Annotated in this window: 52 protein-coding genes, 1 tRNA gene and 1 pseudogene (1 of these 54 running past the window's edge); 10 read left to right on the top strand and 44 right to left on the bottom strand. The window is 71.4% G+C overall.

Annotated features, from left to right (window positions below; genetic code table 11):
- From ACFRCG_RS11860 to ACFRCG_RS11850, 3 genes are all read right to left on the bottom strand, one after another.
- Nucleotides 1–37 carry the start of a branched-chain amino acid ABC transporter permease gene (locus ACFRCG_RS11860; protein ID WP_170222317.1) on the bottom strand. 887 nt of this gene lie to the left of the window's left edge, so 37 of the gene's 924 nt are visible here — the first part of the coding sequence; the start codon lies at nt 35–37; its stop codon lies off the left edge, out of view.
- 101 nt (nt 38–138) lie between these two features.
- Nucleotides 139–1,428 carry a branched-chain amino acid ABC transporter substrate-binding protein gene (locus ACFRCG_RS11855; RefSeq protein WP_380030680.1) on the bottom strand — a complete coding sequence of 430 codons (1,290 nt, stop codon included), beginning with the start codon at nt 1,426–1,428 and terminating at the stop codon, nt 139–141.
- Nucleotides 1,429–1,641: 213 nt separating this feature from the next.
- Nucleotides 1,642–2,262 carry an ANTAR domain-containing response regulator gene (locus ACFRCG_RS11850; protein ID WP_126641271.1) on the bottom strand — a complete coding sequence of 207 codons (621 nt, stop codon included), beginning with the start codon at nt 2,260–2,262 and terminating at the stop codon, nt 1,642–1,644.
- A 112-nt stretch (nt 2,263–2,374) separates the two neighbouring features.
- On the opposite strand from ACFRCG_RS11850, the gene ACFRCG_RS11845 reads away from it, so the two are divergent.
- From ACFRCG_RS11845 to ACFRCG_RS11835, 3 genes are all read left to right on the top strand, one after another.
- Nucleotides 2,375–2,452, top strand: a tRNA-Leu gene (locus ACFRCG_RS11845).
- Nucleotides 2,453–2,521: 69 nt separating this feature from the next.
- Nucleotides 2,522–3,292 carry a helix-turn-helix domain-containing protein gene (locus ACFRCG_RS11840; RefSeq protein WP_380030679.1) on the top strand — a complete coding sequence of 257 codons (771 nt, stop codon included), beginning with the start codon at nt 2,522–2,524 and terminating at the stop codon, nt 3,290–3,292.
- 12 nt (nt 3,293–3,304) lie between these two features.
- Nucleotides 3,305–4,060 (top strand): transcriptional regulator, encoded by a 756-nt coding sequence (locus tag ACFRCG_RS11835; protein ID WP_380030678.1) that lies wholly within the window; start codon nt 3,305–3,307, stop codon nt 4,058–4,060.
- 56 nt (nt 4,061–4,116) lie between these two features.
- Here the strand turns inward: ACFRCG_RS11835 and pyk are convergent, their stop codons facing one another.
- The 20 genes from pyk to ACFRCG_RS11735 form a co-directional block, all read right to left on the bottom strand.
- A complete protein-coding gene (pyk, locus tag ACFRCG_RS11830; RefSeq protein ID WP_380030677.1) occupies nt 4,117–5,541 on the bottom strand; it encodes a pyruvate kinase in 1,425 nt (474 codons plus the stop codon).
- 158 nt (nt 5,542–5,699) lie between these two features.
- Complete coding sequence (locus ACFRCG_RS11825; protein WP_380030676.1) at nt 5,700–7,160, bottom strand: glutamate synthase subunit beta; 1,461 nt, start codon at nt 7,158–7,160, stop codon at nt 5,700–5,702.
- The gene (gene gltB / locus ACFRCG_RS11820) at nt 7,153–11,703 is read right to left on the bottom strand and encodes a glutamate synthase large subunit (RefSeq protein WP_380030675.1); all 4,551 of its coding nucleotides are present in this window, start codon (nt 11,701–11,703) and stop codon (nt 7,153–7,155) included. Before gltB ends, ACFRCG_RS11825 begins: the two co-directional genes overlap by 8 nt.
- A gap of 337 nt (nt 11,704–12,040) precedes the next feature.
- Nucleotides 12,041–12,790, bottom strand: coding sequence for a VIT1/CCC1 transporter family protein (locus tag ACFRCG_RS11815; protein WP_380030674.1), 750 nt, complete (start codon nt 12,788–12,790; stop codon nt 12,041–12,043).
- A 130-nt stretch (nt 12,791–12,920) separates the two neighbouring features.
- Nucleotides 12,921–13,997: a prolipoprotein diacylglyceryl transferase gene (lgt, locus tag ACFRCG_RS11810; protein ID WP_380030673.1), complete on the bottom strand. Its 1,077-nt coding sequence runs from the start codon at nt 13,995–13,997 to the stop codon at nt 12,921–12,923.
- 114 nt (nt 13,998–14,111) lie between these two features.
- On the bottom strand, nt 14,112–14,924 hold the full coding sequence (locus ACFRCG_RS11805) for a DsbA family protein (protein WP_380030672.1): 813 nt from the start codon (nt 14,922–14,924) through the stop codon (nt 14,112–14,114).
- 6 nt (nt 14,925–14,930) lie between these two features.
- Nucleotides 14,931–15,608: a MauE/DoxX family redox-associated membrane protein gene (locus tag ACFRCG_RS11800; RefSeq protein ID WP_380030671.1), complete on the bottom strand. Its 678-nt coding sequence runs from the start codon at nt 15,606–15,608 to the stop codon at nt 14,931–14,933.
- Between the two features lie 117 nt (nt 15,609–15,725).
- Complete coding sequence (locus ACFRCG_RS11795; RefSeq protein ID WP_380030669.1) at nt 15,726–16,538, bottom strand: DsbA family protein; 813 nt, start codon at nt 16,536–16,538, stop codon at nt 15,726–15,728.
- Nucleotides 16,539–16,675: 137 nt separating this feature from the next.
- Nucleotides 16,676–17,491, bottom strand: coding sequence for a tryptophan synthase subunit alpha (gene trpA / locus ACFRCG_RS11790; protein ID WP_380030668.1), 816 nt, complete (start codon nt 17,489–17,491; stop codon nt 16,676–16,678).
- On the bottom strand, nt 17,488–18,708 hold the full coding sequence (gene trpB / locus ACFRCG_RS11785) for a tryptophan synthase subunit beta (RefSeq protein WP_380030667.1): 1,221 nt from the start codon (nt 18,706–18,708) through the stop codon (nt 17,488–17,490). The genes trpA and trpB overlap by 4 nt, the downstream gene beginning before the upstream one ends.
- A gap of 55 nt (nt 18,709–18,763) precedes the next feature.
- Nucleotides 18,764–18,913, bottom strand: a complete 150-nt coding sequence (trpM, locus tag ACFRCG_RS11780) for a tryptophan biosynthesis modulator TrpM (protein WP_380030666.1) — start codon at nt 18,911–18,913, stop codon at nt 18,764–18,766.
- Between the two features lie 13 nt (nt 18,914–18,926).
- Nucleotides 18,927–19,736: an indole-3-glycerol phosphate synthase TrpC gene (trpC, locus tag ACFRCG_RS11775; RefSeq protein ID WP_380030665.1), complete on the bottom strand. Its 810-nt coding sequence runs from the start codon at nt 19,734–19,736 to the stop codon at nt 18,927–18,929.
- A gap of 176 nt (nt 19,737–19,912) precedes the next feature.
- Nucleotides 19,913–20,338 carry a DUF2752 domain-containing protein gene (locus ACFRCG_RS11770; protein ID WP_380030778.1) on the bottom strand — a complete coding sequence of 142 codons (426 nt, stop codon included), beginning with the start codon at nt 20,336–20,338 and terminating at the stop codon, nt 19,913–19,915.
- A gap of 34 nt (nt 20,339–20,372) precedes the next feature.
- A complete protein-coding gene (locus ACFRCG_RS11765; protein ID WP_380030664.1) occupies nt 20,373–20,666 on the bottom strand; it encodes a CD225/dispanin family protein in 294 nt (97 codons plus the stop codon).
- 570 nt (nt 20,667–21,236) lie between these two features.
- A complete protein-coding gene (locus tag ACFRCG_RS11760; protein WP_078977628.1) occupies nt 21,237–21,446 on the bottom strand; it encodes an HGxxPAAW family protein in 210 nt (69 codons plus the stop codon).
- Between the two features lie 94 nt (nt 21,447–21,540).
- Nucleotides 21,541–22,272 carry a TIGR02234 family membrane protein gene (locus tag ACFRCG_RS11755; RefSeq protein WP_380030662.1) on the bottom strand — a complete coding sequence of 244 codons (732 nt, stop codon included), beginning with the start codon at nt 22,270–22,272 and terminating at the stop codon, nt 21,541–21,543.
- 103 nt (nt 22,273–22,375) lie between these two features.
- Nucleotides 22,376–23,929, bottom strand: coding sequence for an anthranilate synthase component I (locus ACFRCG_RS11750; RefSeq protein ID WP_380030661.1), 1,554 nt, complete (start codon nt 23,927–23,929; stop codon nt 22,376–22,378).
- Nucleotides 23,930–24,032: 103 nt separating this feature from the next.
- Nucleotides 24,033–24,410, bottom strand: a complete 378-nt coding sequence (hisI, locus tag ACFRCG_RS11745; RefSeq protein ID WP_380011436.1) for a phosphoribosyl-AMP cyclohydrolase — start codon at nt 24,408–24,410, stop codon at nt 24,033–24,035.
- 43 nt (nt 24,411–24,453) lie between these two features.
- Complete coding sequence (locus ACFRCG_RS11740) at nt 24,454–25,104, bottom strand: TIGR03085 family metal-binding protein (RefSeq protein ID WP_380030660.1); 651 nt, start codon at nt 25,102–25,104, stop codon at nt 24,454–24,456.
- A 60-nt stretch (nt 25,105–25,164) separates the two neighbouring features.
- Complete coding sequence (locus ACFRCG_RS11735) at nt 25,165–26,322, bottom strand: alpha/beta hydrolase (RefSeq protein ID WP_380030659.1); 1,158 nt, start codon at nt 26,320–26,322, stop codon at nt 25,165–25,167.
- 321 nt (nt 26,323–26,643) lie between these two features.
- Here ACFRCG_RS11735 and ACFRCG_RS11730 point away from each other — a divergent pair, with 321 nt between their 5' ends.
- Both ACFRCG_RS11730 and ACFRCG_RS11725 read left to right on the top strand, forming a co-directional pair.
- Nucleotides 26,644–28,467: an ABC transporter ATP-binding protein gene (locus tag ACFRCG_RS11730; RefSeq protein WP_380030658.1), complete on the top strand. Its 1,824-nt coding sequence runs from the start codon at nt 26,644–26,646 to the stop codon at nt 28,465–28,467.
- Nucleotides 28,464–30,329 (top strand): ABC transporter ATP-binding protein, encoded by a 1,866-nt coding sequence (locus ACFRCG_RS11725; protein ID WP_380030657.1) that lies wholly within the window; start codon nt 28,464–28,466, stop codon nt 30,327–30,329. Before ACFRCG_RS11730 ends, ACFRCG_RS11725 begins: the two co-directional genes overlap by 4 nt.
- Before the next feature lie 355 nt (nt 30,330–30,684).
- Here ACFRCG_RS11725 and ACFRCG_RS11720 read toward each other — a convergent pair whose 3' ends face one another.
- The 12 genes from ACFRCG_RS11720 to hisD all read right to left on the bottom strand — a co-directional run bounded on the left by ACFRCG_RS11720 (nt 30,685) and on the right by hisD (nt 40,468).
- Nucleotides 30,685–31,593: a septum formation family protein gene (locus ACFRCG_RS11720; protein ID WP_380030656.1), complete on the bottom strand. Its 909-nt coding sequence runs from the start codon at nt 31,591–31,593 to the stop codon at nt 30,685–30,687.
- A 35-nt stretch (nt 31,594–31,628) separates the two neighbouring features.
- Nucleotides 31,629–32,456, bottom strand: a complete 828-nt coding sequence (locus tag ACFRCG_RS11715; RefSeq protein ID WP_380030655.1) for a septum formation family protein — start codon at nt 32,454–32,456, stop codon at nt 31,629–31,631.
- Nucleotides 32,457–32,562: 106 nt separating this feature from the next.
- Entirely contained in the window at nt 32,563–33,801 is a 1,239-nt protein-coding gene (locus ACFRCG_RS11710) for an MFS transporter (RefSeq protein ID WP_380030653.1), read from the bottom strand.
- Between the two features lie 73 nt (nt 33,802–33,874).
- Nucleotides 33,875–34,441 (bottom strand): helix-turn-helix domain-containing protein, encoded by a 567-nt coding sequence (locus ACFRCG_RS11705; RefSeq protein WP_380030652.1) that lies wholly within the window; start codon nt 34,439–34,441, stop codon nt 33,875–33,877.
- Between the two features lie 119 nt (nt 34,442–34,560).
- Entirely contained in the window at nt 34,561–35,322 is a 762-nt protein-coding gene (hisF, locus tag ACFRCG_RS11700) for an imidazole glycerol phosphate synthase subunit HisF (RefSeq protein ID WP_380030650.1), read from the bottom strand.
- The gene (locus ACFRCG_RS11695) at nt 35,319–35,750 is read right to left on the bottom strand and encodes a RidA family protein (RefSeq protein WP_380030649.1); all 432 of its coding nucleotides are present in this window, start codon (nt 35,748–35,750) and stop codon (nt 35,319–35,321) included. The genes hisF and ACFRCG_RS11695 overlap by 4 nt, the downstream gene beginning before the upstream one ends.
- The gene (gene priA / locus ACFRCG_RS11690; protein ID WP_380030647.1) at nt 35,747–36,481 is read right to left on the bottom strand and encodes a bifunctional 1-(5-phosphoribosyl)-5-((5-phosphoribosylamino)methylideneamino)imidazole-4-carboxamide isomerase/phosphoribosylanthranilate isomerase PriA; all 735 of its coding nucleotides are present in this window, start codon (nt 36,479–36,481) and stop codon (nt 35,747–35,749) included. Before priA ends, ACFRCG_RS11695 begins: the two co-directional genes overlap by 4 nt.
- Nucleotides 36,482–36,590: 109 nt before the next feature.
- On the bottom strand, nt 36,591–37,229 hold the full coding sequence (gene hisH, locus ACFRCG_RS11685) for an imidazole glycerol phosphate synthase subunit HisH (RefSeq protein ID WP_380030646.1): 639 nt from the start codon (nt 37,227–37,229) through the stop codon (nt 36,591–36,593).
- A gap of 4 nt (nt 37,230–37,233) precedes the next feature.
- Nucleotides 37,234–37,389, bottom strand: coding sequence for a hypothetical protein (locus ACFRCG_RS11680; protein WP_170222315.1), 156 nt, complete (start codon nt 37,387–37,389; stop codon nt 37,234–37,236).
- Entirely contained in the window at nt 37,386–37,982 is a 597-nt protein-coding gene (gene hisB / locus ACFRCG_RS11675) for an imidazoleglycerol-phosphate dehydratase HisB (RefSeq protein ID WP_380012794.1), read from the bottom strand. The genes ACFRCG_RS11680 and hisB overlap by 4 nt, the downstream gene beginning before the upstream one ends.
- A gap of 21 nt (nt 37,983–38,003) precedes the next feature.
- A complete protein-coding gene (locus tag ACFRCG_RS11670; RefSeq protein WP_380030645.1) occupies nt 38,004–39,116 on the bottom strand; it encodes a histidinol-phosphate transaminase in 1,113 nt (370 codons plus the stop codon).
- The gene (gene hisD, locus ACFRCG_RS11665; RefSeq protein WP_380030644.1) at nt 39,113–40,468 is read right to left on the bottom strand and encodes a histidinol dehydrogenase; all 1,356 of its coding nucleotides are present in this window, start codon (nt 40,466–40,468) and stop codon (nt 39,113–39,115) included. Before hisD ends, ACFRCG_RS11670 begins: the two co-directional genes overlap by 4 nt.
- A gap of 108 nt (nt 40,469–40,576) precedes the next feature.
- Between hisD and ACFRCG_RS11660 the strand changes: the two genes are divergently transcribed.
- From ACFRCG_RS11660 to ybaK, 3 genes are all read left to right on the top strand, one after another.
- Nucleotides 40,577–42,067, top strand: coding sequence for an oxidoreductase (locus ACFRCG_RS11660; RefSeq protein WP_380030643.1), 1,491 nt, complete (start codon nt 40,577–40,579; stop codon nt 42,065–42,067).
- Nucleotides 42,068–42,106: 39 nt separating this feature from the next.
- Entirely contained in the window at nt 42,107–42,793 is a 687-nt protein-coding gene (locus tag ACFRCG_RS11655; protein WP_380030642.1) for an LON peptidase substrate-binding domain-containing protein, read from the top strand.
- 66 nt (nt 42,794–42,859) lie between these two features.
- The gene (gene ybaK, locus ACFRCG_RS11650; RefSeq protein WP_380030641.1) at nt 42,860–43,357 is read left to right on the top strand and encodes a Cys-tRNA(Pro) deacylase; all 498 of its coding nucleotides are present in this window, start codon (nt 42,860–42,862) and stop codon (nt 43,355–43,357) included.
- 72 nt (nt 43,358–43,429) lie between these two features.
- Here the strand turns inward: ybaK and ACFRCG_RS11645 are convergent, their stop codons facing one another.
- The 4 genes from ACFRCG_RS11645 to ACFRCG_RS11630 form a co-directional block, all read right to left on the bottom strand.
- Complete coding sequence (locus tag ACFRCG_RS11645; RefSeq protein WP_380030640.1) at nt 43,430–44,140, bottom strand: ABC transporter permease; 711 nt, start codon at nt 44,138–44,140, stop codon at nt 43,430–43,432.
- Nucleotides 44,141–44,220: 80 nt separating this feature from the next.
- Nucleotides 44,221–45,042: an ABC transporter permease gene (locus ACFRCG_RS11640; protein ID WP_380030639.1), complete on the bottom strand. Its 822-nt coding sequence runs from the start codon at nt 45,040–45,042 to the stop codon at nt 44,221–44,223.
- Entirely contained in the window at nt 45,039–45,989 is a 951-nt protein-coding gene (locus ACFRCG_RS11635; RefSeq protein WP_380030777.1) for an ABC transporter ATP-binding protein, read from the bottom strand. The genes ACFRCG_RS11640 and ACFRCG_RS11635 overlap by 4 nt, the downstream gene beginning before the upstream one ends.
- 174 nt (nt 45,990–46,163) lie before the next feature.
- Nucleotides 46,164–46,802 (bottom strand): hypothetical protein, encoded by a 639-nt coding sequence (locus tag ACFRCG_RS11630; protein WP_380030638.1) that lies wholly within the window; start codon nt 46,800–46,802, stop codon nt 46,164–46,166.
- Between the two features lie 125 nt (nt 46,803–46,927).
- On the opposite strand from ACFRCG_RS11630, the gene ACFRCG_RS11625 reads away from it, so the two are divergent.
- A complete protein-coding gene (locus ACFRCG_RS11625) occupies nt 46,928–48,208 on the top strand; it encodes a mechanosensitive ion channel family protein (protein ID WP_380030637.1) in 1,281 nt (426 codons plus the stop codon).
- Here the strand turns inward: ACFRCG_RS11625 and ACFRCG_RS11620 are convergent.
- The 5 genes and pseudogenes from ACFRCG_RS11620 to ACFRCG_RS11600 all read right to left on the bottom strand — a co-directional run bounded on the left by ACFRCG_RS11620 (nt 48,112) and on the right by ACFRCG_RS11600 (nt 53,271).
- Nucleotides 48,112–48,711 carry a dienelactone hydrolase family protein gene (locus ACFRCG_RS11620; RefSeq protein WP_380030636.1) on the bottom strand — a complete coding sequence of 200 codons (600 nt, stop codon included), beginning with the start codon at nt 48,709–48,711 and terminating at the stop codon, nt 48,112–48,114. The two genes, ACFRCG_RS11625 and ACFRCG_RS11620, sit on opposite strands and share 97 nt — an antisense overlap.
- 591 nt (nt 48,712–49,302) lie before the next feature.
- On the bottom strand, nt 49,303–50,892 hold the full coding sequence (locus ACFRCG_RS11615) for a Na+/H+ antiporter (protein ID WP_380030634.1): 1,590 nt from the start codon (nt 50,890–50,892) through the stop codon (nt 49,303–49,305).
- Between the two features lie 84 nt (nt 50,893–50,976).
- Nucleotides 50,977–51,921 (bottom strand): RluA family pseudouridine synthase, encoded by a 945-nt coding sequence (locus ACFRCG_RS11610; RefSeq protein WP_380030633.1) that lies wholly within the window; start codon nt 51,919–51,921, stop codon nt 50,977–50,979.
- A gap of 236 nt (nt 51,922–52,157) precedes the next feature.
- Nucleotides 52,158–52,775 (bottom strand): annotated as a pseudogene (lspA, locus tag ACFRCG_RS11605) (signal peptidase II); the annotation flags it as partial.
- 31 nt (nt 52,776–52,806) lie between these two features.
- Nucleotides 52,807–53,271 carry a TraR/DksA family transcriptional regulator gene (locus ACFRCG_RS11600; RefSeq protein WP_380030632.1) on the bottom strand — a complete coding sequence of 155 codons (465 nt, stop codon included), beginning with the start codon at nt 53,269–53,271 and terminating at the stop codon, nt 52,807–52,809.
- A gap of 627 nt (nt 53,272–53,898) precedes the next feature.
- Between ACFRCG_RS11600 and ileS the strand changes: the two genes are divergently transcribed.
- Nucleotides 53,899–57,048: an isoleucine--tRNA ligase gene (gene ileS / locus ACFRCG_RS11595; RefSeq protein WP_380030631.1), complete on the top strand. Its 3,150-nt coding sequence runs from the start codon at nt 53,899–53,901 to the stop codon at nt 57,046–57,048.
- The last annotated feature ends 20 nt before the right edge of the window (nt 57,049–57,068 follow it).

The raw sequence follows: 57,068 nt of genomic DNA, 5'->3' as shown, positions 1-57,068 counted from the left end.
CTGGAATAAGGTAATCCAGGATTTCATCAGGTTGCATAAGGAAAGCTTCCTCAAGAAAACCGGACGGGCCCGGACCCTCCCGAAACTCCGGGAAGGCCCGGGCCCGATCGTCAGGTGGCGACGTCCTCGACGAGGAGGTCAGCCGCCCACGAGCTGGTCGATGTCGCCCATGTAGCCGATCTTGCCGCCCTTGACCTGGTAGATGAAGGTCGTGGCGCCGTCGAATTCACCGTTCTGCTTGAACTTGAAGGTCTTGGTCAGACCCTTGTACTGGGCACCCTTGAGCTTGGTGAGCATCGCCTCGCGGGTGATCTTCTCCGCACCGAAGGACTTCATCTGGTCGATCACCAGGTTGGCGATGTCGAACGACTCCGCCGAGTAGGTGCTCGGGTTGGTGTTGAAGCGCTTCTTGTAGTCCTCGGTGAACTGCTTCGTGGCCGCCTCGACGTTGGCGTCGGCGCACGGGCAGGTGAGGAACCAGTCGTTGGCGGCGTCGCCGGCCAGCGAGACGAACTGCGCGTCGTTGGTGCCGTCACCGGAGAACTTCGGGCCGTTGAAGCCCGCTTCCTTCAGCTTCTTGGCGAACGGCGCGCCGTCCTGGTAGTAGCCCGCGTAGATCATGGCGTCCGCGCCGGAGTTCTTGATCTTCGTGGAGATCGGACCGTAGTCCGGGGTGGCCTTCGGCACGCTGTCCGAGACGACCTGGACGCCGGCCTTGGTCAGCTCGTCCTTGGCGACCTTCGACAGACCCACGCCGTACTCGGTCTTGTCGTCGACGACGAAGACCTTCTTGACCTGGAGCTTCTTCGAGAGGTACTTCGCCATCCCGCCGCCCTGGGCGTTGTCGTTCGGCGCACCCCGCAAGAACGCGGTGAAATTGTTCTCCGGGTTCGTCAGGGACGGGTTCGTCGCGGACGGGGAAACCGTGGCGAGCTTCGCCTTGGCGTAGTTCGGCGACGCGGCCTTGGTCGGGCCGGAGAAGGCGGGGCCGATAACGGCAACAACATTGCTGTCGTCGATCAGCTTCTGCGCCGCGGAAACCGACTTGGTCTCCGATGCCTCGTCGTCCGAGGTCTTGAACTTGAGCGTGAAGGGAAGATCGCCCTTCGCGTTGGCCTGCTCGACGGCGAGCCGAGCGCCGTTCTCTTCGTTGATGCCAAGCTGAGCATTCTCCCCCGAGAGGCCCGCTTGGAAACCGATGGTCCAGGTCGGCTTGTTACCGCCGCCGGAGTTGCCGGGAGCAGTGCTGCCCCCGTCCTTCTTCTTGTCGCCGTCATCGTCACTGCCGCACGCGGAAAGCACGAGTGCCGCTGCCGCGATGGGCAGCGCGATTTTGATCACGCGTCGCTTGAGCACAGCAAACCCCAACCCCTTGTAGAAAAAGTTCGGAGCCCGCATCGGGGCGCCTTCACAAACCGCGATGAACATGCGGTGCCCGGAATGTAGTCCGGCCGGAACGGCAGCGGCAGTCCGCCGACGGAGATGTGATGCGCCCGTAACCAGATGTAATCCAAAAGAAACTGGAAACGAATTCTTACGATCCAAAGTGATCAAATATGATCATCAGCTGTCGGAAAAACAACGAACCCGTCCGGTTTGTCGGGAACCGGACGGGTTCGTAGCTGAATCGACAATCTCGGATCAGTCGGCGACGTCGCCCCCGGACACGACCACCTCGGCCACGGTGCGCATCGACATCCGGCGGTCCATCGAGGCCTTCTGGATCCACCGGAACGCCTCCGGCTCCGACATCCCGTACTTCTCCTGCAACACGCTCTTCGCCCGGTCCACGAGCTTGCGCGTCTCCAGCCGCGCGGTGAGGTCGCCCACCTCGCGCTCCAGGGCGGCCAGTTCGGTATAACGCGAGACGGCCATCTCGATCGCCGGAACGAGGTCGCCCTTGGTGAACGGCTTGACCAGGTAGGCCATCGCCCCCGCGTCCCGGGCCCGCTCGACCAGCTCGCGCTGCGAGAAGGCGGTCAACATGAGCACCGGCGCGAGCCGCGCCTGGGCGATCCGCTCGGCCGCCGAAATGCCGTCCAATATCGGCATCTTCACATCGAGGATGACCAGATCGGGCCGACACTCCTCCACCAACTCCACGGCCCGCTGCCCGTCCCCCGCCTCCCCGACGACGTGGTACCCCTCTTCCTCCAGCATCTCTTTCAGATCGAGCCGGATCAGCGCCTCGTCCTCGGCAATGACGACACGGGCGCGCCGACTGTCCTGCTCTGCGGCGGGCGGCTGCGTGGCGGCGGTCACGTCGCTCCTCGATCAGAGAAATGGTGCGGACACGAGGGTACCGAGACGCGGTATGGTGTTCCGCGTGCAGGTGTTGGGTTTCCCGCCAAACGGTGAAAAGCCCAGCTCAGCCGCCCCGGTAGCCCAATTGGCATGAGGCAATGGATTCAAAACCCATACAGTGTCGGTTCGAGTCCGACCCGGGGCACCAACTGGTCCGATCGAGTGAATCGCACTCGAACGCCTGATCCAGTGGGTGTCTGCGGTCCACGGTGGGCCCATGACCAACCCGGATCTTCGCCGCCAGGCACTCAGTCTGCTGCACACCGGCGTCACCAACGCCGAGGTGGCTCGAAGGCTACGCGTCCCCTCTGGGACCGTGGGCTACTGGCTACACATGGAACGTTTTCGGCACGGTGAGCTTCCCGGCCGACGTCTCGCTCCCTGCTTTCGCTGTCACGGTGACGACCTCGAGATCGATCGCGGCTCGTACGCCTACCTTCTCGGTCTCTACCTCGGCGACGGCCATATCGCGGCCCACCCGCGCACCTACAGCATCTCCATCTACTGCGCCGATGCCTGGCCGGGCCTGATCCGAGAGTGCGCGAACGCCATGTCCAGGGTTCTTCCGGGCCCTGCGCCGAACTTCGTACCTCGGCCGGGCTGTACGGACGTCAAGCGCTACTCGCAGCACTTGCCCTGTCTGTTCCCCCAGCATGGCCCCGGCCGCAAGCACGAGCGACCGATCGTCCTCGAACCCTGGCAGCAGGACATCGTCGGCGCCGAACCCTGGGCGCTCGTGCGTGGACTGATTCACTCCGACGGTTGCCGGATCGTGAACTGGACGACGAAGGTCGTGGCCGGCGAGCGCAAACGCTACGAATACCCGCGCTACCTCTTCGCCAACGAATCCAGGGACATCATGGGCATCCTCACGACAACCCTGGACCAACTCGGTGTCGAGTGGAAATTCGCCCGACGAAACCTTCTCTCCGTCGCCCGCCGGGCCTCCGTCGCGCTCATGGACCGACATGTCGGTCCCAAATACTGACGGCCCGCGCGTATGTACGACACGACGACGCGTCTGGCGGCACTTCGGCTCCTCGACGGTGGGCGCAGTCTGAACTCGGTGAGCAAGGAAACCGGGATCTCGCGCGCCGCCATGCGGTCATGGCGGGTCCGCGTCGACCCGGCGCGGCCCACGGGCTGTGTTCGCTGCACCGGAGTGCCCACCGCACCGGAACCCGGTCGGGACTACGCCTATCTGCTCGGCCTCTATCTGGGCGACGGTTGCCTCAGCGGCTACGCGAAGGGTGTGTACGGGCTACGGATCGCCTGTGGAGACGCCTGGCCCGGTCTGATGGACGAGTGCGAGGCGGCGATGCGGGCGATTCGCCCCGGCGGCAACGTCTTTCGTGTGCCTCGTCAGGGTTGTCACATGGTCACGTCGCTCTGGAAGCACTGGCCGTGTCTGTTCCCCCAGCACGGGCCCGGGCGCAAGCATGAGCGGGCGATCGTGTTGGAGTCCTGGCAGCGGGACATCGTGCGGGGCGAGCCGTGGGCGCTCGTGCGTGGGTTGATTCACTCCGATGGGTGTCGGATCACGAACCGGACCACGCGCGTGGTCGCGGGTGAGCGCAAGCGCTATGAGTATCCCCGCTACCTCTTCACCAACGCGTCCGCGGACATCATGCGGATCATGACCACGACGCTGGACGAACTCGGTGTCGAGTGGAGGTTCGCTCGGCGCGACAACCTCTCCGTTGCCCGGCGGACATCCGTTGCGCTGATGGATGAGCACGTGGGGCCCAAATACTGATGGTCCGTCATCCGCCGGGGCGGGTGACGGACCATCAGTCGTGCGCTGACCGACCACTACTCGGTCGGGAGATCCCCTATGTGGTGCAGGCGGATCAGGTTGGTGGAGCCGGGGACGCCGGGCGGGGAGCCGGCCGTGATGACGACCAGGTCGCCCTTCTTGCAGCGGCCGATGGCCAGCAGGGCCGCGTCCACCTGGCGGACCATCTCGTCGGTGTGGCTGCACAGCGGGCCGAGGAAGGTCTCCAGGCCCCAGGTGAGGGCCAGCCGGCTGCGCACCGCCGGCTCCGGGGTGAAGGCCAGCATCGGGATCATCGAGCGGTAGCGCGACAGCCGGCGACCCGTGTCGCCGCTCTGGGTGAACGCGACCAGGTATTTGGCGTCGAGCCGCTCGGCGATCTCGATCGCGGCCTTCGCGATCACCCCGCCCTGTGTGCGCGGACCGGCGATGGTGCGGATCTCCTCCTGCATCGCGGTGGAGTCCTCCGCCGCGACCACGATCCGCGCCATGGTCTTGACGGTCTCGATCGGATACTTGCCCACCGAGGTCTCGCCCGAGAGCATCACCGCGTCGGTGCCGTCCAGGACGGCGTTGGCGACGTCGGACGCCTCGGCCCGGGTGGGACGCGAGGCGCTGATCATCGAGTCGAGCATCTGGGTGGCGACGATGACGGGCTTGGCATTGGCCCGAGCCAGCGTGATCGCGCGCTTTTGCACGATCGGCACGGCCTCCAGCGGCATCTCGACGCCCAGGTCGCCGCGGGCGACCATGATGGCGTCGAAGGCGTGGACGATCTCCTCGAGGTTGTCCACCGCCTGCGGCTTCTCGATCTTGGCGATCACCGGCAGCCGGACACCGACCTCGTCCATGATCTTGTGGACGTCCTCGATGTCCCTCGCGGCACGCACGAACGACAGCGCGATCATGTCCGCACCGAGCGCGAGGCCCCACTTGAGGTCCTCGATGTCCTTCTCGGACAGCGCGGGGACGCTCACCGCCACGCCGGGCAGGTTGAGCCCCTTGTGGTCGGAGACCATCCCGCCCTCGATGACGATCGTGTGCACGCGCGGGCCCTCGACGTCGACGACCTCCAGGGTGACCCGGCCGTCGTCGATCAGGATCCGCTCGCCCTTGGTGACGTCGGCGGTCAGCCCCTTGTAGGTGGTGCCGACCTCGTGCTTGTCGCCGGGGACGTCGTCGGTCGTGATCGTGAACTCGTCGCCGCGCTCCAGGAGCACGGGGCCTTCGGCGAAGGTCTCCAGGCGGATCTTCGGGCCCTGGAGGTCGACGAGGATGCCGACGCTGCGACCGGTTTCGTCGGATGCCCGACGGACGCGGTGATAACGCTCCTCGTGCTCGGCGTACGCGCCGTGGCTGAGGTTGAAGCGGGCTACATCCATGCCTGCGTCGACCAGCGTGCGGATCTGTTCATACGAATTTGTGGCAGGACCCAGGGTGCAGACAATTTTGGCTCGACGCATGGTCCCAAAGCCTAGTTCCTACCGCTGGGTAAGCCGTACCCGCGTCCGGTATATGGCGCTTTTCCGGCATGCGGAAAGGGCGCCGCAACGGCGGCGCCCTTTCTCGTTCACGCGACTTTCGTCACATATTCAATCCCGACCCGTGCGGTCGCGCTCCGTCACACCGTGAGCGGTCTATCGGTCGGCCGGATCGGCGCCGGCAGGTTGGTCCCGCCGGTCAGCCAGCCGTCCACCGCCGCCGCGCACGAGCGGCCCTCGGCGATCGCCCAGACGATCAGCGACTGGCCGCGTCCGGCGTCGCCGGCCACGAACACGCCGTCCACGTTGGTCGCGAACGCCTCGTCGCGTGCCACGTTGCCGCGCTCGTCCAGGGCCAGGCCCAGCTGCTCGACCAGCCCGTTGGAGCGGTCGGTTCCGGTGAAGCCCATCGCCAGGAAGACGAAGTCGGCCGGGATCTCCCGCTCGCTGCCGGGCACCGGTACGAAGCGGCCGTCCTCGAAGACCACCTCGACCAGCTTGAGCGCCCTGACCCGCCCGTCCTCGCCGCCGACGAACTCCTGCGTGTTGACGGCGTAGACGCGCTCGCCGCCCTCCTCGTGCGCGCTGGCCACCCGATAGGTCATCGGGTAGGTCGGCCACGGCTGCGCGGCGGGCCGCTCCTCGGAGGGCCGGGGCATGATCTCCAACTGGGTGACCGAGGCCGCGCCCTGGCGGTGCGCGGTGCCCAGGCAGTCGGCGCCGGTGTCCCCGCCGCCGATGATCACCACGTGCTTCCCGGCCACGTCGATCGGCGAGGCGACGAGGTCGCCCTCCTGCACCTTGTTGGCGTACGGCAGGTATTCCATCGCCTGGTGCACGCCGCCGAACTCGCGTCCGGGGATCGGCAGGTCGCGCGCGGCGGTGGCACCGGCCGCGATCACCACCGCGTCGTAGCGCCGGCGCAGCTTGGCCGCGTCCAGGTCGGTGCCGATCTGCATGCCGGTGTAGAACTTGGTGCCTTCCGCGCGCATCTGTTCGATGCGCCGGTTGATGTGCCGCTTCTCCATCTTGAATTCGGGGATGCCGTAGCGCAGCAGTCCGCCGATCCGGTCGGCCCGTTCGTAGACGGCCACGGTGTGCCCGGCCCGGGTGAGCTGCTGGGCGACGGCGAGGCCGGCGGGGCCGGAGCCGATCACCGCGACGGTCTTGCCGGAGAGCCGGTCGGGCGGCTGCGGGGCGACGTTGTTGTCGTCCCACGCCCGGTCGATGATCGAGACCTCGACGTTCTTGATGGTGACCGGCGCCTGGTTGATGCCGAGCACGCACGCGGCCTCGCACGGCGCGGGGCACAGCCGCCCGGTGAACTCCGGGAAGTTGTTGGTGGCGTGCAGGCGTTCGCTCGCCGCCTGCCAGTCGTCGCGCCAGACCAGGTCGTTCCACTCGGGGATGATGTTCCCCAGCGGGCAGCCGTTGTGGCAGAACGGGATGCCGCAGTCCATGCAGCGCCCGGCCTGTTCGGTGATGATCGGGAGCAGTGTGCGCTCCTCGTACACCTCCTTCCAGTCCCGGATGCGCACGTCGACGGGGCGCCGCGTGCCGAGCTGTTGGGGCGTGGTCAAAAAGCCCTTCGGGTCAGCCATGAACCGCCTCCATCATCTTCTGGACGATCTCGGTCTCGGGGAGACCGGCTCGCTCGGCGGCGTCCTTGGCGGCGAGCACTGCCTTGTAGTCCCTGGGCAGGATCTTGGTGAAGCGCCGGGAGGCGGCGTCCCAGTCGGAGAGCAGGGCTTCGGCGATGGCCGAGCCGGTCTCCTCGTGGTGCCGGCGCACAACGTCGTGCAGTTCGGCGCGGTCGGTGGCGTCGAGGTTCTCGATGCCCACGAGTTCGGTGTTGATGTTGTTCGGGTCGGCGTCGAGGAGATAGGCGATGCCGCCCGACATGCCGGCCGCGAAGTTGCGGCCGGTGCGGCCGAGGACGACGGCCCGGCCTCCGGTCATGTATTCGCAGCCGTGGTCGCCGACGCCCTCGACGACGGCGGTGGCGCCGGAGTTGCGCACGCAAAAGCGTTCGCCGACGACGCCGCGCAGGTAGATCTCGCCGCCGGTGGCGCCGTAGCCGATCACGTTGCCGGCGATGATGTTGTCCTCGGCGGCGAAGGTCGCGGCGCGGTGGGGGCGGACGGTGATCCGGCCGCCGGACAGGCCCTTGCCGACGTAGTCGTTGCCGTCGCCTTCGAGCCGCAGGGTGATGCCCTTGGGCACGAACGCGCCGAACGACTGGCCGGCGGAGCCGGTGAGCGTGATGTCGATGGTGTCGTCGGGCAGTCCGGCGCCGCGGTAGCGCTTGGTGACCTGGTGGCCGAGCATCGTGCCGACGGTGCGGTTGGTGTTTTGCACCGGCAGGTTGATGACGACCTTCTCGCCGCGTTCCAGGGCGTCGGCGCTGAGCTGGATGAGCTGGTTGTCCAGCGCCTTGGCCAGCCCGTGGTCCTGGGGGCCGGTGCGGTGCAGTGGGGTGCCCTCGGGGAGCGCGGGCACGTGGAACAGGGGCGTGAGGTCGAGACCTTCGGCCTTCCAGTGTTCGATCGCCGCGGCGGTGTCGAGGAGTTCGGCGTGGCCGACGGCTTCTTCCAGGGTGCGGAAGCCGAGTTCGGCGAGCAGTTCGCGGACTTCCTCGGCGATGAACTCGAAGAAGTTGACGACGTGGTCGGCCTGGCCGTTGTACCGCTCGCGCAGCACGGGGTTTTGCGTGGCGACGCCGACGGGGCAGGTGTCGAGGTGGCACACGCGCATCATCACGCAGCCGGAGACCACGAGCGGCGCGGTGGCGAAGCCGTATTCCTCGGCGCCGAGCAGTGCCGCGACGAGCACGTCGCGGCCGGTCTTGAGCTGGCCGTCGGTCTGCACCACGATGCGGTCGCGCAGGCCGTTGAGCAGCAGCGTCTGCTGGGTTTCGGCGAGGCCGAGTTCCCACGGGCCGCCCGCGTGCTTGAGCGAGGTGAGCGGCGAGGCGCCGGTGCCGCCGTCGTGCCCGGAGATGAGCACCACGTCGGCGTGCGCCTTGGACACGCCCGCCGCGACCGTGCCGACGCCGACTTCGGCGACGAGCTTGACGTGCACTCGGGCCGCGGGGTTGGCGTTCTTGAGGTCGTGGATGAGTTGGGCGAGGTCTTCGATGGAGTAGATGTCGTGGTGCGGCGGCGGGGAGATGAGGCCGACGCCGGGGGTGGAGTGCCGGGTGCGGGCGACCCACGGGTACACCTTGTGCCCGGGCAGTTGGCCGCCTTCGCCGGGCTTGGCGCCCTGGGCCATCTTGATCTGGATGTCGTCGGCGTTGACCAGGTATTCGCTGGTGACGCCGAAGCGCCCGGAGGCGACCTGCTTGATCGCCGAGCGTCGCTCGGGGTCGTGGAGCCGCTCGGGGTCCTCGCCGCCTTCGCCGGTGTTGGACTTGCCGCCGAGCCGGTTCATCGCGATGGCGAGCGTCTGGTGCGCCTCCATCGAGATGGAGCCGTAGGACATCGCGCCGGTGGAGAAGCGCTTGACGATCTCGGAGACCGGTTCGACCTCGTCGATCGGGACGGGCCGGCGCACGCCGTCGCGGAAGCCGAACAGGCCGCGCAGCGTCATCAGTCGCCTGGACTGCTCGTCCACGCGCGCGGTGTACTTCTTGAAGATGTCGTAGCGGCGGGTGCGGGTGGAGTGTTGGAGCCGGAAGACGGTCTCCGGGTCGAACAGGTGCGGTTCACCCTCGCGGCGCCACTGGTACTCGCCGCCTATCTCCAGCCGGCGGTGCGAGGGCGCGATGCCGGTGGGCGGGTAGGCCTTGGCGTGCCGGCGGGCGACCTCCTCGGCGACGATGTCGAGGCCGATGCCGCCGAGCTTGCTGGTGGTGCCGGTGAAGTATTCGGCGACGAAGTCCTCGGCGAGGCCGATGGCTTCGAACACCTGGGCGCCGCGGTAGGAGGCGACGGTGGAGATGCCCATCTTGGACATCACCTTGAGCACGCCCTTGCCGAGCGCCTTGATCAGGTTGCGGATTGCCTGTTCGGGGGCGATGTCGCTGAGGAAGACGCCCTCGCGGACCAGGTCCTCGACGGATTCCATGGCCAGGTAGGGGTTGACGGCGGCGGCGCCATAGCCGATCAGCAGCGCGACGTGGTGCACCTCGCGGACGTCGCCGGCTTCGACGATCAGTCCGACCCGGGTCCGGGTCTTGGTCCGGATCAGGTGGTGGTGGACGGCGGAGGTGAGCAGCAGCGAGGGGATGGGCGCGTGTTCGGCGTCGGAGTGGCGGTCGGACAGCACCACGATGCGGGCGCCGTCGGCGATCGCGCGGGTGGCCTCGGCGCGGATCTCCTCGAGCCGCTTGGCCAGCGCGGCGCCGCCGCCGTCGACCGGGTAGAGCCCGGAGATGGTGACGGCCTTGAGGCCGGGCTGGTCGCCGTCGAGGTTGATGTGGATGAGCTTGGCGAGTTCGTCGTTGTCCAGCACCGGGAAGGGCAGTACGACGTTGCGGCAGTCGGCGGGTTGGGCGTCGAGGAGGTTGCCCTCGGGGCCGACGAAGCTGCCGAGCGCGGTGACCAGTTCTTCCCGGATCGCGTCCAGCGGCGGGTTGGTGACCTGGGCGAAGAGCTGCACGAAGTAGTCGAACAGCAGTCGGGGCTTGGTGGAGAGCGCGGCGATGGGGCTGTCGGTGCCCATCGAGCCGAGCGGTTCGCCGCCGGCGCGGGCCATCGGCGCGAGGATGACGCGGAGTTCTTCCTCGGTGTAGCCGAAGGTCTGCTGGCGGCGCGAGACGGAGGCGTGTGTGTGGACGACGTGTTCGCGCTCGGGCAGGTCCTCCAGGTTGATCAGGCCGCCGTGCAGCCATTCCTGGTAGGGGTGTTCGGCGGCGAGCGCGGTCTTGATCTCGTCGTCCTCGACGATCCGCCGGGCCTCGGTGTCGACCAGGAACATCCGGCCGGGCTGGAGCCGGCCCTTGCGCACGATCCGGGCGGGGTCGATGTCCAGGACGCCGACCTCGGAGGAGAGCACGACCAGGCCGTCGTCGGTGACCCAGTAGCGCGAGGGCCGCAGGCCGTTGCGGTCCAGGACGGCGCCGATGAGGCTGCCGTCGGTGAAGGTGACGCAGGCCGGGCCGTCCCACGGTTCCATCACGGTGGCGTGGAACTTGTAGAAGGCGCGCCGGGCGTCGTCCATCGTGGCGTGGTTCTCCCACGCCTCGGGGATCATCATCAGCACGGCGTGCGGCAGTGGCCGGCCGCCGAGGTGGAGCAGTTCGAGGACCTCGTCGAAGGACGCCGAGTCGGACGCCTCGGGCGTGCAGATCGGGTACAGCCGGCTGAGGTCGCCGGGGATGAGGTCGGTGGCGAGCATGGACTCGCGCGCGGCCATCCAGTTGCGGTTGCCCTTGACCGTGTTGATCTCGCCGTTGTGCGCGATGAAGCGGTACGGGTGGGCGAGCGGCCAGGCCGGGAAGGTGTTGGTGGAGAACCGCGAGTGCACGAGGCCGATCGCGGACGCCAGGCGCCGGTCCGACAGGTCGGGGAAGAACGGCTCCAGTTGTCCCGTGGTGAGCATGCCCTTGTAGACCAGGGTGCGCGCGGACAGCGAGGCGAAGTAGACCTCGACCTCCCGCTCGGCGCGCTTGCGCAGCGCGAAGGCGAGCCGGTCGAGGGCGATCCCGGTGACGGTGTCGTCGACGCCGGCCACGAACAGTTGGGCGAAGCGCGGCATCGTGGCGCGGGCGCCGTTGCCGACGAGGCCGGGCGTGGTGGGCACCTCGCGCCAGCCGAGCACGCGCAGGTTCTCCTCGGCGGCGATGCGCTCGATGGAGGACTTGGCGCGGCCCGCGTGCACGTCGTCGTCGGGCAGGAAGGCGATGCCGACGGCGTAGCCGCCGGCGGCGGGCAGCGCGAAGCCGGCCGTCTCGCGCAGGAAGGCGTCGGGGACCTGGATCAGGATGCCCGCGCCGTCGCCGGTGTCGGGCTCGGCGCCGGTGGCGCCGCGGTGTTCCATGTTGCGCAGGACGGTCAGCGCCTGGTCGACGATGTCGTGGCTGGGCTCGCCGGTGAGCGTGGCCACGAATCCGACGCCGCAGGCATCGTGCTCGTTACGGGGGTCGTACAACCCCTGGGCCGCGGGAATCGCGGAGAAGAGGGGGCCCGAGGATGCGGGCATGGCAGGAGGCATGGGCGCTCCCGTCGTCGTCGTGGCGTGTGGTGCGCAACAGGGACGACGTTGGCCCTCTGCGATTTCGTGCAGGTTACACGATCAGTACGTCTATCCGGAACCCGGGACAAACCCGTCTCACCATGCGGTCACCAGGGTGATTCGGCCCGGCTCTCGGGCGCTGCGCCGCGCCGGTCGCCTTGGCATATCGGGTGGCTCATTCCCGACCATCCGGGCGACGAAACCGCACGTCTCGGACCGGTATGGCGGTTGGTTTCCGGGTGGGGTCGCCGGGCTACGGGCGGGTTACGGGCGCATCACGCCGCGTTCACGTCGTGGGTGCCTTCTATACCTGTCGGCCGATCAGCAGGCCGAGCAGATAGGTCAGTCCGCCCGCCGCCGCGCCGAGCACCAACTGGCGGGTTCCGCCGAACCACCACGGCCGGGCGGTGACCCGGGAGACCACGGCGCCGGCGCCGAACAGGCCGAGGGCGGTCAGGATCAGCGCGGGCGTGAGGGTGGTCGCCCCGAGCAGGTACGGCAGCAGCGGGAGCAGCGCGCCGATGGCGAAGAAGGCGAACGAGGAGCCGGCCGCGAGCCACGGCGAGGGCAGGTCGTGCGGGTCGACGCCCAGTTCCTCGCGGGCGTGGATCTCCAGGGCCAGCTCGGGATCGCGGGACAGCTGCCGGGCCACCTCGACGGCCAGGTCCTCGTCCAGGCCGCGGGCGATGTACAGCTCGGCCAGCTCGCGCTGTTCGGCCTCGGGGCTGCGGCACAGTTCGCGGCGTTCGACCTCGACCTCGGCGCGGGCCAGTTCGGCCTGCGAGGCGACCGAGGTGTACTCCCCCGCAGCCATCGAGAAGGCGCCGCCGGCCAGGCCGGCCAGGCCGGTGACCACCACGGTCCTGGGGGTCGCGTCGCTGCCGACGATGCCGGAGATGAGCGCGAAGTTGGAGACCAGTCCGTCCATCGCGCCGAACACGGCCGGGCGCAGCCAGCCGCCGCCGATGTCGCGGTGGGTGTGGTCGATGCCGTCCTGGTGTCCGATCTCCGGGGCGGGGTCGGGCACCTCGGCGGCTATGTGGCTGGTCTTCACGGTTCGTTCGGCCCTCTCGTCACGCTGGGGCCACGACGCTACCGTTTCGCCGCCGGGTGCCGCCGGCCAGGAAAGGCTGTCCGAACCCGCAGGTGGGCGCGGTTCGGACAGCCTTAGCGGCGTGGGTCGCTCAGCCCTTGTCGGCGGCCTTGCGCGGGCCGGAGCCGGCGTGCTGCCCGGCGTCGTCCGGGCCGGGCTCGGCGTCGCTCGCCGCCGCGTCCGGCTCCGCGTCGGCGTCGACGGGGTCGGGGCGGTCGGACTTCCCGAGGTCGACGGCGGCCTTGTTCGCGTCCGCGTCGGTCTGCTCCGCGTGCGCGTCGACCGTCTTCGCGTCCGCGTCCGTCGCGACCGCCTCCGCGTCGTCCCCGCCCTCGGGGTCGTGTCCGCGCAGCGTCTCCGGGGCCTCGCGGCCGGGGTGCTTGCGGGCCGAGACCCAGATGTAGACGAGGGCGCCGGCGAAGACGAGAATCGCCGTCCAATTGTTGAGCCGCATGCCGAGCACGTGTTCGGCGTCGTCGACGCGCATGTATTCGATCCAGAACCGGCCCACCGTGTAGCCCGCGACGTAGAGCGCGAACGCCCGGCCGTGGCCCAGCTTGAAGCGGCGGTCGGCCCAGATGACCAGCGCGGCGACGCCGACGCACCACAACGACTCGTACAGGAACGTCGGGTGGAAGGTGCCGCTCTGGCCGGGGTCGATCACGTTGTGGTCGCCGTCGATCTTCACCGCCCACGGCACGTCGCTCTCGCGGCCGTAGAGCTCCTGGTTGAACCAGTTGCCCCAGCGGCCCACCGCCTGGGCGAGCACGATGCCCGGGGCGAGCGCGTCGGCCAGCGCGGGAAGCGGGATGCCCCGGCGGCGGCAGCCGATCCAGGCGCCCACCGCGCCGAGCGCGATCGCCCCCCAGATGCCGAGGCCGCCCTTCCAGACGGCGAACGCCTGCATGGGGTCGCCACCGTCGCCGAAGTACGGCTCCGGCGTGGTGACGACGTGGTAGAGGCGGCCTCCGACGAGGCCGAAGGGCACCATCCACACGGCGATGTCGCCGACCGTGCCAGCGCGACCGCCGCGGGCGACCCAGCGGCGCTCGCCGAGCCAGATCGCGAGGACGACACCGAGGATGATGCACAGCGCGTAGCCGCGCAGCGGGATCGGACCGAGGTCGATCTGTCCGCGCGAGGGGCTGGGAATGAATGCGAGGTCCATGGCGGGTACGACGCTACCGGGTGCGGGGGGATACGTGTGCCGGCGGGCACGTGCGAACGGGCGCGGTCCCGAGGATTTCGGGGTCGCGCCCGCTCGTGCGGCGACGGACGGTGACTACTTGATCGCCGCCAGGATCTGCGCGCGCACCTCGTCGGGGGTGGCCAGGCCGCGGCCCTTGACGATCAGGTCGATGGTCTTGCCGTTGATGCCCGCGGTCGGGGTGCCGGTGACGGGGGTGTCACCGATCTTGGCGTTCTGGAACGCGTCCTCGACCTTGTTCACCCACCCGGCGTGGCTCAGGTCGTTCACGCACTGGTCGAAGGCCGGCGAGCGCAGGCCGTCGACCTTGCCCGCGAGGTCGAGCAGGTAGGAGCGGTTGCCGAACTTGTCGTTCAACTCGTCCGGCTGGTTCGCGTAGAGGGTGTCGTGGTACGGCGCGAACTTGCCCGCGGTCTGCGCGCACCCGGCCGCGTTGGCCGCGTACTTGGAGCCGTTGCCGCCGAGCTTGCCGTCCAGGAACGAGGCGATGTGGTAGTCGATCTTGATCGTGCCGGCGTCGGCCATCTGCCGCAGGGTGGGGCCGAGCGCCTTCTCCACCTCGTGGCAGATCGGACAGCGGAAGTCCTCGTACATGATCAGCGAGGGGGCGTTCGGGTTGCTGCCGACCGGGACGCCCAGGCCGTCCGCGGACAGGTTGGGCGGAGCGCTGTAGGGCTTGGCGAGCGCGTCCTTCCATGGCCCCTTCTTCTTGTTGGTCTTGGACGTGCCGACGACCACGCCGATGATGGCGACGACCGCGAGGACGGCCACGACGGCGCCGGCGATGATCAGCATCCGCTTGCGCTTGGCGGCCGCCTCCTGGCGGGCACGCTCCTGGGCCATGCGCTCGCGCGCGGTGCGCTTGCCTGCCGAATTCTTCGAGCTCACGTGATCTCAGGGCCTTTCAGTTCCCGGGTTCCGGGGTTCCGGTTCGCGTCCCCGCGGTGCTCGTCCGCCGCCGTGGTGCGCCTCGTCCTCGTCGGCGTCCTCCTCGTCCTCGTCCTCGTCCTCGAAGTCCTCGTCGTAGGGCGGTTCCTCCGGGAACAGCCAGGCGTCGGCGGACAGCCGAGTGCGGGGGAAGACGATCAGCCAGATCGCGAGCAGCAGGAAGCCGCAATCGCGCAGGATCTCCTCGAGATACGCGGTCTTGTCCGGCTCGACCGGACCGCCGCCGCCGAAGCAGCCGCAGTCGATCGCCAGGCCGCGCGCCCACGCCTGGGTGATGCCCGCGATGAACACGAGCAGGAGCAGCGCGGACAAGGACGCGACGAGCCGGGTGCCCAGGCCGAACACCAGGAGCAGGGCCAGGCCCAGTTCCAGGTAGGGCAGGGCGTAGCCGACGGGGTCGACGAGGCCGTCGGGCAGCACGTCGTAGCCGCGGACCGCGTAGGCGGCCTGGTCGGGGTCGAGTGCCTTCTCCCAGCCGGCGTACGCCCAGACGAAGGCCAGGCCGAGCCGGGCGGCGAGGCCGATCCACGGCACGTACGGCCGCAGACCCGCGAGCGGGCCCGCCGTTCTCGCCCCGGTCGGGCCTGCCGCTCTCGCCCCGGTCGGGCCGGCGGTCGCGCTCATCGCTCGGCCGCCGGCTCGATCGTCTTGCTTCCCACGGTCTGACCTCCGTCACGACGGGTGAGGTTCAGGGACGGCCGGTCCACTGGTCCCCCGCACCCGGACCGGCACATGTCCTGTCTAACCGGCCGAAGGCGCCTGAGGTTCCTGTCCGAGCGCCGCCTTACCACTCTCGGGGCTCCCCAGTCGTTGGTCGAGCAGTTCACGAAGGTTGTCGGGCGAACGCATGGCCGAGTTCCCGGAGTCGAGAATTTTTCCGTCGACGGCGATCGCGGGCGTGGCGGAGACGCCGGAGCGTTCGAACGTGCTCTCGGAGGCGCTCACCCAGGCGGCGTTGGCGTCGGTGTTCACGCACGCGTCGAAGGTCTCGCCGCGCAGGCCCTGGACCTGGCCGGCCAGGTCCAGGAGGCGGTCGGCGGTGTAGCCGTCCTCGGATTCGTCGGGCTGGTTCTTGAACAGCACGGCGTGGTACGCGGCGAACCTGCCGGTGTCGACCGAGCAGCGCGCGGCGTTGGCGGCCTTGACCGATCCGGTGCCGCCGAGCTTGCCGTCCAGGAAGGACGCGATGTGGTAGTCGACCTTGATCTTCCCGGCCTGGACGTAGTCGGCGAGCAGCGGGCCGAAGTTGGCCTCGAAGCGCTTGCAGAACGGGCAGCGGAAGTCCTCGTACACGGTGACGGTGACGGGGGCCGCGTCGCCGCCGACGCGGATGGTGCCGTCGGCTCGCACGGCGGCGGGCAGGCTCGCGAGGTCGACGTCGCGGATGGCCGCCTTGGCGCCGGTCGGCTGTGCCGCGGGGCCGGAGTCGTCGCTCTTGCTCTCGTTGCCCGTGGTGAGCACGACGCCCAGGACGGCGGCCAGCACCGCGACCACGAACACGCCGACGACGGCGAGGATGACGGGCGTTCGGTTGGTCCTGGTCTTGGCGCTCAACGCGGGTTCCTCCGATGGGGGGTGGGGTGGATGGCGCGCGACATGCCGACGGCCGCCGCTGGAGTGCTGCGGCGGCCGTCGGTCAGCCGGTGCTCATTTTGTTGGGTTTTTACACGGGATGAGAGCTTCGGGGGCGGTCAGCGCTTGCGGACGCCCTCGGCGAGTTCGCCGGCCAGGGCGCGGACGGCGTCCAGGCCGGCCTGTTCGTTCGGCGCGTCCAGGAGGGCGCGGACGAACGCGGAGCCGACGATGACGCCGTCGGCGTAGCCGGCCACCTCGGCCGCCTGGGCGGCGGTGGAGACGCCCAGGCCCACGCACACCGGCAGATCGGTGGTGGCGCGGGTGCGCGCGACCAGGTCGCCCGCGAGCGTGCTCACCGAGGCGCGGGCGCCGGTGACGCCCATCACCGAGGCGGCGTAGACGAAGCCGCCGCAGTGTCGGGTGGTGTAGGCGATGCGCTCGTCCGAGGAGGACAGTGCGACCAGGAAGATCCGGTCCAGCCGGTGGCGGTCGGTGGCGGCGATCCACTCGTGTGCCTCGTCCGGGATCAGGTCGGGGGTGATCACCCCGCTGCCGCCGGCCGCGGCCAACTCGCTCGCGAACCGCTCGACGCCGTAGCGCTCGATCGGGTTCCAGTAGGACATCACCAACGTGGCGGCGCCGGTCTCGGCGACCGCGCGCACGTTGTCGATCACGTGGTGGGTGTTGGTGCCGTGCGCCAGCGCGTGTTCGACGGCGCGCTGGATGACGGGCCCGTCCATCTGCGGGTCGCTGTACGGCAGGCCGACCTCGATGATGTCGCAGCCGCCCTCGACCATCGCGCGCATCGCGGCGGCGGAGCCCTCGACGGAGGGGTAGCCCGCCGGGAGGTATCCGACCAGGGCGGCGCGGTTGTCCGCGCGGGCCGCGGCCAGCACCTCGGTGAGCCTGGTGGTGGTACCGGTGCCGGTCACGACTGCTCCGCTTCCGCGTCGAGGAGATCGAAGTACTTGGCGGCGGTGTGCATGTCCTTGTCACCGCGCCCGGAGAGGTTGACCAGGATGGTCGCGTCGGGGCCGAGTTCGCGCCCGACCTCGATCGCGCCGGCGAGGGCGTGCGCCGATTCGATCGCCGGGATGATGCCCTCGGTGCGGCACAGCAGCCGGAACGCCTCCATCGCGGGGGCGTCGTCGATCGGCCGGTAGATCGCCCGGCCGGTCTGGTGCAGCCAGGCGTGCTCGGGCCCGACGGCCGGGTAGTCCAGGCCGGCCGAGATCGAGTGCGACTCCTGCGTCTGCCCGTACTCGTCCTGGAGCAGGTAGGTGCGCGCGCCGTGCAGTACGCCGATCGAGCCGCCGGTGATCGAGGCGGCGTGCCGTCCGGTCTCCACGCCGTCGCCGCCCGCCTCGAAGCCGTACAGCCGCACGCCCTCGTCGGGGATGAACGCGTGGAAGGCGCCGATCGCGTTGGAGCCGCCGCCGACGCACGCGCAGACGGCGTCGGGCAGCTTCCCGGTCAGGTCGAGCACCTGCTGCCGGGCCTCGACCGAGATCACCCGGACGAAGTCGCGGACCATGGCCGGGAAGGGGTGTGCGCCGGCCGCGGTGCCGAGCAGGTAGTGGGTGGTGTCGACGTTGGCGACCCAGTCGCGCAGCGCCTCGTTGATCGCGTCCTTGAGGGTGCGCGAGCCGATCGCCACCGGGATCACCTCGGCGCCGAGCACCCGCATCCGGGCCACGTTGAGCGCTTGGCGCTGGGTGTCGAGTTCACCCATGTAGACGACACACTCGAGGCCGAGCAGCGCGCAGGCGGTGGCGGTGGCCACGCCGTGCTGGCCGGCTCCGGTCTCGGCGATCACCCGGGTCTTGCCCATGCGCTTGGTCAGGATGGCCTGGCCGAGCACGTTGTTGATCTTGTGCGAGCCGGTGTGGTTGAGATCCTCGCGCTTGAGGATGATCCGCGCGCCGCCGGCGTGCTCGGCGAAGCGGGGCGCCTCGGTGATGATGCTCGGGCGACCGGCGTAGTCGCGCAGCAGGCCGGTGAACTCGGCCTGGAACTGCGGGTCGTCCTTGGCCTTGTCGTAGGCGGCGGTCAGCTCGTCGAGGGCGGCGATCAGCGCCTCGGGCAGGAACCGCCCGCCGAAGACGCCGAAGTGGCCGGAGGGATCCGGCTGTTGGGCAGTGCTGGACATGCGGGGTCCTTGTCGGTGTGGCATGCCGTGGGACGGCACGTTGCTGACGGGTGGGTCAGGAAACGTGTCGGCGCCATCGGCTGCCCGGCACCTGGCCGGGCTCGCAGCCGATCACGTACCGCACGCGGCGGCCACGCACCCGGCGGGCGGGCGCGCGACAGCCGCGGGGCTTGCAGCCCCGGGCCAGTCGCGGGTCCATGCTCATCGTGCCCGCGCCCTCAGCCGCGCCCGTGCCGGATCGCCGGGTGGGCGCCGGCGGCGACCAGGTCGGCGACCGAGCTGCGCGGGTCGCGCCCGGTGACCAGCGACTCGCCGACCAGGACGGCGTCGGCGCCGTTGTTGGCGTAGGCGATCAGGTCGTGCGGGCCGCGCACGCCGGACTCGGCGATGCGCACGCAGGTGTCCGGGATCAGCGGGGCGATCCGGGCGAAGTTGTTGCGGTCCACCTCGAGGGTCTTGAGGTTGCGCGCGTTGACCCCGATCACGGTGGCGCCGGCGTCGAGCGCGCGGGCGGTCTCCTCCTCGTCGTGGACCTCCACGATGGTGGTGAGACCGATCGAGCGGGAGCGCTCGATCAACGAGATCAGCGCGTTCTGCTCCAGGGCCGCGACGATCAGCAGGGCGACGTCGGCGCCGTGCGCGCGGGCCTCCCACAGCTGATAGCTCGTCACCATGAAGTCCTTGCGCAGGACCGGGATGTCGACCGCGGCGCGGACGGCGTCGAGGTCGTCGAGCGAGCCGCCGAAGCGGCGCTGCTCGGTGAGCACGCTGATCACGGATGCGCCGCCGGACTCGTAGTCGGCGGCGAGGCCCGCCGGGTCGGCGATCGCGGCGAGCGCGCCCTTGGAGGGGCTGGAGCGCTTGACCTCGGCGATGACGGCGATGCCGTCGCCGCGCAGGATGCTCTCCGCGTCGCGGGGTGCCGGCGCCCGGGCCGCGAGTTCCTTGATCTCGTCAAGGGATACGCGGGCCTGTCGTTCGGCGAGGTCGGCGTTGACACCGTCGATGATCTCGTCGAGCACAGTCACGCCCTACATCCCCTCGTTCGTCCGGAGAACCTGCTCCCCCGGCCCTTCGATGGTATAGGCCGATTCGAACAGACCCGACACATCGCACCGCCGAAGAGGTGGGGGCAGCATACGGCGTCGCACGGTCGCCCCGTGCGCACGGTCCGGCTCGCGAAACCGCCGCCGATCACTGTGCGTCAGGGGGCGAGACCCGCGCCGAACGGCAGGTCGCGAACGATCCAGAAGACCAGTACGACGGCGAGCAGCGCCCGCAACCACCGAGGATCGGCCAATGTGCGCCGCGGCTCGCCGCGCGCGGTTCGCACCGCCCAGCGCAGCCACAACCACCCGATCAGCGGGAAGAGCGCGACCGCAAGCGCGTTGTAGCCCAGCGCCGCCGGCAGGTCGAGGTGGGTGAGCGCGTGCACACAGCGCAGCCCACCGCAGCCGGGACAGGCCAGGCCGGTGATCACCAGGTAGGGGCAGGACGGGTAGTGGCCGCTCTCGCGCGGATCCACCAGGCCCACATACGTGGTGGCGGCCGCGAGCACCGCCAGACTCGTGGCCGGAAGCCCCAGGTTGCGCAGCCGGAATCCGGTGGCCGGCGCGGGGCGGGCGGGCATGCTCACGGACACATTGTGCCGTCGGCGGGTGCCATCACAGGTCACCCAGCGTGTCTTTCCAGCCCAGCAGGAAGACGCCGACCATCCAGGTGGTCCAGAAGATCACCCCGAGCAGGACGGTCCCGATCGTCCAGTTGCGCGCCCGCAGCGAGGCGAGCCGGGCCCCGGCCACGTCACCGCGCTGCCACCGCTCATTGACGCTGGTCGCCGCGAGCAACGCCGGAACCCCGGCCAGGAAACAACAGAACACGGTCGCCACGACCGCCCAGGCGAGGTAGTTGTCCGGCGCCCCGGGCGGCGGCGCGGTGGGCGGCCCATAGGGCGGCACGGAATGCCCGAACGGCCGAGGCGGCGCGTTCCACTCCCGCGTCCGATCCCCATCGCCGGGAGCCCCCGGGTAGCCGTACGCCACTTTCCCCCCTAGGCCGACAAGCCAACCCTAGAACAAGCCACCCACCACCACCCGAAAACCCACCCACCAACCACCAGCCCGCAACCCCGAACAACCCGCCCGGCGCACAAGCCCACCCAGCCGTTGCCCCCGACCGACACCGGACCCCAACCGGCCCGGCCGGCACCTGAACCCAAGCACCCCAGCCGCCCCTTGAGGCCACAGCCCAACCGACAGACAAGCCCCCCGACCAGCACTGCAACCCAAACAGCCCGACCGGCACTCGAGGCCACTCAGCCCGGCCGGCGCCTGAGGCACTCAGCCTGGCCGGCGCTTGAGGCCACTCAGCCCGACCGGCGCTGGAGCCCAAACAGCCCGGCCGGCGCTTGAGGCCAAACAGCCCGGCCGGCGCCTGAGGCCAAACAGCCCGGCCGGCGCCTGAGGCCACTCAGCCTGACCGGCGCCTGAGGCCAAAGGCCGCCGCCGCACGGCCCGAGCGCGGAGGCGTCAGCGACGCGCGGGCGCAGCCCCAAGCCCACCCATCCGCATCCCCGCACCGGCGATACAGCCGACCAACACCACCGCGGCCCCGACCCAGAAAAGCATCACGTTGGCCGCGATCATCGCGACACCCGAGACGGTGCAACCGATCAGCGCGAGTATGGTCACGGTCCAGGCCGCGGGGGTGCTGCCGTGGTTTCCGGCTTGCGACGACATCGATCGACTCCTTCGGCTTCACAACGAACTGCACACGCGTAAGCGCGCGGGTCGCACCCGCGCGATTCTTATTGTCACCCGCCGGGAGCAGTGCTCAGCGCGTGGGGTCCTCGCCCCGGTCCAACGCGTTCCACAGGTCCGCGTTGGTCGCGGTACGCCGCGGGGCCGCGGCCCCGCGCCCCGCCGGCGCCTCGTACCGGTTGGACATTCCGGGCCAGCGCCGCCCGCGGATCACCACGAACAGCCCGGCCAGCACGATCAGCACACCGCCCACGGCCGCGAACCACGGCCAGACCGCGTGGCTCACGTCCACCGCCCGCACACCCTCGACGGCCGCCTTCTTCGCCGCCTCGCCGTCCACCGCCGAGGTGTCGCGCGCGCCCTGTACGGCCAGCACGGTGACCCCGGCCCCCGCCAGCGCGATCAGCGCGCCGATCAGCGTGCGGCCGACGGTCCGGGTCGCGAGGATCGCGAGGCCGCCCGCCAGCCCGAGCAGCGCGAGCGCCGACGTGGCCTTGTTGATCGTGTTGCCGCTCGCGTGCACCGCGATGTGCGAGCCGTGCACCAGCGCCGTGCCGTCGGCCCAGGTGCGTCCCGCCACCGAGAGCACGACACCCGCGCCGACCAGGACCAGCAACACCGCGGCGGTCAACTCGCGCCGAGCGGCCTTGCGCTCCCGCACGGCGACATCCACCGTCTCGGCCGCCCCGCTCTCCGCCCCGGCCCCGGGTTCCGCCGCCTCGGCGGTCGGCGCCCCGCCCGGCGATCGGTCGTCCGTCTCGGTGCCGCGGCGCGCCGCGCCGGCCTCGGTCCTCGCGTCGGTCATGCATCCAGCATGAACCACGCCTCGCCGCGCCTTGACCCGGGTCGGGTCCACGCCCCACCCGAGCGCCTCCGCCGAAGCGCCACCACCGGAGCACCCGCGTCCGTCAGGACGCCGGGCCCTCGTGCGCGGGGGCCAGCGTGGCCGCGATCGCCACCGCGCGCAGCACCGCCGCCGCCTTGTTGCGGCACTCCACGTCCTCGGCCTCCGGCGAGGAGTCGGCGACCACACCCGCGCCGGCCTGGACGTAGGCGACGCCGTCGCGGATCAGCGCGGTGCGGATCGCGATCGCGGTGTCCAGGTCCCCCGCGAAGTCCACGTAGCCCACACAGCCGCCGTACAACCCGCGCCGGGTCGGCTCGAAGTTCTCGATGATCTCCATCGCCCGCGGCTTGGGCGCGCCGGACAGGGTGCCCGCCGGGAAACACGCGGCGAACACGTCGAGCGCGGTTCGCCCCGGCGCCAACTCGCCCACCACCGTGGACACGATGTGCATCACGTGGCTGTAGCGCTCGACCGACATGAAGTCGACCACCTCGACCGTGCCGGGCGCGCAGACCCGGCCCAGGTCGTTGCGGCCCAGGTCGACGAGCATCAGGTGTTCGGCGCGTTCCTTCGGGTCGGCCAGCAACTCCTCGGCGAGCGCGGCGTCTTCGGCGGGCGTGGCGCCGCGGTGGCGGGTGCCCGCGATCGGGTGCACCATCGCCCGCCCCTCCTCGACCTTGACCAGCGCCTCGGGACTGGAGCCGACCACGTCGAAGCCGCCCTCGGCGCCGCCGTCGGGGCCGGGCATCCGGAACAGGTACATGTACGGGCTGGGGTTGGTCGCCCGCAGGATCCGGTACACGTCCAGCGCGCCGGCCTCGGTGGGCATCTCGAAGCGCTGGGAGAGCACGATCTGGAACGCCTCGCCGGCCCGGATCTCCTCCTTGGCCGCAGCCACCGCCTTGCGGTACTCGCCCGAGCCCCAGGGGCCGACCGCCTCGGCCGGCGCCGCCCGCTCGAACGCCGCGGCGGCCAGTCCGGTCGGGCGGGCCAGGTCCGCGGTCATCGCGTCCAGCCGGGCCACCGCCGCCCGATACGCCTCGTCCACGCCCGACTCGCGGTTGTCGTGGTTGATCGCGTTGGCGATCAGCAGCACACTGCCGTCCACGTGGTCGAGCACCGCGAGGTCGGTGGCCAGGAACATCATCAGCTCGGGGATGCGCAGGTCGTCCACGCTCGACTCGGGCAGCCGTTCCAACCGGCGCACGATGTCGTAGCCGAGGTAGCCGACCATCCCACCGGTCAGCGGCGGCAGGTCCAGGCCCGGGATGCCGTGCGGGGTGTGCAGCGCCTCCATCGTGGCCCGCAGCACCTCCAGCGGGTCGCCGTCCACCGGCACGCCCACCGGCGGGGTGCCCAACCAGCGGGCCCGACCGGCCACTTCGGTGAGCATCGCCGCGCTGCGCACGCCCACGAACGAATAGCGGGACCAGGAGCGGCCGTTCTCCGCGGATTCGAGCAGGAAGGTGCCGGGCCGCTCGGCGGCGAGCTTGCGGTACAGCCCCACGGGCGTGTCGCCGTCGGCCAGAAAGCGCCGGGTGACGGGGATGACGCGCCGGTCGCGGGCGAGTTCCCGGAAGGTGTCCGGGTCGGGGGTGACGGTTCCGGTGGTCATGGCGAGCGCAGTCTCCCGGGCGGCGGGTCGGCGGAGGGGACCGGTCCGGCGACCGGACGGTCGCGAGGCGACGGGCGGAGGCGGACGGTCGGGAGGCGGACGGTCAGGAGGTAACCGGCAGGACGTCGGCGTCGAAGCAGGTGCGCGCGCCGGTGTGGCACGCGGCGCCGGTCTGCTCGACCCGCACGAGCACCGCGTCGCCGTCGCAGTCGAGGGCGGCCGAGACCACCTTCTGCACGTGGCCCGAGGTGTCGCCCTTGACCCAGTATTCCTGCCGGCTGCGGCTCCAGTAGGTGCACCGTCCGGTGGTCAGCGTGCGGTGCAGCGCCTCGTCGTCCATCCAGCCGACCATCAGCACCTCGCCCGTGTCGCTCGCCTGGGCGACGGCGGCGATCAGGCCGTCGGGGTCGCGCTTGAGGCGGGCGGCGATGCTCGGATCGAGGTCGGACGGCCGCGCGGGAGGGTGGGAGGCACCGGTCATGCGCGCATTGTCGCAGACCCGCGCGGGCCGGCCGCGCGAGCGTTCACAGGCCGGTATCGGCCGCGCGCAGCGCCCGTACCGCGTCCGGGTCGCCGGTGACCTCAACCCGGGCGTGCTCCTTGCGGCCGAACAGGTACAGCAGCAGTTCGGCCGGGTGTCCGGCCAGCGTGACCACGGGGGTGCCCTTGTGGATCGGCTGGGCCGGCTCGTCGGCGCCGGTGTCGGTGCGGCGCAGCGCCACCCCCACCGGCACCCCGCGCAGCGCGATCCGCGAGGAACCCTTGGCCCGCTTCCACAGGATCTCGGTGAGCGCGGGGTCCAGCTCGCGCGGTTCGGCGCCGCCGGGCCGGGCGCGCCGGACGTCCTCCAGGTGGATGAAGTACTCCATCGTGTTGGCCGCCGCGTCCACGCCGGGGATGCCGAACGCGGACAGTGTCGGCGGCCCGTCGGCGACCAGGCGCACGCTCTGTTCGTACGGCTTGACCGCTTGCCGCAGGCGTACCCGTTCGGTGTATCCGGCGAGCGGCTTGAAGACCAGGCCCGGTCCGGAGTCCGGGCGGCGTTCGCGGACCACGAGGTGGGCCGCGAGGTCCCGGGTGGTCCAGCCCTCGCACAGGGTCGGCGCGTCGGGTCCCATGACGCGCAGCAGTTCGGCGAGCGCGGCGCGTTCGGCGCGGGCGTGGGAAGTCGGCATGTGCCGATCCTTCGGCCCGCGCCGGATGAAATCAAGGGGCGCGATCCGCGACACGGCCGGTCACGGCGAGGCGGCCACCGTCCCCGGCTCCTTGGGGTGGTCGCTCTTTTGCTGCGTGCTCAGCCAGCGCAGCGCGTCGGGCAGCACCGTCTGCCACGTCTTGAAGTTGTGCCCGCCGGTGGGCAGGATCAGCGTGTCCACCTTGAGCGGCGCCTTGGCCAGCTTCTGGAACTCCCGGGTGTCGGCGAGGTTGGGTTCGCCGCTCTCGCTGCTGGTGAGCAGGAGGCTGACGGGCGGCATGGGCAGGTTCTTCAGCCGCCACAGCAGGTCGTTCTGGTTGCGGTAGGCCTTGCTGCCGCCGTACAGGTCGCCGGTGTCGCCGTCGGAGGGGGCGCCGTAGTCGGCGGAGAGCGCGACGCCCGCGCCGATCCGGTCGGAGTTGAGCATCGGCAGCTTGGCCGCGCAGTAGCCGCCGGTGGAGTCGCCGAGCATGGCCCAGCCGCGCGGTCCCGGGGCGACGCGGTAGGCCTGGTTGATCGCCTCGGGCAGGTCCTGGCTGAAGAACATGCCGACCTGCGGGCCGCCGGGCACGTCGGTGCACTCGGTGTCGCGGTCGAGGCCGACGCTGGGCTTCATCATCACGTAGATGGTGGGCTGGACCCGGCCGGCGGCGATCTCGTTGGCGGCGATCTTGGGCAGCTCCAGCCGGGTGACCAGGTTGCGCTCGTTGCCGGGGTAGCCGGTGAGCGTGACCACGACGGGGAAGCGCCGGTCCTTGTACTGGGCCTGGAAGTATTGCGGCGGCAGGTAGACGAGCGCGGGTGTGCCCATCCCGCTGCGTCGTCCGACCAGGTCGACCTGCATGATCTGGCCCGCGACCTGGGGGTTGCTCCCCTGCGGGACGTCTATCGTCTCGGTGCCCTTCTCCTTGACCAGTTTGGGCATGTCGCCGGGGCCGGCCTCGCCGAAGTTCAGGACCGGCTTGCCGGTGCGCCCGAACAGGTCGTCCCAGGTCGTATAGAAGACGAAATATCGGTTGCCGATCACCGCGACCGTGGCCAGGAGCAGGACCTGCGTGCTCAGCAGGATGCCGACCCGGCCCAGGATGGGCACCACGTGCTGGCGGGACAGCTTGGGCCAGAAGAACACGGCTGCCGACGCCGCCGCGACGGTGACGAGGCACAGCAGGATTATCAGTTTGAGGCTGGTGAGGCCCACAGCGGCGTCCTCGGTCTATCGATCATGGTCAGGGCACGACCGTGGAGACGAGCCCGACCCGGGGTTTGGTTGCGGGTAACCGGGGCGTCGCGAGCCCGTTCGCGGGGAGCGCCCGAAACAGGGTGACATGCGGGAATGGTCTGCTCCAATCCGCCCGGAGGCCGGTGATCGGGATGGAGTCGGCGGGGCGGACGGGGAATCGGGGCGGTCGGCGGCGCCTTGTACGTTCATCGGACAAACATCGTCGACAGCCCCGTTCGCGGCGGCTGCGTTCCCCCGGATTTTGGTGAATCCGGGGGAATCCGCGTGAAAGTGAGCCCCGTGGCGGACAAGGTCGTTCTGCGACAAGGACTGCGCGTACTCGGCGTCGCGATCCGCGAGGAGCCTCGGATCTTCGCCGCCGCGGTGGGCGCGAGCGCGGTGTACGGCGTGATGACGGTGGGCTCGGCCCTTGTGCTCGGGCGGGTCACCGACGATGTGATCATCCCGGCCTTCCGCGACGGGCACACCACGGCGGGCGCGTTGATCGGCGCGTTCGCGGCGGTGTTCGGCGTCGCGCTGCTCAAGGCGTTCGGCGTGATCGGCCGGCGGTTGTGGGCGGGCATGATGCAGTACCGCCTCCAGGCCACCTTCCGCCGCCGGGTCACCCGGCAATACCTGCGGCTGCCGCTCGCCTGGCACCACCGCCACCCGACCGGCACGCTGCTGTCCAACGCGAACGCCGACGTCGAGGCGGCGTGGAACCCGGTGGCGCCGCTGCCGATGGCCACCGGCGTGGTGGTGATGTTGTTCGTCGCGGCGATCTCGATGGTGATCACCGACTGGGCGCTGGCCCTGGTCGGCTTCGTGATCTTCCCGGCGATCGCCGCGCTCAACATCGTCTACCAGCGCAGGCAGGGGCCGCTGGCGATGCGCGCGCAGGAGTTGCGCGCCGACGTCGCGGAGATCGCGCACGAGAGCTTCGACGGCGCGCTGGTGGTCAAGACGCTGGGCCGGGAGAGCGAGGAGACCACCCGGTTCGCGGCCGCGTCGCGGGAGTTGGCCGACGCGAACATCGCGGTGGGGCGGGTCCGGGCGCTGTTCGACCCGATCCTGGAGGCGCTGCCCGGCTTCGGCGTGCTGCTGGTCCTGGTGGTCGGCACGGTCCGGGTCTCGCACGACGATCTGGCCCCGGGCGACCTGGTGCAGGTCGCCTATTTGTTCACCCTGTTGGCCTTCCCCGTCCGGGCGATCGGCTGGCTGCTCGGCGACATGCCGCGCTCGGTGGTCGGCTACGACCGGGTCCGCGGCGTGCTGGACGCCGAGGGCGAGCACACCTACGGCGAGATCGAGGGTGGTGACGCGGCGGCCGGTCCGGCCCGCCTCGAGGCGCGCGCGGTGCGCTTCGGCTACACCGACGACACCGACGTGCTGCACGACGTGGCGTTCGATGTCGACCCCGGGCGCACCATCGCCGTCGTCGGCCCGACCGGATCCGGCAAGTCCACCCTGGTCTCGCTCCTGGTCCGGCTGGTCGACCCGGTGGACGGCGGGATCCTGCTCGACGGCACCGACCTGCGCGACTACCGGCGGGGCGGGATCGCGGCCACCGCCGCGCTGGTCCCGCAGCAGGCGTTCCTGTTCGACGACAGCGTCCGCGACAACATCACCCTTGGCCTGGACTTGGACGACGCCGCGGTACACGAGGCGCTGCGGATCGCCCAGGCCGACTTCGTCGCCGCGCTGCCCGAGGGCCTGGACACCCAGGTCGGCGAGCGCGGCACCACCCTCTCCGGCGGCCAGCGCCAGCGGATCGCGCTGGCCCGGGCCCTGGTGCGCCGGCCGCGCCTGCTCGTCCTGGACGACGCCACCTCGGCGGTGGACCCGCGCGTGGAGGCGGCCATCCTGCACGGGCTGCGCGACGCGGGACCGGCCACCGTGGTCGTGGTCGCCTACCGCAAGGCCACCATCGCGCTCGCCGACGAGGTGGTCTACATCGAGGGCGGCCGGGTGCTCGACCGCGGCCCGCACCACACGCTCCTGGAGCGCTCGGTGGGCTACCGCCGCCTGGTCAACGCGTACGAACGCGCCGCGCGCGAGGACGCGGAGCACGAACTCGACACCGACATCGACGTCGACGAGGCCGAGGAGGCCACGGCTTCATGAGTATCGCCACCGCCGTGCCCAAGCCGGCCGCGCCCGAACCCGAGCCGAAGAGCGGGTCGGGCTCCCGAATAGGTCCCGACGCCGACCGGCCGACCGAGTCCGGCCTGAGCGTGCTGCGTCGCGGCCTGCGGATGACCCCGGAGTTCACCGAGGGCCTGATCGTCACCCTGCTGCTGGCCGTGATCGGCACGGCCGGCCGGATCGTGGTGCCGCTGGCCGTGCAGCAGACCATCGACCGGGGCCTGCGCGCCGACGCCGGTCCCGACCTGACCGTGGTACGCACGATGGCCGCGCTCGCCGCGCTCGCGGTGGTGGTCACCGCGGTGTCCGCGTACGCGATGAACGTGCGGCTGTACCGCACCAGCGAACGCGGCCTGTCCACGATGCGGGTGGCCGCCTTCCGGCACATCCACGACCTGTCCACGCTGCACCAGCAGTCCGAGAAGCGCGGCTCGCTGGTCTCGCGGGTGACCGGCGACGTGGACACGATCAGCCGATTCATCCAGTTCGGCGGCCTGTTGCTGATCGTCAGCGTCGGGCAGATCGCGCTGGTGACGGTGCTGATGTTCGTCTACTCCTGGCAGCTGACCCTGCTGGTGTGGGTGTGCTTCGCGCCGCTGTACTTCTTCATGCGCGCGGTGCAAAAGCGGATCGCGGCCGCGTACTCGCACGTGCGCGTCGCCATGGGCCGGATGCTGGGCGCCATCTCGGAGCCGGTCGTGGGCGCCGCGATCGTGCGCGCGCACGGCATCGAGGAGCGCACCGCGCGCCGGATCGACGAGTCGGTCGACGCGCACCGCGACGCGCAGACCCGGGCCCAGTTGTTCGTCGCGTTGACCTTCCCGATGGGCGAGTTCGTGGTCGGCCTGGCCAACGGCCTGGTGGTGGTCGTCGGGGTGTGGCTGGGCATCGACGGGCAGCTCAGCGTGGGCGAGCTGGTCGCGTTCCTGTTCCTGGTCACGTTGTTCGTGGGCCCGGTGCAGATGGGCGTGGAGATCCTGAACGAGGCGCAGAACGCGCTCGCGGGCTGGCGTCGGGTGCTGGAGGTGCTGGACGTGGAGCCGGACATCGCCGATCCGGGCGAGGCGGGCGAGGAGTTGCCCCGCGGCCCGGTCGAGGTGCGGTTCGACCACGTCTCGTACGGCTATCCCGGCGGCCCGCGGATCCTGCACGACGTGGACGTCACGCTCGCGCCCAGGACCCGGGTGGCGGTGGTCGGCGAGACCGGCTCGGGCAAGACCACGTTCGCCAAGCTGCTCACGCGCCTGGTCGACCCGGACGAGGGCCGGGTGTTGCTCGACGGCGTCGACCTGCCCCGGGTGCGCTTCTCGTCGCTGCGCGCGCGGGTGGTGATGGTGCCGCAGGAGGGCTTCCTGTTCGACGCCACGCTGCGGGAGAACGTGCGGTACGGCCGGCCGGACGCGGACGACGCGGCGATCGTCGCCGCGTTCGCCGACCTGGGACTGGCCGACTGGCTCGCGGGGTTGGCCGCCGGCCTGGACACCCGGGTGGGCCAGCGCGGCGAGTCGTTGTCGGCGGGCGAGCGGCAGTTGGTCGCGCTGGTCCGGGCCTACATCGCCGATCCGGACCTGCTGGTCCTGGACGAGGCGACGTCGGCGGTCGACCCGGCCACCGAGGTCCGGATCAACCGGGCCCTGGACGGCCTGACCCGGGGCCGCACCGCGGTGTTCATCGCACACCGGATGTCCACGGCCGAATCGGCGGACGAGGTCCTGGTCTTCGACGCCGGAAAGCTGATCGAACGCGGCCCCCACACCCGCCTGGTCACCGCCGGAGGAATCTACACCCGCCTCCACGCATCATGGACGGCCCAACAAAAACCGACCCCGAACCCGACCTGACCCCACAAGCCCACCCCCAACCCGGCCGTCCTCGAACGCCGAACGGGCCGGATCCCCGGCCGCGTTCGGCAAGAAACGTCGCCGACGGGCGAACATCACGCACCCGACTCCCACGAAAGCGGGCCCGCGGCCGGACCGTCCTCGAACGCCGGTCAACCCGTCCACCACCACCCCATGCGGCACCGCGCCCAACCCCCAAGCCCGCACGAGCCCACCCTCACCCCAACCGGCGCCTGAGGCCAAACAGCCCGGCCGGCGCTTGAGGCCAAACAGCCCGACCGGCACCTGAGGCCAAACAGCCCGGCCAGCGCTTGAGGCCACCTAGCCCGGGCCCACATCGTGCGCGGCCGAAAACCTATTGCAAAGGCGCCGTCAGCTTCTTGGTCTCGTCCGAGTAGGACACCAGGCACTGGACCTCACGATCACCGGAGGCCCAGCCCGATTCCTTCGGATAGATGTAGAGCCAGGTCAACTGCGCGGCGTCGGGCTGACGATTGATCACCGGCTCGGTGATCGGCTTGCACACCTCCGACGCCTTGGTGTCCATCGCCCCGTCACCGGGCCACGCGCCGTCCGGCAGCGCGACGTTCTCGATGTGCTGCCCGTCGTGCGGCGTGGTGCACCCGACCTTGTTCACGTCGGTGCTCCCGGCCGCGAACGAGATGCAGTCGCCCGGACTGAGCGGGACCTTGCGGACCGCGACGCTGCCGTTGGGGTTGGTCGCCGGCGGCGAGCCGGCTTCCGTGGCCGGCGGCCCACTCGTGGGCGGCTCGCTCGTGGGCGGCTCGGGCGAGTCCGTGGGCGACGCGCTCTCGCTCGGCCGCGCGCTCGTGGGCCGGGTCGCACTCGTCGTCGGGCCCGCCTTGTCGCTCTTGCCGTCGTCACCCAGGCTCACCACCAAGGCGATCACGCCGCCGGCGATCACCAGCGCGACGACCACCACGACCGCCACCACCCGACCGCTGCGCCCGCCGCCGGGCGGCCCCGTGGGCGGCCCCGCGGGCGGGCCGTAGGGCGGACCTCCGCCGTACGGCGGGCCGCCACCTCCGTAGGGCGGCCCCGCGCGATAGGGCGGGCCGCCGATCGTCGGGCCGCCATAGGGCGGGGACGGAGGCGGGTTCGCGGGCGGGGGCCCCGCCGGGCCGCCCGGGTAACCACCGCCGGAGCCGCCGCCGTAGCCTCCCCCACCGTAGCCGCCGTAGCCCCCGGCGCCCGGGTCGCCACCGCCCCGGTCACCGCCCGGATATCCGCCGGGACTGCTCATCACGTCGATCCCTCCCCCAAGGGCCGAGCGCTCGGTCAGCGCAGGGGCTTGGTGAGTGTCTGCCCCGACTTGTACTTCGCGATGCAGGTCACCTTGCGCCGACCGATGTCCCAGCCCGGCTGCTTCGGGAAGGTGTAGGTGAAGGTGAACTGCGAGGAGTCGGAGCGCCCGCTCACCGCCGCGTTCAGCGCCGGGGTGCACTTGGTCTCGGTCTGGTCGGTGATCGCCGACTCGCCCGGATAGGTGCTGCCGGTCAGTTCGTAGGTCATGATGACCTCGCCGTTGTGCGTGCTGGTGCACGTCTTCTTGTCGATGGTGCCCGAGGTGGTGTCCAGGGTCACGCAGTCGCCCTTGGACAGGTCGACGTACTGCACCTCGGAGGGCATGGTCGGGTCCGTACCGCCGGACGAGGTGGTGCGCGGCGCGGTCGGGCGGCTGGTGGTCGGGCGGGTCGTGGGCGGCGCGCTCTGCGTGGCGGTCGGCGAGGACACGGCCGAGGTGGTCGGGGCGGGCGTGGGCGACGCCGACTTCTTCTTGTCGTCCCCGCCCAGGACCACCACGAGGGTGGCGATGATCCCGCCGACCACGACGATCGCGGCGATCACCACGGCGATCAGCGGGCCCTTGCCGGAGCCGCCCTGGTTGGGGCCCGGCGGCATGCCGCCGCCATAGCCCCCGCCACCACCGTAGTTGCCGGGATACTGCGGTCCGCCGCCGTACGGGTTCTGCGGCGGCGGTGGGTACTGCTGTCCGCCCTGGGGGTACTGCTGCCCGGGGTACGGCTGGTTGCTCGGATAACCCTGGCCTGGCTGCTGCCCGTATCCGGGGTAGCCACCCTGTCCGGGTGATGGCGGCATCGTCATGTGCCTAGCCTGCCCGATCGGGTGAACCTCGCGCTCGACCGGGCCCAACTACTTGACTTCGAGTCAGATGATCGTTGTGCGACCGGAATCCTTCCGTGACCCGAAGTCAGGCCCGGCGCCGAAAGGGTCCGCTGCCCAGTGCCACCAGGATGCCCGCGAGCATCGCCGCACCGCCGCCGGCGAACACGGCCGAGGGCCCGAACTCCGTGGCGATCAGGCCACCGACGGGGTACAGCAGCGGGATCAGGCCGACCGCGAACATCATCTGCAACGCGGTCACCCGACCCAGCGCACTCGGCGCGCACGTGGTCTGCACCAGCGCGCTCCCGGCCCCGCCCACCACGCCGGTACCCACACCCAGGACCGCCGCGCAGGCCACCGCGACGCCGACCCCGGGCGCGTAACCGAGGCCGACCAGACCGCCGGCCATCACCAGCATCCCCACCGGCAGCACGAACACCGGCCGCGGCACCCGCCCGGCAACGGTCAGGCCCAACGCGCCGATCGCCGCACCGATCCCCCACCCGCCCAGCACCGCGCCCATCCCGCCCGGCCCCCAGCCCGCGTCGTCGGCGAGCAGCACGATGCCGACGTTCATCGGGATGGTGAAGCCCAGCTCCATCAGCGCCACCGTGATCAGGAGCGGGCGCAGGAACTCGTGCCCGAACACGTGGCGCAGTCCGGCCCGCAGGCCCAATTCCGGCTCCTCGGTGCCCGGTTCCGGCTCAGGCGCGGGCCCCGGGCGCAGCCGCCACAGCAGCGCGAGGGAGAGGCCGAACAGGACCGCGTTGAGCGTGAAGGCGAGTTCGGCATCGCCCCAGGCGAGCACCGCGCCGCCGATCGGCGCGGACACCACGGTGGCCACCCGCTGCGACAACGAGCGCATGCCCTGGACCCGGACCAGTTGCGAGCGGTCGGTCAGCCGTACCGGCAACGCCCCGACGGCGGGCATGAACAGCGCGTCCACCGCGCCGAACACCAGCGCGATCGTGATCAGCAGCCAGATCGCCGGACTGCTCGCCGCCACCGCGAACGCCGCGATCATCATCACCACGCAGCGCACCAGGTCGCTGCCGATCAGCACGCGGCGCGGCCCGTACCGGTCGGCGATCGCCCCGCCGGGCAACATCAGCAGCGCCCGGGGCAACGATCCGGCGGCCAGCACCAGCCCGGTCTGCGTGCCGTCGCCGCCGCGTACCGCCGTCCAGGACAGCGCCAGGAACCAGATCTGGTCGCCGATCAGCGACGCGGTGAAGGCGCCGAGCCAGGCCAGCACGCGCGGGTCGCGGTGCGCGGGCCGGGGCGTCGTGGTCGCGACTCCGGTCGCGGTGTTGCGTACGGCCATGATGCTTCCCGTTCCGGTACTCGATGGGGCGTCGGGCGGCTCGGGCGGCGGGCGCGGGCACGGCGCCCGGCACTCACATGCGGTACGGGAAACCTCGGACGTAGACCTCGACATGCTCCGCGCCCGGGGTCTGCCGGTCCCGGTATCGGGCCACCAACGCCTGCAGTTCCTCGCCCAGTTCGCGCAGCTCGTCGGCGGTCAGCCGGAGCGTCGGCGCACCGCTGAAGGCGGCGCCGGCCCATTCCGGGCCCCACGACTCGACCTCGTCCAGGAACCGGCGGTAGCGGTCCTCGGACTGCGAGCCGAGCACCCGCACGATGCTGGTGGACAGGTCCCGGCCGACCCGGTCCTCGGCGAAGTCGCCGAGCGAGAAGGTCAGGTCCTCGACCACCTTCCACCAGCGCTCGCGCCCGTCCTCGGCGTGCTCGGGGTCCTCGACCACGAAGCCGTGCGCGGCCAGGGTGCGCACGTGGTAGCTGACCAGGGCCGGGGTCGCGTCGACCCGCTTGGCCAGCATCGACGCGGTGGCCGGGCCGCCGGCGTGCAGCATCCGCAGCAGCGAGATCCGCAGCGGGTGGGTGAACACCTTGAGGGTCTGTACGTCCTTGATCATCCGCCGGGGCGGAGGCTCCTCGCTCATGACCCCACGATAAATGCGAAAGAGTTCTTTCGCAATAAATCTTTCGCAATAGAGATTGCACATCCGGCCGCGAAAAAGCCGACCGCACCCGCGGTCGGCTCCCTCGCCCGGTACGCGGCTCAGCGCACCGGCTGCCCCGCCTCCCGCAATACGTTCTTGACCTGCGGAATCCGCAACATGCCGAAGTGGAACACGCTGGCCGCGAGCACCGCGTCGGCGCCCGCCTCCACGGCCGGGACGAAGTCCCCCAGGGCGCCGGCGCCACCGGAGGCGATCACCGGGATGCCCACCTCGGCCCGGACCAGGCGGATCAACTCCAGGTCGTAGCCGTCCTTGGTGCCGTCGGCGTCCATCGAGTTGAGCAGGATCTCGCCCGCGCCCAACCCGGCCGCCCGCGCCGCCCAGGCGACCGCGTCGATGCCGGTCCCGGTGCGCCCGCCGTGCGTGGTCACCTCGAAGCCCGGCGCACCGTCGCGGCGCCGGCGCGCGTCCACCGAGAGCACCAGTACCTGGGAGCCGAAGCGGTCGGCGATCTCGGCGATCAACTCCGGCCGCGCGATCGCCGCGGTGTTCACGCCCACCTTGTCCGCGCCGGCCCGCAGCAGCCGGTCCACGTCCTCGACCGCGCGCACCCCGCCGCCGACGGTGAGCGGGATGAACACCTGCTCGGCGGTGCGCCGGACCACGTCATAGGTGGTCTCGCGATTGCCCGAGGAGGCGGTGATGTCGAGGAAGACCAACTCGTCCGCGCCCTCGGCGTCGTACACCCGGGCCATCTCGACCGGATCGCCCGCGTCCCGCAGGTTCTCGAAGTTGACGCCCTTGACCACCCGGCCGGCGTCCACGTCCAGACACGGGATCACCCGTACGGCCAACGTCACGACGCCCTCCCCCGGTACGCGTCCACCTCGACCTCGACGAGCATCCGCGAGTCGATCAGCCCGGCCACCACGACCATCGTGGCGGCCGGTCGCGCCTCGCCGAACAGTTCGCCGTGCGCGCGCCCGACATCGTCCGAGTCGCGCGAGTGGGTGATGTACATCCGGGTGCGCACCACGTCCGCCGCGTCGAGCCCGAAGTGCGCGAGCGCGTCCAGCGCGATCCGGAAGGCGGCGAGCGTCTGGTGGTGCGGGTCGCCCTCGTGGGCCAGATTGCCCTCGACGATCGCGGTACAGCCCGACACGTGCACGTAGTCGCCGACGGCGACCGCGCGCGAGTAGCCGAATGTGTCCTCCCACGGGCCGCCGGACGAGTACCGCTCGATGCCGGCCGAGCTACCGGATCCGGCCGAATTGTCGCTTCCCGTCACCGGGACACCGCCTCCAACGCCTCTTCGAGGGTGAACGCCTGGGCGTACAGCGCCTTGCCGACGATCGAGCCTTCCACACCCAGCGGCACCAGTTCGGCGATGGCGCGCAGATCCGCCAGCGAGGACACCCCGCCCGAGGCCACCACCGGGCGGTCGGTGGCCGCGCAGACGTCGCGCAGCAGCTGCAGGTTCGGGCCCGCGAGGGTGCCGTCCTTGTTCACGTCGGTGACCACGTAGCGGGCGCAGCCGTCGGCGTCCAACCGGGCCAGCGTCTCGAACAACTCGCCCCCCTCGCGGGTCCAGCCGCGCCCGGCCAGCGTGGTGCCGCGCACGTCCAGGCCCACCGCGATCCGGTCGCCGTGCCGGGCGATCGCGGAGCGCACCCAGTCCGGCGTCTCCAGCGCGGCGGTGCCCAGGTTCACCCGGCGGCAGCCGGTGCCGAGCGCGGCCTCCAGGGAGGCGTCGTCGCGGATGCCGCCGGACAACTCGACCTTGACGTCGAGCTTGCCGACAACCTCGGCGAGCAGTTCGCGGTTGCTGCCCTTGCCGAACGCGGCGTCCAGGTCGACCAGGTGGATCCACTCGGCGCCGGCGCTCTGCCAGGCCAGGGCGGCGGCCAGCGGGTCGCCGTAGGAGGTCTCCGACCCGGCCTCGCCCTTGACCAGGCGGACGGCCTGGCCGTCGGCGACGTCGACGGCGGGCAGCAGTTCGAGGCGGTGGGTCTCGGTCATGACGCTTGGGATCCTCAGCAGTTCGGTCGAAAGTTCGGGCGGGGTGCGGTCGGGGCGATCGGGGTGGTCGGGGCGATCGCGATGCGGCGCGGCACGCGCGCCGCGCGGGCTACAGCGTCTCGAGCCAGTTGCGCAGCAGTTGCGCGCCGGCCTCTCCGGACTTCTCCGGGTGGAACTGGGTGGCGCTGAGCGCGCCGTTCTCCACTGCGGCCACGAACGGTGTGCCGTGCGTGCTCCAGGTGACGCCGGGCGGGATGTGCGGGCCGTCCTGGACCACCGGCATCTCCCACGTGCGCACCGCGTAGGAGTGCACGAAGTAGTAGCGCGTGTCGGGCACGGCGTCGCGGAAGAGCACACTGTCGGCGGGCGGCTCGACGGTGTTCCAGCCCATGTGCGGCACCACGGGGGCGGCCAGCCGCTCGACCGTGCCGGGCCATTGGGCGCAGCCCTCGGTGGCCACCCCGTGCTCGACACCGCGTGTGAACAGGATCTGCATGCCGACGCAGATGCCGAGCACCGGCCGGCCGCCGGCGAGGCGCTTGTCCACGATGGTGTCGCCGCGGACCGCGCGCAGGCCCTCCATGCACGCCGCGAACGCACCGACGCCGGGCACGAGCAGCCCGTCGGCGTTCAGCGCGGCGTGCTGGTCCGCGCTGATCTCGACGTCGGCGCCGGCGTGCGCGAGCGCCCGCTCGGCCGAACGCACGTTCCCGAATCCGTAGTCGAGGACGATGACCTTCTTGGGCACGCGCCTATCCGATCTTCAGGACGCCGGCCGCGATCGAGAAGAACGCGCCGACGGCGAGCAGGGCGATCACACTCTTGGGCAGGCCCTGCTTGACGAACGAGATGCACCCGCCGACCAGGAAGAGCCCGAACACGATCAGGACCATCGCGCCGGTGCTCACAGCGCGCCCTTCGTCGAGGGGATCACGCCGGCCCGGCGCGGGTCGAGCACGCACGCGTCGGACAGCGCCCGGGCGAGCGCCTTGAACTGCGCCTCGACGATGTGGTGCGCGTTGCGCCCGTACGGCACGTGTACGTGCAGGCAGATCTGCGCCTGGGCGACGAACGACTCCAGGATGTGCCGGGTCAGCGTGGTGTCGTAGTCGGGGCCGATCATCGGCGCCATGTGCTCCGGCTCGGAGTGCACCAGGTACGGCCGGCCGGACAGGTCCACGGTGACCTGGGCCAGCGCCTCGTCCAGCGGCACGGAGGCGTCCGCGAAGCGGCGGATGCCCTTCTTGTCGCCGAGTGCCTGGCGAAACGCGGCGCCGAGCGCGAGGGCGGTGTCCTCGATCGTGTGGTGCGCGTCGATGTGCAGGTCGCCCCGGGTCTTGACGGTCAGGTCGAACAGGCCGTGCTTGCCGAGCTGGTCGAGCATGTGGTCGAAGAAGCCGACGCCGGTGGCGACGTCGACCTTCCCCGAGCCGTCCAGGTCGATCTCGACCTCGACGGAGGTTTCCTTCGTGGCGCGTTCGACGCGACCGGTTCTTGCCATGGCGGTGATTTCGACTTTCTCTCAGTCCTTCGGACGCGCGCTTTTGAGAACGTGCCGCATCGCGTCCAGGAAGGCCGTGTTCTCGGCGTCCGTGCCGGCGGTCACCCGCAGCATGCCCGGGACGCCGTTGTCGCGGACCAGCACCCCGTGTTCGAGGATCCGCGCCCAGATCGCGTGCGGGTCCTCGAACCGGCCGAACTGCACGAAGTTGGCGTCGGAGTCGGTCACCTCGCAGCCGAGCGCGCGCAGTTCCTCGACCAGCCGGTCGCGCTGTTCCTTGAGTTCGCGCACATAGCCCAGCAGGGTGTCCTCGAACTCCAGGCAGGCCAGCGCGGTGGCCTGGTTGACCGCGGAGAGGTGGTACGGGAGGCGGACCAGTTGCACCGCGTCCACCACCGCGGCGTCCGCCGCGAGATAGCCGAGCCGCAGGCCCGCCGCGCCGAACGCCTTGGACATGGTCCGGCTCACCACCAGGTGCGGCCGGCCCTCCAGCAGCGGCAGCAGCGACGCGGTGTGCGCGAACTCGACGTACGCCTCGTCGACGATCACCAGCGACGGCCGGGCGGCCTGCGCGGCGTCGTACACCCGCTCGACCACCTCGCCGGCGAGCGCGGTGCCGGTGGGGTTGTTCGGCGAGCACAGGAACACCACGTTCGGGCGGTGTTCGGCGATCTGCGCCAGCGCCTCGTCGAGGTCGATCGTGTAGTCGCCGCCGCGCGCGCCGGAGATCCACCCGGTCCCGGTGCCGCGCGCGATCAGCGCGTGCATCGAGTAGGACGGGTCGAAGCCCAGCGCCGTGCGCCCGGGGCCGCCGAACGCCTGGAGCAGCTGTTGCAGCACCTCGTTGGAGCCGTTGGCCGCCCACACCCGCTCCGGGCCCAGCGGGTAGCCGCCGGTCCGGGACAGGTAGTCGGCCAGCGCGGTGCGCAGTTCGACCGCGTCCCGGTCCGGATAGCGGTTCAGGTCGCGGGCCGCGGCGGCGACCCGCTCGGCGATCCGGGCCACCAGCGCGGCCGGCAGCGGATACGGGTTCTCGTTCGTGTTGAGCCGCACCGGGACATCCAACTGCGGGGCGCCGTACGGCGATTGCCCGCGCAGCTCGGCGCGGATCGGCAGCCGGTCCAGGTCGCTCACGCGCCCTCCTCCCACGCCGCGAGGCCGGACAGCTCGCCGGTCGCGAAGCGGGCCCGCACGGCCGCGCCGTGCGCGGGCAGGTCCTCCGCGTCGGCCAGCACGCTGACGTGCTCGGCGACGTCGGCGAGCGCCGCGCGCGAGTAGTCCACGACGTGGATCCCGCGCAGGAAGGACTGCACGGACAGGCCCGAGGAGTGGCAGGCGCAGCCGCCGGTGGGCAGCACGTGGTTGGATCCGGCGCAGTAGTCGCCGAGCGAGACGGGGGCGAACGCGCCGACGAAGATCGCGCCGGCGTTGCGCACCCGGGCGGCGACCGCGCCCGCGTCGGCGGTCTGGATCTCCAGGTGCTCGGCGGCGTAGGCGTCCACCACGGCGAGGCCGTCGTCGACCGAATCCACCAGCACGATCCCCGACTGCCGGCCGGCCAGCGCCTCGGTGACCCGCTCGCGGTGCCGGGTGGCGTCCACCCGCACCTTCAACTCCTCCACGACCGCGTCGGCCAGCGCTTCGGAGTCGGTGACCAGGATCGACGCGGCCAGCGTGTCGTGCTCGGCCTGGCTGATCAGGTCGGCCGCGACGTGCCCGGCGTCGGCGGTGTCGTCGGCGAGCACCGCGATCTCGGTCGGCCCGGCCTCGGCGTCGATCCCGATCCGGCCCTTGAGCAGCCGCTTGGCGGCGGCGACCCAGATGTTGCCGGGACCGGTGACCAGGTTCACCGGCGCGCACGAGCCCGCGCCGTACGCGAACATCGCGATCGCCTGGGCCCCGCCCACGGCGTAGACCTCGTCCACGCCGAGCAGCGCGCACGCGGCCAGGATGGTCGGGTGCGGCAGCCCGCCGAACCCGGCCTGTGGCGGCGAGGCGACCGCCATCGAGGCGACGCCCGCCTCCTGGGCGGGGACCACGTTCATCACCACGGACGACGGGTAGACGGCGTTGCCGCCCGGTACGTAGAGCCCGACCCGCTCGACCGGCACCCACCGCTCGGTGACGGTGCCGCCGGGCACGACCTGCACGGTGACGTCCTGCCGGCGCTGCTCGCGGTGCACCGCGCGGGCCCGGCGGATCGACTCCTCCAGGGCCGCGCGCACCTTGGGCGCGAGCGTGTCCAGGGCCGCGGCGATCGCCTCGGCGGGCACCCGGATGTCGGTCAGTCGCACACCGTCGAAGCGCTCGGTGATCTCGATCAGCGCCTCGACGCCGCGATGCCTGACGTCCTCGCAGAGGGGGCGGACCTTCTCCAGGGCCGCCTCGACGTCGAGTTCGGCTCGGGGCAACACGTCGCGCAGTGCGGCGGGGCTGTCCAGGACAGCCCGCGAGGCGGGACCGCGCAGGTCGATACGGGAGATCACCTGCCCCAGTGTAGAGACGGCGCCGAACCATACGTCCTCGTGTGTCGGACAGTGAGACGCGCGATCATGGGCGGGACGCAGCAGCCTTCCAGTGTCGGGGGACCACGGATGAGCACACCGCCGGGGCATCTGAGCGCGACCGAGATCCGCCTGTGGGAGGCGTATCGGCGCGGCGAGCGGCTGGATCTGGGCACGGGCGTGCCGGCGGACGACGATCCGCGCACGGGCGCGACGTGGGGGCCGGACCGCACGATCCGGGCCCAGGTGCTCGCCCGGCTGCTGCTCCAGCCGCCGGAGGCCGAGCCCGGTCACACCACCGCGCTGCGGCTGAGCGGCGCCCGGGTGGTGGGCGACCTGGAGTTGGGCGGCGCGCGGCTCGACGTCTACGTCTCGGTGATCGGCTGCCGCTTCGAGGGCCCGATCGTGCTGAACGTGGCGAGCACGCGGACGCTGAATCTGCTCGACTGCGTGCTGACCGAGATCCAGGGCCGCAACATGCGCGTGGACGGGGACCTGTCGCTGTGCCGCTGCGAGGTCGCGGGTGGTCTGCGGATCCTGGACACGCGGGTGGACAACGACCTGCGGATCGACGACTGCGTGGTCGGTCCGGACCGGCGCGGGGTGGCGTTGATGGCCAACGGGCTGCACGTGGGCGCGGACTCGTCGATGGACCGCAGCGTCTTCCGCGGGCAGGTGAGCCTGTACGGCGGCCGGTTCGGCGGGCGGGTCACGCTGTACGGGGCGAGTGTCGAGCGCCCCGGGGAGTTGGCGATGGATCTCGGGCGGATCACGGTCGAGCACTCGCTGCACCTGGGTGTGGGCTTCGCCGCGACCGGCTCGATCCGGCTCAACGACGCGCGCCTGGGCGGCGGCCTGGTGCTCAGCCGGGCGGTGATCTGCGCGAATCCCGGCGAGGAGTTGACCATGTGGCGGGTGGTCGCGCAGGGCCTGCACATGGCGCTGGCCCGGCCGCCCCGGGGGCGGATCGTGCTGGCCAACGCGACGTTCGGCACGCTGACCGACGGGCCGGACACCTGGCCCGCGTCCGGCGACCTGGTCCTGGCCGGGACGCGATACACCGCGCTGCGCGCCGAGCGCCCGCTGAGCGTGCGACAGCGGGTGGACTGGGTGGAGCGGGGCACCGCCGAGTACACCCCCCAGCCCTACGACCAGCTCGCCGCCGCCTACCGCGCGGCGGGCGAGGACGAGCAGGCCCGGACCGTGTTGCTGGCCAAGCAGCGCCGGCGGCGCGCCGGGCTGGGGCCGGCGGGCCGGCTCTGGGGCCATGTGCAGGATGTGGCGATCGGCTACGGCTACCGGCCGGCGCGCGCCGTCGGCTGGCTGGTCGCGCTGGTGGCGATCGGCACGGCGGTGTTCGCGGCCGATCCGCCGGCCCCGCTGAAGGCGGACGAGGCGCCGCAATGGAACCCGTTCTGGTACACCCTCGACCTGCTTCTGCCGGTGGTGACGCTCGGTCAGGACAGCGCGTGGAAGCCGACCGGGCCCGGCCAGTGGCTCGCCTACTCGCTGATCCTGCTCGGTTGGATCCTCGCCGGGGCCGCGGCGGCGGGTGCGACGCGGGTGCTCAACCGTGGGTGAGATCAATGATCGACGCGCTCCGGCGGTCAGGGCCTACTCTTGGTCACCGTGACCGACCGGCTTCCGCTCTTCCCGCTCAACTCGGTGCTCTATCCGGGTCTGGTGCTGCCCCTGCACATCTTCGAGGAGCGATACCGCGCGCTGGTCCGGGATCTGGAGGCGCTGCCCCAGGCGGAGCAGCGCTTCGGCGTGGTGGCGCTGCGCACCGGGCGTGAGGTCGGCGACATCCAGGGCGATCCGCTCGCGGTGCTGCACCCGGTGGGCTGCACGGCGGAGATCGCCACGATCAAGACGCACGAGGACGGCCGCTACGACCTGGTGGCCACGGGTGCGACCCGGTTCGAGCTGGTCTCGGTGGACGACTCGGGGCCGTATCTGTACGCCGAGGTCGAATACCTGGCCGATCCGCCCGGCGAGCGGGCCGACGTTCTCGGGCTGGCCGCGACCCGGGCCTTCGCCGAGTATCAGCGCCGGCTGCTCACCGCCCAGCAGCGCACCCCGATGAGCCTGCCGGAGCTGCCCGACGACCCGGTCGTGTTGTCCTACCTGGTGGCCGCCGCGGTGGTGCTCGACCCGCACGACAAGCAGCGGCTCCTGGAGGCGGAGGACGCGACCGCCCGGCTGAGCGCGGAGGTGGAGCTGCTGCGCCGCGAGGCGGCGCTGCTCGACCACCTGCCGTCGTTGCCGGCGATCGAGTTGTTGCGGCAGAACATCGAACCCAACTGACACGGACCGGCCGAGGCGGGCCCGATCGCCTCGGGCCCGACCGACCCGACCGAAGGGCGCGCCGGCATGGCGAAGGGCAGGACCAAGGGCGGACAGGGCACCCCGGCGACGGTGGCGCTGACCCGCGAGGGCGTGGCGTTCACGACGCACGCGTACACCCACGACCCGGACGCGGCCTCGTACGGTGAGGAGGCCGCGACGGTGCTCGGTGTGCCGGCCGCGCGGGTGTTCAAGACGCTGCTCGCGGATGTGGACGGCGCGCTCACCGTGGCGGTGGTCCCGGTGGCGGGCAGGCTCGACCTCAAGGCGCTGGCCGCCGCGGTCGGCGGCAAACGCGCGGCGATGGCCGACCCGGCGGCGGCCGAGCGGGCCACGGGCTACGTGCTCGGCGGGATCAGTCCCCTGGGCCAAAAGCGCCGGCACCCCACCGTGGTGGACGCCTCGGTGCTCACGCTGGAGACGGTGTATGTGTCGGCCGGCCGACGGGGCCTGGAGATCGAACTGGCCCCGGCCGACCTGATCCGGCTCACGGGCGCGGTGACGGCTCCGGTGGGGCGGGTCTAGAGCCTTTGCCTCGCAGGGGTCGGCCGCTTGTACCGCCCCGCACGAGTCGGCCGCGTGTACCGCCCCGCGGGGTCAGCCCTCGTCGGACCCGTGCTTGGTGAGGTCGACCGGGGTGGACACGGTCGAACCCGGGAGCGGGTCGGGCGCGTGGTCGCGGCCCGGGCCCTGGGGCGCCCACGGCCACGATCCCTGGAACGTCTCGCGGCGCTCGGCGGGGGCGAACCCGGCGGACAGGCCGAGGAAGATCACCATCGACGCGATCGGCCACAGCAGCAACACGCCCTTGGCCTTCAGGTCCAGCTCCTGGTCGAAGCGCTTGCCCAGGCCGACCCGACGCACCTCGTCGGCGATCCCGTCCGGCCCGAGCGCCACGCCGACCTTGAAGGCCAGATACGCGCCGGCGATCCCGCCGACGGTCAGCGCCAGCGCGGTCGCCACGCCCTGTCGGCGAAACCGCCAGAACGCGAGCGGCGCGAGCACGATGCCGGCCACCACACCGCACACCGCGAACCAGCCGTCCAGGGCGATCGAGGTCTCGGTCTCGGGCGAGACCTGGAAGACGCCCTCCTTGGTGGCCATCAGCGGCACCCGGGGGGTGATCTGCTCCCAGACCACGCCCACGATCACGCCCACCACCAGGCAGGTCGCGACCACCGCGGCGAACGCGAGCACGTCGGTGCGGTAGCGCCGCCACAACGAGGGGGGCGCGTCGTACCCGGGCGCGAAGCCCACGTGCGCGCCCTCGGGCGACGGGTAGGGGTCGATATCCCCGGCAGACGTCATCTGGTCAGCGTCCCATGTACGGCTCGAGCCCGCGGGACGGCCCCGCGCGGCGATGTGTCCGGTGGTCGAAGGGGCGTCGGCTACGCCCGGGTACTGCGCCGGAAGGCCCAGGTGGCCAGCGAGAGCATCACCACGCCGACCCCCGCGCAAACCGCCAGGTTGCCGGCCGCCACCGCCCAGTTCGGGTCGCCGTAGCTCGCGATGAACGCGTCCACCCCGTAGGAGGACGGCAGCACGTCCCGGGCGAGCACGATCACCTCGGGCATCCGGTCCTCCGGCAGCACGCCCAGCAGCAGCGCCGCCGACATACCCAACTGGCCGAGGAGCGTGGCCAGTTCCGGGCGCGGGGCGAGCAGCCCGAAGACCGCGCCGATGCCCGCGAGGGCCGCGCCGGACAGCGGTACGACCAGCAGCAGCACCCACAGGTTGGCCAGCGGCAGCTGGAACATCAGCGCGCCGATCACCGCGGTGGCCACCGTGCCGGGCAGCGTGAAGGACGCGTACGCGGCGGCGATGCCGAGCACCACGGCGGCCGGGCGCACCGGCAGCGTCAGGTAGTAGTCGAGCGCGTTGGCCGCGCGCAGGTTGCCGAAGTGCTGGGCGAGCAGGTTGAGCGCGACGAAGGCGACCACGAGCACACTGGACCCGGCCACCACCGCCTCGCGGGCGCTGTCGCTGCCGGTGTCCACCACGCCGCGCATCAGGATCATGATGCCCACCGACTGGAACACCGCGACGAACAGCAACGGCACCCGGGAGACCCGCACCCGGGACAACTGCGCGCGGTAGACGGTCAGCAGCCCGGCGCCGAGCGGCGTGCCCGCCGCCGGGGCGATCGGTTCGACCGGACGCGGCGGCGCGGTCTCGATGCTCGCTGCACTCACTGGGGTCGACACCCTCATCCCTTGACCAGTCCCTGGTGGCGGCCGCCGAGCGCGAGGTAGACGTCCTCCAGGCTCGGCGTGGACAGCGTGAAGTCGTCGAGCGCCTCGAACGCGGGCCCGGAGGTGACGCCGGCGAGCAGTTCGCGGGCCATTCCCGGTTCCATCCGGGTGCTCCAGCGTCGGCCGGTGCGCACCGCGCTGCGCGCGAGCATACCGACGGCCGGGTCGTCCATCGGCGGGTCGGCCCGCCAGACCAGGTCGAGCCGGACCTCGTCGCCGACCATGGCCTTCAGCCCCCCGGGGGTGTCGCACGCGATCACCCGGCCCTCGTCGAGCACCGCGACCCGGTCGAGCACGGTCTCCGCCTCGATCACGTTGTGGGTGACCAGGAGCACGGTGGCCCCGCTGTCGGCCCGGCGGCGATCCACCGCGGCCCACACCGCGCGGCGCGCGACCGGGTCCATGCCGGTGGTCGGCTCGTCCAGGACCAGCACGGGCCGATCGCCCACCAGCGCGGTGGCCACGCAGGCCAGTCGGCGCTGGCCGCCGGAGAGCTTCTTCAGCGGGCGGTCCGCGATCGGGCCGAGTTCGAGTTCATCGAGCACCGCGTCGCGCTCGGCCCGGGCCCGGTGGGCGTCGAGCGCGCGCAGCCGGGCGGTGGTCTCGATCGCGAGGGCGACGGTCAACTCGTCCAGCGCGCCGGACTCCTGGCCGAGGTAGGCGACGAGTCGGGCGGCCACGTCGGGGCGGCGCACCAGGTCGTGGCCGAGCAGGTCGATGCTGCCGGAGTCGGGCCGGAGCAGGCCGGTGAGCTGGCGGACCAGGGTGGACTTGCCCGCGCCGTTGGGCCCGAGCAGGCCGAAGATCTCGCCCCGGCGCACGTCCAGGTCGATCGTGTCGTTGGCGGTGACCACGTGCCGATCGCGCCGGCGCCCGGTGCGATAGGTCCGGGTCAGGCCACGCACCGTGAAACACGGGTCGGCGTTCGCGCGCTCGCCGGGAATGGTCACGCTCCGCTCGTCCGTTCCGGGCAGCTTGTACATCCGACCCCGCGCGTCGTCCTGAAGGTGGTGGTGACGGCGTGCGGCCCGCGACGCGCGTCAGGTTGCGCGCGCGGGGTGACACACGACCAGACGACTCTACGCGGTCCGCCCGGCCGGTCCGCCGCCCGCCTCCTCGGCGAGCAACACCCGGGCCCGCCGCCACTGGTCGCGCGGCAGCACCGCCCGCCAGTCGATCGCCGCGAACGCCGCCTCGCGCTCGGGGCCCAACCGTCGGGTCGCCCGGGCGGCGGCCAGGCGCAGCAGCGGAAGCGGCCGGGTCGGCAGGCCCACCCGGGCGGTCTCGCGCTTGAGGTTGGGCCACCACACGGTCGCCGCGTCGGTCAACTCCCCCTCGGCGGCACCCAGTCGGCGAAAGGCGGCGAGCCGCCCGATCGCCCGCGAGATCACCCACTGGACCAGCGCGGCGAGGCCGAACAGCACCAGCAGCGCGATCCCCAGGGGCGGAAACAGGAACAGCGCCGGAAGGCCGAGGACCAGCAGCGGATACTTGATCAGAAAGACGAATTCCAGCCGGCCCAGCACCACCTTGCCCACCAGGTAGCGGATCAGCAGGGCGGTCTGGCGCGCGGTGAGCCGGGTGTCCACGTCCGGGTCGAAGGCGGTCGCGCCGGCCACGGCGGAGCGCTGCTCCGCGGCCCGGGACGCGCTGCGGAACCGCTGTCCGCGCCGCACCGCGCCGAAGCCGGCCCTGCCGATCCTGGTCCATTTGGACATCGCGCGTCCTCCGTGCCGTGCACCACCCGAACTCGCACGTTATCGCCCCCGCGTACCCCCGGGGCGCTTCGCGCGCGCCCCGCGAGGCGATGGGTGACCTCGGCGGGCTCGGGTACCGTACGGGTTTGACCGCAAGCCCCTGGGAGGCCTTCGACGTGGACGTGTGGCACATACTTCGCCCGCTGATCGTGCTCGTCTCGGTGATCGCCTTCACGGGCCTGGTGACCTGGGGAATGGCTCGCCTGGCCCGCGAAGTACAGACCCGCAAACCACTGACCGGACCACTGTGGTCGATGGCGCGGCGTGGCCGCGCCTCGATCGTGGCGACCCTCGGCACCTCGATGTTGTTGCTCGCCGAGCCCGCCGCCGCGCTGCCCGAGCGCAGTCGGGGGATGCTCCGGCACATCCTGGTGCTCTCGGTGATCGCGGCCTGCTCGTGGCTGATCGTGCACGCGGTCACCCTGCTGGTGAACACCTCGTTCGAGCGCTACGCGGCGAACGCGACGGACACCGGCCGGGTACGCCGGATCCAGACCCAGATCGCGCTGATCCGACGCACCGCGGTGGCGATCGTCGGGATCATCACCTTCGCCGCGATGATCATGACCTTCCCGGGCATGAAGACGATCGGAACCAGCCTGCTCGCCTCCGCCGGCCTGCTCGGCGTGGTGGCCGGTCTGGCCGCGCAGAGCGCGCTGGCCAACCTGTTCGCCGGGTTGCAGATCGCGTTCAGCGACATGGTCCGGATCGGCGACTCGGTAGTGGTCAACCAGGAGATGGGCACGATCGAGGAGATCACCCTGACCTACCTGGTGGTCAACACGTGGGACCAGCGCCGGATCGTGATGCCGGTGTCCTACTTCACCTCGCGGCCGTTCGAGAACTGGTCGCGTACCGACACCCGGATGACCGGGACGGTGTTCCTGCACCTGGACCACTCGGCGCCGGTGAGCGAACTGCGCGAGGAACTGCACCGAATCCTCAAGGACACCGGACTGTGGGACGGCCAGGGCTGGAGCCTGTACGTCACCGACACCACGCCGACCACGATCCTGATCCGCGCGGTGGTCACCGCCCGCGACTCCGACGACCTGTGGACGCTGCGCTGCGAGGTCCGCGAGAAGCTGCTCGACTACCTGCGCCGCGAACACCCGTACGCACTGCCCCGCATCGCCACCGCGCCCGCGCCGCTGGGCAACGAGGCGGTGGGCCCGTACAGCGGCAACGGGCGCTTCGCGAAGGCGCGCCCGACCCCGCAGGTGCCCGCGCAGACCGGCCCGCGCAAGTACGTGAGTCTGGCCAAGAAGCCTCAGTCGCTGGCCGCCGCGGCCGCCGCGGCCGAGTCGATCTCGTTGAGGAAGTCCGAGGCGATCGCCCAGGCACGCGCGGCGGCCTCGCGGTCGTAGTCCGGCAGCCCGGGATCGGTGAACAGGTGACCGGCGCCCCGGTAGCGGTGGATCTCCACATCGGCCCCGGCGCGGCGCATGCCCAGATACCAGGTCCCCAGCCAGTCCTCGATCTCGAACGGATCGGGCTCGGCCACGTGCAACTGCACCGGCACCTCCGTCACGGCATCCTCACGCAGGTCGGAGGTGCCGTGAAACATCAAGAGCCCGGCCGCGGTGCGATCGGCGAACACGGCGTTCTGCGCGATCGAGGCCCCCAGCGAAAACCCCGCGTACACAAGCCCCTCCCCCAGGCCCGCAGCCACCTTCACCGCCCGCCGGATCAACTCGTCCGCACCGATCTCATCCTTGATCTCCATGCCTTCCTCGATCGACTCGGTGCGACGCCCGTCATACAAATCAGGCACAACCACCTCATGCCCGAGCCCCCGCAACCACCCGGCCGCGTCCTGAACAGCGGGCCGCAGCCCATAGGCCGAGTGAAACAACACAATGCGGGCCACGAGAACAAATCCTTCCGAAGACCAATCCCCACACAACAAACCCCCAACGGTACCCGCCCACCCGGCACACCCGAGCAGCCGAGCCGAGTCCACCGAGAAACCTCCCCGAGCAACCCCGGCCCATCCGGCACTTGGAACAACTCGCCACAGGCACCCACAAACCACAGCATCGGTCGCCACAAACAACCAAATCCCAGCCCGTCCGACACTTGAGGACAGCCCGCCGCAGGCGCCCGCGGACCGCGGCACCGGTCGCCGAACACAACCAAAACCCAGCCCGTCCGACACTTGAGGACAGCCCGCCGCAGGCGCCCGCGGACCGCGGCACCGGTCGCCGAACACAACCAAAACCCAGCCCGTCCGACACTTGAGGACAACTCGCCGCAGGCGCCCGCGGACCGCGGCACCGGTCGCCGAACACAACCAAAACCCAGCCCGTCCGGCGCTTGAGGACAGCCCGCCACAGGTACCCGCGGACCGCGGCACCGGTCGCCGAACGCAACCACAAACCCAGCCCGTCCGGCGTTTGAGGACGGCCCGGTTCAGAGCCGGCCAAGCTCGGCGAGGAGGCCGCTCCGAGGCGGCCCCGCCTCACCGCACGCTGCGCAGGTCCAGTCGCCGCAGGACGCGGTCGGCCGCCGCCGGGTCCACCCCTCGGCGCCCCCGCGCCGCAATCACCTCGCGTCGCGCCGCCGCCGTCATCTCGGCCTCGATCTCGTGCAGGAGCTTGATCCGACGTGAGCGCTCGACCACCGCGTCGGCCAGTTCCTCGCCCATGCCCTCCGGCTTCAGCTCGGCCAGCAGCGCCTTCTGCCGGGCCCGCAGCCGCTGCACCATCTCGTCCGGGAGATCGCGCTGCTCGTCCAGTTCGCGCAGCCGATGCAGTGCGGCCTTCGTCGCCGCCGCCGCGATCCGGCGCTCCTCGTGGCTATCCGCGTCGTCCGTCTCCGAGACCCCGAGCCGGCGCACCAGCCACGGCAGGCTGACCCCCTGGAGCAGCAGCGTCACCACGATCACGCAGAACGCGATCGCGATCAGCCGTTGCCGCTCGGGGAAGGCCCCACCCGCGTCGGTGGTCAGCGGCAGCGCCAGCGCGAGCGCGATCGTCACCACGCCGCGCATCCCGGCCCACCACACCACCACGGTCTCGCGCGGATCCGGGGTCTGGGTCTCGCCGGTGGTCGGCAGCCGTGCGTGCAGCCGCCGGGCCAGCGCCGCAACCGGGAACAGCCACAGGCCCCGCACCACGATCAGGGTCAACACCACCGCACCGGCCTCCAGGAACAGCCGGCCCCGATCGCCCCGCAGGTCGTGGAAGATCTCCCACATCTCCAGGCCGATCACCCCGAACGCGACACCGGTCACGACCAGGTCGACGACCTCCCAGAACGAGCGCCCGGTGAGCCGGCCGACCACGTTGTCCGCGTCCTCGGCGACCGAGCCGAGGTAGAACGCGGTGGTCAACACCGCGAGCACGCCGGAGCCGTGCAGTTCGTCGGCCACCACGTAGGCCAGGAACGGCACCAGGAGCGTGAGCAGCGTCTGCAGCGTGGGCTCGTCCAGCCGGCCGAGCAACAACCGCCCGGCCAGCCCGACCGCGAAGCCGATCCCGACGCCGACCACCGCGGACAACGCCAACATGCCCGCCGCCTCGACGGGCGAGAACGTACCGCCGACCACCGCCGCGACCGCGACCTGGTAGAGCACGAGCGAGGTGACGTCGTTGAACAGCCCCTCACCCTCCAGGATCGCCACCAGCCGCCGCGGCAGCCGCAGACTCCCGGCCACCGCCGTCGCCGCCACCGGATCCGGCGGCGCCACCAGCGCGCCCAGCGCGACCGCGCCCGCGAGCGGCAGCCCGGGGATCATCGCGTCCGCCACGGCCGCCACCGCCGCCGTGGTGACCAGCACGAGCGCGACCGCGAGCAGCGTGATCGGCCTGGCATTCGCCGCGAACTCGCGCCAACTCGACCGCTGCGCCGCCGCGTACAACAGCGGCGGCAACAGCAGCGGCAGCAGCAGGTCGGGGTCGATCCGCAGGTTGGGCACGAACGGCAGCCACCCGAGCAGCACGCCGTACAGCGTCAGCAACACCGGAAACGGCAGCCGCAATCGGCCCGCGAGCGGCACCACCACGACCGTGCCGAACATCAACAGGAACAGCAGCGTGAGCTGACCCACTCCACCCCCAGACCGATCGAGCGCGATTCGATCTTGGAGGCTTCCCCGAATCCCCGCCGAATCACCGACCGGCGGGCAATTGCCTCACCTGTCGGTGACCCGCTCCAGGGTCGCGGTCAGGTCGGCGGGGTAGCCGCTCTCGTACTGCACCCACGTGCCGTCGCCGGGGTGCTCGAAGGCCAGGCTCACCGCGTGCAGCCACTGCCGCTCCAGGCCCAGCCGCTTGGACAGCGTCGGGTCCGCGCCGTAGGTCAGGTCGCCCACGCACGGGTGCCGCAGCGCCGCCATGTGCACCCGGATCTGGTGGGTGCGCCCGGTCTCCAGCTTGATCGACAGCAGACTCGCGGCGCGAAACGCCTCGATCGTGTCGTAGTGCGTGACGCTGGGCTTGCCGCCCGTCACCACGGCCCACTTGTAGTCGTGCGTGGGGTGCCGGTCGATCGGCGCGTCGATGGTGCCGGTGTGCGGGTCCGGGTGGCCCTGGACCAGCGCGTGGTAGCGCTTGTCCACCGTGCGGTCGCGGAACTGCTGCTTGAGCAGCGTGTAGGCGCGCTCCGACTTGGCCACCACCATCAGCCCCGAGGTGCCCACGTCCAGGCGGTGCACCACGCCCTGGCGCTCGGCCGCGCCGGAGGTGGAGATCCGGTAGCCGGCCGCCGCGAGGCCGCCGACCACGGTCGTCCCGGTCCAGCCGGGGCTGGGGTGCGCGGCGACGCCGATCGGCTTGTCGATCACCACGATGTGCTCGTCGTCGTGCACGATCCGCATGCCGGGCACGGGTTCGGCGACGAGCTGCACCGGCCGGGGCACGCCCGGCATCTCGACCTCGATCCAGGCTCCGCCGACCACCCGGTCGGACTTGCCCGCCGCCCGGCCGTCGAGCTGCACCTTCCCGGCGGCGGCCAGCTCGGCCGCCTTGGTGCGCGAGAAGCCGAACATCCGCGAGAGCGCGGCATCGACCCGCTCGCCTTCGAGGCCGTCGGGAACGGGAAGCGTGCGGATTTCGGGGGAGCCGGGATTGACAGTCACGAGATACGAGTATGCCCGGCATCCGGACCGGACTCGACGGCGTGGTCGCCGTCCCGGTCCCCGGCGGCCCGCTCGGCGGTCCCGGAGGACGCCGCCGCGGGCGCCCGAGTGGCCCCGGCAGGCGCGTCGACGACCCCGTTCCCGGCCTCCGCGCCGTCCGTGCGCTCGTCCTCGTCCGCCCGCTCGTCCTCGTCCGCCGGCGTCGCCTCGTCCGCGCCCTCGTCCCCGCCCTCGTCGTCACCCTCCCGCGTACCGTCGGGCTGCAGGCCCAGGAACGACAGCAGCACGATCAGGCAGCCACCCACCACGATCGCCGAGTCGGCCAGATTGAAGATCGCGAAGTGCTTGGGCGCGATGAAGTCCACCACGTGGCCCTCGAACACGCTGGGCGAGCGGAAGATCCGGTCGGTGAGGTTGCCGAGCGCACCGCCGAGCAGCAGGCCCAGGGCGATCGCCCAGGGCAGGCTGTTCAGCTTGCGGGCCAGCCGCAGGATCACCACGATCACCGCGCTGGCGATCACCGTGAGCACGATGGTCAGCCCCTGGCCCATGCCGAACGCCGCGCCCGCGTTGCGGGTGGCCCGGAACTGGAGCCAGTCGCCGAGGATGTCGATCGGGGCGTGGTACTCGAGCTTCTTCACCACGATCAGCTTGCTGATCAGGTCCAGGGCGTAGGCGACGGCCGCGACCCCGAGCAGGACCAGGATGTAGCGACGGGTACGCGAACCGGCGGGCACGGTCGGCTCGTCGCCGTCCGCCCCGCCCCCGGTCGCCCCGGTGTCCGGCTCCCCCGCGGGGGCCTGCGACTCCGCGTCTTCCCGTCGTTCCGCTCCGGTGCCGATGGCTTGCTCCAGTCCTCGGACGCGCCGCCGGCGGCCGCGGCGGCTACCGGCGCTCTTCGCGCTGCTTGCAGGTCACACACAGGGTCGCACGCGGGAACGCCTGCAGGCGCGCCTTGCCGATGGCCGAACCACACGACTCGCAGGCCCCGTATGTCCCGTCGGCCAGGCGCCGCAGCGCCTTCTCCGACTGGAGCAGCATGCCACGCGCGTTGTTGGTCAGGGACATCTCGTGCTCGCGCTCGAAGTTCTTGGTCCCGGTGTCCGCCTGATCGTCGCCCGCGCCCTCCCCCGAATCGCGCAGCAGATCGGCGATGCCGTTCTCCGACACGGCGATCTCGGCGCGCAGCTCGTGCGCGGTCTCGATCAGACCCTCGCGCACCTCGCGCAGCTCCGCGTCGTTCCAGGGGTCCTCCCCCGGCCGCACGATGTACATCGTCGGCTCATGGAACCCGCTCGGCGGTGTCGGGAGCGTCGCGGTCGAGGTGGTCACGTGTGCAGGTGCCTTCACGGTGCGTCCCGTTCCTCCCCGTACCGAGGCTCGCGGCGCGGCCGTCGTGGTCGCACGACGCGTCCGCCCGCCACTCGCCTTCTCTGTATCCGTCATGTTCACGGCCCCCTTGTTTCGCTTAGGGATGGGTCGCCCCGGACAACCGGACGCGCCGTCCCGTCACTGAGTGCGCCGGGGCGGCGACGTAAATCGGTTGTGCCCAGACGCAACCACGCTTATCCCTCTTCTACGTGTCCCGTTCGTTACCGGTTCCCGAGCGGATCGTTATGCGCCCGGGGCGGGTGAACTCGGAGGCGCGAGGGTCCGCGCGGGTCGTACAATCCGCAGAGCGAGACGGTGTCGATGGGGACGAGTAGCGTCGCACGCAGCCGCCAGCGACCCGGGGACGGTGTGAGCCCGGGGGTGTGCGCGAGGTGAAGATCACCCCGGAGCTGTCGGAGGAAAGGTCGGTCCGGTTGCGGAGCGGCCCGTAGAACCGACCCTCGCGCAGACGAGAGGGTTGTGCCCGCCCGGGCACGGTAGGCGGATCGGGCGGCGCGCGGCCAAGAAGGGTGGTACCGCGGGATCGGCCGACGGCCGTCTCGTCCCTTCGGTAGGCACGCATCACAGCCCGCGGAAGGAAGCCACATGTACCGCCCGGTACCGGCGCAGGTCGACCTGCCCGCCATGGAGCACGAGGTCCTCGCGTTCTGGCGGGACAACGACATCTTCGAGCGCTCCCTCGCGCAGAACGCCGACGGTCCCCGCTGGGTCTTCTACGAGGGGCCGCCGACGGCCAACGGCATGCCGGGGGCGCACCACATCGAGGCGCGCGTGTTCAAGGACGTGTTCCCGCGCTACCGCACGATGCGCGGCTACAACGTGCCGCGCAAGGCCGGGTGGGACTGCCACGGCCTGCCCGTCGAGCTGGCCGTGGAGAAGCAGTTGGGCTTCTCCGGCAAGCCGGACATCGAGCGCTACGGGATCGCCGAGTTCAACGCGAAGTGCCGCGAGTCGGTGATGACGCACGTGGGCGCGTTCGAGGAACTGACCACCCGGATGGGCTACTGGGTCGACATGTCCAAGGCGTACCGGACGATGGACCCGGAGTACGTCGAGTCGGTCTGGTGGTCGCTCAAGCAGATCTTCGACAAGGGCCTGCTGACCCAGGACTACCGGGTCGCGCCGTGGTGTCCGCGCTGCGGCACCGGGTTGTCCGACCACGAGCTGGCGCAGGGCTACGAGACGGTCGTCGACCCCTCGGTCTATGTGCGCTTCCCGCTCACCTCCGGGCCGCTGGCCGGGCAGGCGGCGCTGCTCGTGTGGACGACCACGCCGTGGACGCTGGTGTCCAACACCGCCGCCGCGGTGCACCCCGACGTGACGTACGTGGTGGCCACCGACGGCGACGAACGCCTCGTGGTCGCCGAGCCGCTCCTGGCGAAGGCGCTCGGCGAGGGCTGGGCGGCCACCGGCGAGCGCTTCACCGGCCGGGAGATGGAACGCTGGGCCTACCGGCGCCCGTTCGACCTGCTGCCGCTGGAGGACGCGAACTTCGTGGTGCTCGCGGAGTACGTCACCACCGAGGACGGCTCCGGTGTCGTGCACCAGGCGCCCGCGTTCGGCGCGGACGACCTGGAGACCTGCCGCGCGTACGGCCTGCCGGTGGTCAACCCGGTGCGCCCCGACGGCACCTTCGAGGCCGAGCTGCCGCTGGTCGGCGGACAGTTCTTCAAGAAGGCCGACGAGGCCCTGGTGGCCGATCTGCGGGCCCGGGGGCTGCTGTTCCGGCACCTGGAGTACGAGCACAGCTACCCGCACTGCTGGCGCTGCCACACCGCGCTGCTCTACTACGCGCAGCCGTCCTGGTACGTGCGCACCACCGCGGTCAAGGACGCGCTGCTTCGCGAGAACGAGCGGACCAACTGGCACCCGGACACGGTCAAGTGGGGCCGCTACGGCGACTGGTTGAACAACAACATCGACTGGGCGCTCTCGCGCAACCGCTTCTGGGGCACCCCGCTGCCCATCTGGCGGTGCGAGGAGGGTCACCTGACCTGCGCCGGCTCGCTGGCCGAACTCTCCGAGCTGACCGGGCGCGACCTGTCGGGCCTGGACCCGCACCGGCCGTACATCGACGAGGTCGTCTTCGGCTGCCCGGCCAAGGCCGCCGACGGCACCGCGTGCGGCGAGCGGGCGACCCGGGTGCCCGAGGTGATCGACGCCTGGTACGACTCGGGGTCGATGCCGTTCGCCCAGTTCGGCTACCCGTACCGCAACCGCGAGTTGTTCGAGCAGTCCTACCCGGCGCAGTTCATCTCCGAGGCGATCGACCAGACCCGCGGCTGGTTCTACACGCTGATGGCGGTCGGCACGCTGGTGTTCGACAGGTCGTCCTACGAGAACGTGGTCTGCCTGGGGCACATCCTGGCCGAGGACGGCCGCAAGATGTCCAAGCACCTGGGCAACATCCTGGAGCCGATCCCGCTGATGGACCGGCACGGCGCCGACGCGGTGCGCTGGTTCATGGCCGCGGGCGGCTCGCCGTGGTCGGCCCGCCGGGTCGGGCACGGCACCATCCAGGAGGTGGTCCGCAAGACACTGCTGACCTACTGGAACACGGTCAGCTTCCAGGCCCTGTACGCGCGCACCGGCGGCTGGACGCCGAGCGCGAGCGACCCGGCCCCGGCCGACCGCCCGCTGCTCGACCGGTGGCTGCTGTCCGAGCTGAACATCCTCGTGGGCGACGTGGACGCGGCCCTGGAGGCCTACGACACGCAGCGCGCGGGCAAGGCGCTCACCGCGTTCGTGGACGACCTGTCGAACTGGTACGTGCGCCGGTCCCGGCGGCGGTTCTGGAACGCGGACCCGGCCGCGCTGGCCACGCTGCACGAGGCGTTGGTCACGGTGACCAAGCTGATGGCGCCGCTGGTGCCGTTCATCACCGAGCGGGTCTGGCAGGACCTGGTGCGTCCGGTCACCGCCGACGCCCCCGAGTCGGTGCACATGGCGACCTGGCCGAGCACGGACGCGACCCTCGTACAGCCCGAACTGGGGCGGCGGATGGCGCTGGTGCGGCGCCTGGTCGAGTTGGGCCGGGCCACCCGGGCGGACTCCGGCGTCAAGACCCGGCAGCCGCTGGGCCGGGCGCTGATCGGCGCGAGCGGCTGGGACGAGTTGTCCGACGAACTGCGCGCGCAGATCGCCGAGGAGCTGAACGTGGTCTCGGTGGCGGCGCTGTCCGAGGCGGGCGGCGACCTGGTCGAGTACAGCGCGAAGGGCAACTTCCGGGCCCTGGGCAAGCGGTTCGCCAAGCGCACCCCGGTGGTGGCCGGCGCCATCGCGGCGGCCGACGCGGCGGCCCTGGCGGCGGCGCTGCGTACCTCGGGCACCGCGGTGGTCGAGGTCGAGGGCGAGCCGGTGGAGGTGGTGGCCGAGGAGGTCATCGTCACCGAAACCCCGCGCGAGGGCTGGACGGTGGCCGGCCAGGACGGCGCGACCGTGGCGCTCGACCTGACCATCACCCCCGAGCTGCGGCTCGCGGGCCTGGCCCGGGACGTGGTCCGGCTGATCCAGGAGGCGCGCAAGAACAGCGGCCTGGAGGTGTCCGACCGGATCGTGGTGTGGTGGGCCGCGGACGAGTCGGAGGAGACCACGTCGGCGCTGCTCGCGCACGGCGGCCAGGTCGCCGAGGAGGTGCTGGCGACGCAGTTCGCCCAGGGCTCCCCGGAGGACGAGGAGTTGTTCGAGCACGGCGACCCCGCGCTCGGTCTGCGGTTCTGGCTGCGCAAGGTCTGACCGGCCGGGCGGGGCGACCC

The organism is Embleya sp. NPDC056575 (assembly GCF_042793325.1).
Taxonomy (GTDB): domain Bacteria; phylum Actinomycetota; class Actinomycetes; order Streptomycetales; family Streptomycetaceae; genus Embleya.
This window is presented reverse-complemented; position numbering and strand designations above follow the sequence as displayed.

Excerpts from the sequence above, each read along its gene's own strand:
- ACFRCG_RS11855 (WP_380030680.1), bottom strand. The coding sequence starts at position 1,428 with ATGTTCATCGCGGTTTGTGAAGGCGCCCCGATGCGGGCTCCGAACTTT.
- ACFRCG_RS11840 (WP_380030679.1), top strand. The coding sequence starts at position 2,522 with ATGACCAACCCGGATCTTCGCCGCCAGGCACTCAGTCTGCTGCACACC.
- ACFRCG_RS11835 (WP_380030678.1), top strand. The coding sequence starts at position 3,305 with ATGTACGACACGACGACGCGTCTGGCGGCACTTCGGCTCCTCGACGGT.
- pyk (WP_380030677.1), bottom strand. The coding sequence starts at position 5,541 with ATGCGTCGAGCCAAAATTGTCTGCACCCTGGGTCCTGCCACAAATTCG.
- ACFRCG_RS11825 (WP_380030676.1), bottom strand. The coding sequence starts at position 7,160 with ATGGCTGACCCGAAGGGCTTTTTGACCACGCCCCAACAGCTCGGCACG.
- gltB (WP_380030675.1), bottom strand. The coding sequence starts at position 11,703 with ATGCCCGCATCCTCGGGCCCCCTCTTCTCCGCGATTCCCGCGGCCCAG.
- lgt (WP_380030673.1), bottom strand. The coding sequence starts at position 13,997 with ATGGACCTCGCATTCATTCCCAGCCCCTCGCGCGGACAGATCGACCTC.
- ACFRCG_RS11800 (WP_380030671.1), bottom strand. The coding sequence starts at position 15,608 with ATGAGCGCGACCGCCGGCCCGACCGGGGCGAGAGCGGCAGGCCCGACC.
- trpB (WP_380030667.1), bottom strand. The coding sequence starts at position 18,708 with ATGTCCAGCACTGCCCAACAGCCGGATCCCTCCGGCCACTTCGGCGTC.
- trpM (WP_380030666.1), bottom strand. The coding sequence starts at position 18,913 with ATGAGCATGGACCCGCGACTGGCCCGGGGCTGCAAGCCCCGCGGCTGT.
- ACFRCG_RS11770 (WP_380030778.1), bottom strand. The coding sequence starts at position 20,338 with ATGCCCGCCCGCCCCGCGCCGGCCACCGGATTCCGGCTGCGCAACCTG.
- ACFRCG_RS11760 (WP_078977628.1), bottom strand. The coding sequence starts at position 21,446 with ATGTCGTCGCAAGCCGGAAACCACGGCAGCACCCCCGCGGCCTGGACC.
- ACFRCG_RS11755 (WP_380030662.1), bottom strand. The coding sequence starts at position 22,272 with ATGACCGACGCGAGGACCGAGGCCGGCGCGGCGCGCCGCGGCACCGAG.
- ACFRCG_RS11750 (WP_380030661.1), bottom strand. The coding sequence starts at position 23,929 with ATGACCACCGGAACCGTCACCCCCGACCCGGACACCTTCCGGGAACTC.
- hisI (WP_380011436.1), bottom strand. The coding sequence starts at position 24,410 with ATGACCGGTGCCTCCCACCCTCCCGCGCGGCCGTCCGACCTCGATCCG.
- ACFRCG_RS11740 (WP_380030660.1), bottom strand. The coding sequence starts at position 25,104 with ATGCCGACTTCCCACGCCCGCGCCGAACGCGCCGCGCTCGCCGAACTG.
- ACFRCG_RS11725 (WP_380030657.1), top strand. The coding sequence starts at position 28,464 with ATGAGTATCGCCACCGCCGTGCCCAAGCCGGCCGCGCCCGAACCCGAG.
- ACFRCG_RS11720 (WP_380030656.1), bottom strand. The coding sequence starts at position 31,593 with ATGAGCAGTCCCGGCGGATATCCGGGCGGTGACCGGGGCGGTGGCGAC.
- ACFRCG_RS11715 (WP_380030655.1), bottom strand. The coding sequence starts at position 32,456 with ATGACGATGCCGCCATCACCCGGACAGGGTGGCTACCCCGGATACGGG.
- ACFRCG_RS11710 (WP_380030653.1), bottom strand. The coding sequence starts at position 33,801 with ATGGCCGTACGCAACACCGCGACCGGAGTCGCGACCACGACGCCCCGG.
- ACFRCG_RS11705 (WP_380030652.1), bottom strand. The coding sequence starts at position 34,441 with ATGAGCGAGGAGCCTCCGCCCCGGCGGATGATCAAGGACGTACAGACC.
- priA (WP_380030647.1), bottom strand. The coding sequence starts at position 36,481 with ATGACCGAGACCCACCGCCTCGAACTGCTGCCCGCCGTCGACGTCGCC.
- hisB (WP_380012794.1), bottom strand. The coding sequence starts at position 37,982 with ATGGCAAGAACCGGTCGCGTCGAACGCGCCACGAAGGAAACCTCCGTC.
- ACFRCG_RS11660 (WP_380030643.1), top strand. The coding sequence starts at position 40,577 with ATGAGCACACCGCCGGGGCATCTGAGCGCGACCGAGATCCGCCTGTGG.
- ybaK (WP_380030641.1), top strand. The coding sequence starts at position 42,860 with ATGGCGAAGGGCAGGACCAAGGGCGGACAGGGCACCCCGGCGACGGTG.
- ACFRCG_RS11645 (WP_380030640.1), bottom strand. The coding sequence starts at position 44,140 with ATGACGTCTGCCGGGGATATCGACCCCTACCCGTCGCCCGAGGGCGCG.
- ACFRCG_RS11640 (WP_380030639.1), bottom strand. The coding sequence starts at position 45,042 with ATGAGGGTGTCGACCCCAGTGAGTGCAGCGAGCATCGAGACCGCGCCG.
- ACFRCG_RS11630 (WP_380030638.1), bottom strand. The coding sequence starts at position 46,802 with ATGTCCAAATGGACCAGGATCGGCAGGGCCGGCTTCGGCGCGGTGCGG.
- ileS (WP_380030631.1), top strand. The coding sequence starts at position 53,899 with ATGTACCGCCCGGTACCGGCGCAGGTCGACCTGCCCGCCATGGAGCAC.